This window comes from Jeongeupia sp. USM3 (genome assembly GCF_001808185.1).
GTDB lineage: Bacteria > Pseudomonadota > Gammaproteobacteria > Burkholderiales > Chitinibacteraceae > Jeongeupia.
This window is the reverse complement of sequence record NZ_CP017668.1, coordinates 2528777-2583520: the sequence shown is the minus strand read 5'-3', so window position 1 is coordinate 2583520 and position 54744 is coordinate 2528777. Positions and strand designations below refer to the sequence as shown.

At 67.8% G+C, this 54744-nt stretch carries 58 protein-coding genes (1 of these 58 running past the window's edge); 32 read left to right on the top strand and 26 right to left on the bottom strand.

Going from position 1 to position 54744, the window contains the following annotated elements; all coding sequences use genetic code 11:
• Window positions 1-141 precede the first annotated feature (141 nt).
• From BJP62_RS12205 to BJP62_RS12190, 4 genes are all read left to right on the top strand, one after another.
• The gene (locus tag BJP62_RS12205; protein ID WP_070529955.1) at window positions 142-1449 is read left to right on the top strand and encodes an NAD(P)/FAD-dependent oxidoreductase; all 1308 of its coding nucleotides are present in this window, start codon (window positions 142-144) and stop codon (window positions 1447-1449) included.
• A gap of 80 nt (window positions 1450-1529) precedes the next feature.
• The gene (locus BJP62_RS12200) at window positions 1530-2735 is read left to right on the top strand and encodes a GGDEF domain-containing protein (protein WP_070529953.1); all 1206 of its coding nucleotides are present in this window, start codon (window positions 1530-1532) and stop codon (window positions 2733-2735) included.
• A gap of 55 nt (window positions 2736-2790) precedes the next feature.
• A complete protein-coding gene (locus BJP62_RS12195) occupies window positions 2791-4443 on the top strand; it encodes a hypothetical protein (protein ID WP_070529951.1) in 1653 nt (550 codons plus the stop codon).
• A 56-nt stretch (window positions 4444-4499) separates the two neighbouring features.
• The gene (locus BJP62_RS12190) at window positions 4500-4778 is read left to right on the top strand and encodes a hypothetical protein (RefSeq protein WP_145927195.1); all 279 of its coding nucleotides are present in this window, start codon (window positions 4500-4502) and stop codon (window positions 4776-4778) included.
• 3 nt (window positions 4779-4781) lie between these two features.
• Here BJP62_RS12190 and hemB read toward each other — a convergent pair whose 3' ends face one another.
• On the bottom strand, window positions 4782-5798 hold the full coding sequence (gene hemB / locus BJP62_RS12185) for a porphobilinogen synthase (RefSeq protein ID WP_070529948.1): 1017 nt from the start codon (window positions 5796-5798) through the stop codon (window positions 4782-4784).
• A gap of 103 nt (window positions 5799-5901) precedes the next feature.
• Window positions 5902-7152, bottom strand: coding sequence for a D-amino acid dehydrogenase (locus tag BJP62_RS12180; RefSeq protein WP_070529946.1), 1251 nt, complete (start codon window positions 7150-7152; stop codon window positions 5902-5904).
• A 52-nt stretch (window positions 7153-7204) separates the two neighbouring features.
• On the opposite strand from BJP62_RS12180, the gene BJP62_RS12175 reads away from it, so the two are divergent.
• Complete coding sequence (locus BJP62_RS12175) at window positions 7205-7801, top strand: MgtC/SapB family protein (protein WP_205700893.1); 597 nt, start codon at window positions 7205-7207, stop codon at window positions 7799-7801.
• Between the two features lie 117 nt (window positions 7802-7918).
• Here BJP62_RS12175 and BJP62_RS12170 read toward each other — a convergent pair whose 3' ends face one another.
• From BJP62_RS12170 to BJP62_RS12145, 6 genes are all read right to left on the bottom strand, one after another.
• Window positions 7919-8380 (bottom strand): GNAT family N-acetyltransferase, encoded by a 462-nt coding sequence (locus tag BJP62_RS12170; protein ID WP_070529944.1) that lies wholly within the window; start codon window positions 8378-8380, stop codon window positions 7919-7921.
• A 192-nt stretch (window positions 8381-8572) separates the two neighbouring features.
• Window positions 8573-9958 (bottom strand): argininosuccinate lyase, encoded by a 1386-nt coding sequence (gene argH / locus BJP62_RS12165; RefSeq protein ID WP_070529942.1) that lies wholly within the window; start codon window positions 9956-9958, stop codon window positions 8573-8575.
• Between the two features lie 96 nt (window positions 9959-10054).
• Window positions 10055-11512: a 4Fe-4S binding protein gene (locus tag BJP62_RS12160; protein WP_070529940.1), complete on the bottom strand. Its 1458-nt coding sequence runs from the start codon at window positions 11510-11512 to the stop codon at window positions 10055-10057.
• The gene (locus tag BJP62_RS12155) at window positions 11509-12327 is read right to left on the bottom strand and encodes an FTR1 family protein (RefSeq protein WP_070529938.1); all 819 of its coding nucleotides are present in this window, start codon (window positions 12325-12327) and stop codon (window positions 11509-11511) included. The genes BJP62_RS12160 and BJP62_RS12155 overlap by 4 nt, the downstream gene beginning before the upstream one ends.
• 163 nt (window positions 12328-12490) lie before the next feature.
• The gene (locus BJP62_RS12150) at window positions 12491-12820 is read right to left on the bottom strand and encodes a cupredoxin domain-containing protein (protein WP_145927194.1); all 330 of its coding nucleotides are present in this window, start codon (window positions 12818-12820) and stop codon (window positions 12491-12493) included.
• Between the two features lie 245 nt (window positions 12821-13065).
• Entirely contained in the window at window positions 13066-13596 is a 531-nt protein-coding gene (locus BJP62_RS12145; protein WP_070529934.1) for an iron transporter, read from the bottom strand.
• Between the two features lie 211 nt (window positions 13597-13807).
• Here BJP62_RS12145 and BJP62_RS12140 point away from each other — a divergent pair, with 211 nt between their 5' ends.
• Both BJP62_RS12140 and BJP62_RS12135 read left to right on the top strand, forming a co-directional pair.
• Window positions 13808-14473: an SPOR domain-containing protein gene (locus tag BJP62_RS12140; RefSeq protein WP_070529933.1), complete on the top strand. Its 666-nt coding sequence runs from the start codon at window positions 13808-13810 to the stop codon at window positions 14471-14473.
• 49 nt (window positions 14474-14522) lie between these two features.
• Window positions 14523-15173: a thiol:disulfide interchange protein DsbA/DsbL gene (locus BJP62_RS12135; protein WP_083300892.1), complete on the top strand. Its 651-nt coding sequence runs from the start codon at window positions 14523-14525 to the stop codon at window positions 15171-15173.
• 64 nt (window positions 15174-15237) lie between these two features.
• Here BJP62_RS12135 and BJP62_RS18710 read toward each other — a convergent pair whose 3' ends face one another.
• From BJP62_RS18710 to BJP62_RS12120, 4 genes are all read right to left on the bottom strand, one after another.
• Window positions 15238-15408, bottom strand: a complete 171-nt coding sequence (locus BJP62_RS18710; RefSeq protein ID WP_168163835.1) for a hypothetical protein — start codon at window positions 15406-15408, stop codon at window positions 15238-15240.
• A 159-nt stretch (window positions 15409-15567) separates the two neighbouring features.
• Window positions 15568-15996, bottom strand: coding sequence for an SCP2 domain-containing protein (locus BJP62_RS12130; RefSeq protein ID WP_070529931.1), 429 nt, complete (start codon window positions 15994-15996; stop codon window positions 15568-15570).
• Complete coding sequence (locus BJP62_RS12125) at window positions 15993-16874, bottom strand: U32 family peptidase (protein WP_070529929.1); 882 nt, start codon at window positions 16872-16874, stop codon at window positions 15993-15995. Before BJP62_RS12125 ends, BJP62_RS12130 begins: the two co-directional genes overlap by 4 nt.
• A 14-nt stretch (window positions 16875-16888) precedes the next feature.
• Window positions 16889-17887, bottom strand: coding sequence for a peptidase U32 family protein (locus BJP62_RS12120; RefSeq protein ID WP_070529927.1), 999 nt, complete (start codon window positions 17885-17887; stop codon window positions 16889-16891).
• Window positions 17888-18171: 284 nt separating this feature from the next.
• Between BJP62_RS12120 and gnd the strand changes: the two genes are divergently transcribed.
• Window positions 18172-19083, top strand: a complete 912-nt coding sequence (gnd, locus tag BJP62_RS12115) for a phosphogluconate dehydrogenase (NAD(+)-dependent, decarboxylating) (protein WP_070529925.1) — start codon at window positions 18172-18174, stop codon at window positions 19081-19083.
• Window positions 19084-19228: 145 nt separating this feature from the next.
• Here gnd and BJP62_RS12110 read toward each other — a convergent pair whose 3' ends face one another.
• The gene (locus tag BJP62_RS12110; RefSeq protein WP_070529923.1) at window positions 19229-19657 is read right to left on the bottom strand and encodes a sel1 repeat family protein; all 429 of its coding nucleotides are present in this window, start codon (window positions 19655-19657) and stop codon (window positions 19229-19231) included.
• Between the two features lie 99 nt (window positions 19658-19756).
• On the opposite strand from BJP62_RS12110, the gene BJP62_RS12105 reads away from it, so the two are divergent.
• Window positions 19757-20641 (top strand): Rossmann-like and DUF2520 domain-containing protein, encoded by an 885-nt coding sequence (locus BJP62_RS12105; RefSeq protein WP_070529921.1) that lies wholly within the window; start codon window positions 19757-19759, stop codon window positions 20639-20641.
• 134 nt (window positions 20642-20775) lie between these two features.
• On the opposite strand, the gene BJP62_RS12100 is transcribed toward BJP62_RS12105, so the two are convergent.
• From BJP62_RS12100 to BJP62_RS12090, 3 genes are all read right to left on the bottom strand, one after another.
• Window positions 20776-21726, bottom strand: coding sequence for an IS481 family transposase (locus tag BJP62_RS12100; RefSeq protein ID WP_070525350.1), 951 nt, complete (start codon window positions 21724-21726; stop codon window positions 20776-20778).
• 95 nt (window positions 21727-21821) lie between these two features.
• The gene (locus BJP62_RS12095; RefSeq protein ID WP_070529919.1) at window positions 21822-22874 is read right to left on the bottom strand and encodes a hypothetical protein; all 1053 of its coding nucleotides are present in this window, start codon (window positions 22872-22874) and stop codon (window positions 21822-21824) included.
• Window positions 22871-23584, bottom strand: coding sequence for a pseudouridine synthase (locus BJP62_RS12090; protein WP_070529917.1), 714 nt, complete (start codon window positions 23582-23584; stop codon window positions 22871-22873). Before BJP62_RS12090 ends, BJP62_RS12095 begins: the two co-directional genes overlap by 4 nt.
• Window positions 23585-23853: 269 nt before the next feature.
• Here BJP62_RS12090 and BJP62_RS12085 point away from each other — a divergent pair, with 269 nt between their 5' ends.
• The 8 genes from BJP62_RS12085 to nudC all read left to right on the top strand — a co-directional run bounded on the left by BJP62_RS12085 (window position 23854) and on the right by nudC (window position 32800).
• Window positions 23854-24375, top strand: coding sequence for a MarR family winged helix-turn-helix transcriptional regulator (locus BJP62_RS12085; protein WP_070529915.1), 522 nt, complete (start codon window positions 23854-23856; stop codon window positions 24373-24375).
• Between the two features lie 63 nt (window positions 24376-24438).
• On the top strand, window positions 24439-25875 hold the full coding sequence (locus tag BJP62_RS12080; protein ID WP_070529913.1) for an efflux transporter outer membrane subunit: 1437 nt from the start codon (window positions 24439-24441) through the stop codon (window positions 25873-25875).
• A 13-nt stretch (window positions 25876-25888) separates the two neighbouring features.
• Window positions 25889-27037 carry an HlyD family efflux transporter periplasmic adaptor subunit gene (locus BJP62_RS12075; protein WP_070529911.1) on the top strand — a complete coding sequence of 383 codons (1149 nt, stop codon included), beginning with the start codon at window positions 25889-25891 and terminating at the stop codon, window positions 27035-27037.
• A gap of 12 nt (window positions 27038-27049) precedes the next feature.
• The gene (locus BJP62_RS12070; protein WP_070529909.1) at window positions 27050-28600 is read left to right on the top strand and encodes a DHA2 family efflux MFS transporter permease subunit; all 1551 of its coding nucleotides are present in this window, start codon (window positions 27050-27052) and stop codon (window positions 28598-28600) included.
• A 142-nt stretch (window positions 28601-28742) separates the two neighbouring features.
• A complete protein-coding gene (locus BJP62_RS12065) occupies window positions 28743-29468 on the top strand; it encodes a hypothetical protein (protein WP_070529906.1) in 726 nt (241 codons plus the stop codon).
• Window positions 29469-29641: 173 nt separating this feature from the next.
• On the top strand, window positions 29642-30316 hold the full coding sequence (locus BJP62_RS12060) for a diphthine--ammonia ligase (protein WP_070529904.1): 675 nt from the start codon (window positions 29642-29644) through the stop codon (window positions 30314-30316).
• Between the two features lie 32 nt (window positions 30317-30348).
• Entirely contained in the window at window positions 30349-31734 is a 1386-nt protein-coding gene (locus BJP62_RS12055) for a nicotinate phosphoribosyltransferase (RefSeq protein WP_070529902.1), read from the top strand.
• Between the two features lie 232 nt (window positions 31735-31966).
• A complete protein-coding gene (gene nudC, locus BJP62_RS12050; RefSeq protein ID WP_236943605.1) occupies window positions 31967-32800 on the top strand; it encodes an NAD(+) diphosphatase in 834 nt (277 codons plus the stop codon).
• On the opposite strand, the gene BJP62_RS12045 is transcribed toward nudC, so the two are convergent.
• The 8 genes from BJP62_RS12045 to ulaA all read right to left on the bottom strand — a co-directional run bounded on the left by BJP62_RS12045 (window position 32797) and on the right by ulaA (window position 38493).
• Window positions 32797-33624, bottom strand: a complete 828-nt coding sequence (locus BJP62_RS12045) for a pyridoxal phosphatase (protein WP_070529900.1) — start codon at window positions 33622-33624, stop codon at window positions 32797-32799. The genes nudC and BJP62_RS12045 overlap by 4 nt on opposite strands.
• Window positions 33617-33889, bottom strand: a complete 273-nt coding sequence (locus BJP62_RS12040; RefSeq protein WP_070529898.1) for an HPr family phosphocarrier protein — start codon at window positions 33887-33889, stop codon at window positions 33617-33619. The genes BJP62_RS12045 and BJP62_RS12040 overlap by 8 nt, the downstream gene beginning before the upstream one ends.
• A 36-nt stretch (window positions 33890-33925) precedes the next feature.
• A complete protein-coding gene (locus BJP62_RS12035) occupies window positions 33926-34612 on the bottom strand; it encodes an L-ribulose-5-phosphate 4-epimerase (protein WP_070529896.1) in 687 nt (228 codons plus the stop codon).
• 10 nt (window positions 34613-34622) lie between these two features.
• Window positions 34623-35474, bottom strand: coding sequence for an L-ribulose-5-phosphate 3-epimerase (locus BJP62_RS12030; protein ID WP_070529894.1), 852 nt, complete (start codon window positions 35472-35474; stop codon window positions 34623-34625).
• A gap of 4 nt (window positions 35475-35478) precedes the next feature.
• Window positions 35479-36135 (bottom strand): 3-keto-L-gulonate-6-phosphate decarboxylase UlaD, encoded by a 657-nt coding sequence (locus tag BJP62_RS12025; protein ID WP_070529892.1) that lies wholly within the window; start codon window positions 36133-36135, stop codon window positions 35479-35481.
• A gap of 87 nt (window positions 36136-36222) precedes the next feature.
• Window positions 36223-36681, bottom strand: a complete 459-nt coding sequence (ulaC, locus tag BJP62_RS12020) for a PTS ascorbate transporter subunit IIA (protein ID WP_070529890.1) — start codon at window positions 36679-36681, stop codon at window positions 36223-36225.
• Between the two features lie 14 nt (window positions 36682-36695).
• Entirely contained in the window at window positions 36696-37007 is a 312-nt protein-coding gene (locus tag BJP62_RS12015) for a PTS L-ascorbate transporter subunit IIB (RefSeq protein ID WP_070529888.1), read from the bottom strand.
• Between the two features lie 58 nt (window positions 37008-37065).
• Window positions 37066-38493, bottom strand: a complete 1428-nt coding sequence (gene ulaA, locus BJP62_RS12010; protein WP_070529886.1) for a PTS ascorbate transporter subunit IIC — start codon at window positions 38491-38493, stop codon at window positions 37066-37068.
• A 425-nt stretch (window positions 38494-38918) separates the two neighbouring features.
• Between ulaA and ulaG the strand changes: the two genes are divergently transcribed.
• From ulaG to BJP62_RS11990, 4 genes are all read left to right on the top strand, one after another.
• Complete coding sequence (gene ulaG / locus BJP62_RS12005; RefSeq protein WP_070529884.1) at window positions 38919-39983, top strand: L-ascorbate 6-phosphate lactonase; 1065 nt, start codon at window positions 38919-38921, stop codon at window positions 39981-39983.
• A gap of 112 nt (window positions 39984-40095) precedes the next feature.
• Window positions 40096-40854, top strand: coding sequence for an HTH-type transcriptional regulator UlaR (gene ulaR, locus BJP62_RS12000; RefSeq protein WP_070529881.1), 759 nt, complete (start codon window positions 40096-40098; stop codon window positions 40852-40854).
• Window positions 40855-40913: 59 nt separating this feature from the next.
• On the top strand, window positions 40914-41369 hold the full coding sequence (locus BJP62_RS11995; protein ID WP_070529880.1) for an Rrf2 family transcriptional regulator: 456 nt from the start codon (window positions 40914-40916) through the stop codon (window positions 41367-41369).
• Window positions 41370-41458: 89 nt separating this feature from the next.
• Complete coding sequence (locus BJP62_RS11990) at window positions 41459-42658, top strand: globin domain-containing protein (RefSeq protein ID WP_070529879.1); 1200 nt, start codon at window positions 41459-41461, stop codon at window positions 42656-42658.
• Window positions 42659-43221: 563 nt separating this feature from the next.
• On the opposite strand, the gene BJP62_RS11985 is transcribed toward BJP62_RS11990, so the two are convergent.
• Complete coding sequence (locus BJP62_RS11985) at window positions 43222-44382, bottom strand: benzoate/H(+) symporter BenE family transporter (protein WP_070529878.1); 1161 nt, start codon at window positions 44380-44382, stop codon at window positions 43222-43224.
• Between the two features lie 342 nt (window positions 44383-44724).
• Between BJP62_RS11985 and BJP62_RS11980 the strand changes: the two genes are divergently transcribed.
• Window positions 44725-45654: a DMT family transporter gene (locus BJP62_RS11980; RefSeq protein WP_070532672.1), complete on the top strand. Its 930-nt coding sequence runs from the start codon at window positions 44725-44727 to the stop codon at window positions 45652-45654.
• Between the two features lie 139 nt (window positions 45655-45793).
• Here BJP62_RS11980 and yiaY read toward each other — a convergent pair whose 3' ends face one another.
• On the bottom strand, window positions 45794-46945 hold the full coding sequence (gene yiaY, locus BJP62_RS11975) for an L-threonine dehydrogenase (RefSeq protein WP_070529877.1): 1152 nt from the start codon (window positions 46943-46945) through the stop codon (window positions 45794-45796).
• A 287-nt stretch (window positions 46946-47232) separates the two neighbouring features.
• Here yiaY and BJP62_RS11970 point away from each other — a divergent pair, with 287 nt between their 5' ends.
• From BJP62_RS11970 to BJP62_RS11925, 10 genes are all read left to right on the top strand, one after another.
• Complete coding sequence (locus tag BJP62_RS11970) at window positions 47233-47763, top strand: hypothetical protein (RefSeq protein ID WP_070529876.1); 531 nt, start codon at window positions 47233-47235, stop codon at window positions 47761-47763.
• A 106-nt stretch (window positions 47764-47869) separates the two neighbouring features.
• Window positions 47870-48649 (top strand): transporter substrate-binding domain-containing protein, encoded by a 780-nt coding sequence (locus tag BJP62_RS11965; protein WP_070529875.1) that lies wholly within the window; start codon window positions 47870-47872, stop codon window positions 48647-48649.
• A gap of 70 nt (window positions 48650-48719) precedes the next feature.
• A complete protein-coding gene (locus BJP62_RS11960; protein ID WP_145927193.1) occupies window positions 48720-49394 on the top strand; it encodes an amino acid ABC transporter permease in 675 nt (224 codons plus the stop codon).
• 192 nt (window positions 49395-49586) lie between these two features.
• Window positions 49587-50729, top strand: coding sequence for a MalY/PatB family protein (locus tag BJP62_RS11955; RefSeq protein ID WP_070529872.1), 1143 nt, complete (start codon window positions 49587-49589; stop codon window positions 50727-50729).
• An 86-nt stretch (window positions 50730-50815) separates the two neighbouring features.
• Entirely contained in the window at window positions 50816-51388 is a 573-nt protein-coding gene (locus tag BJP62_RS11950; RefSeq protein WP_070529871.1) for a sugar O-acetyltransferase, read from the top strand.
• Between the two features lie 87 nt (window positions 51389-51475).
• Window positions 51476-51961, top strand: a complete 486-nt coding sequence (gene purE, locus BJP62_RS11945; protein ID WP_070529870.1) for a 5-(carboxyamino)imidazole ribonucleotide mutase — start codon at window positions 51476-51478, stop codon at window positions 51959-51961.
• Window positions 51958-52209, top strand: a complete 252-nt coding sequence (locus BJP62_RS11940) for a hypothetical protein (protein ID WP_070529868.1) — start codon at window positions 51958-51960, stop codon at window positions 52207-52209. Before purE ends, BJP62_RS11940 begins: the two co-directional genes overlap by 4 nt.
• Before the next feature lie 2 nt (window positions 52210-52211).
• Window positions 52212-53354: a 5-(carboxyamino)imidazole ribonucleotide synthase gene (locus tag BJP62_RS11935; protein WP_070529867.1), complete on the top strand. Its 1143-nt coding sequence runs from the start codon at window positions 52212-52214 to the stop codon at window positions 53352-53354.
• 151 nt (window positions 53355-53505) lie between these two features.
• Window positions 53506-54201, top strand: a complete 696-nt coding sequence (locus tag BJP62_RS11930) for a DNA alkylation repair protein (RefSeq protein WP_070529865.1) — start codon at window positions 53506-53508, stop codon at window positions 54199-54201.
• Between the two features lie 55 nt (window positions 54202-54256).
• Window positions 54257-54744: the 5' portion of an FMN-binding negative transcriptional regulator gene (locus tag BJP62_RS11925; protein ID WP_070532669.1), read on the top strand. 97 nt of this gene lie beyond the right edge of the window; only the first 488 of its 585 coding nucleotides appear in the window; its start codon is at window positions 54257-54259; its stop codon lies off the right edge, out of view.

The following is a 54744-nucleotide window of genomic DNA, read 5'->3' as shown; positions in this document are numbered from 1 at the left end:
GATCCCGCGCCCGCTTCCGGCACTATTCACCGGGCATGAAGCGAGCGCCGCATGGCCTACAAACGCCTGCGCCGTTACGATGAAGCCATTCCCATTCGCGGCAGCCAGCGATGGCGGCCCGTCCTTCCGGAGAGCGTGCATATGAGCGACAAGAACCAGCAGCGCATCGTCATCGTCGGCGGGGGTGCCGGCGGACTGGAGCTGGCCACCCGGCTCGGCAAGCGGCTTGGCCGCAGCAGGCGCGCCCGGATCATCCTCGTCGACGGATCGCCGACGCACATCTGGAAACCGCTGCTGCACGAGGTCGCGACCGGCGCGCTGAACACCGGCGAGGACGAGGTCAACTACTTCGCCCACGCCCACCACCACGGCTACGAGTTCGAGTACGGCTGGATGGACGGGCTCGACCGCGAACGCAAGGTGATCCGGATTTCACCGGTCACCGACGAGTACGGCCACCAGATCGCCGCCGCGCGCGAACTCGCCTACGACACCTTGGTGCTCGCGGTCGGCGCGGTGCCGAACGACTTCGGCACGCCCGGCGTCGCCGAGCACTGCCTGTTCCTCAACTCCCAGGACGACGCCGAGCGGCTCAGGAAACGCATCCTGTCCGAAGCGTTCTCGGTCACCAGCGGCGACGATCCGGCCAGCGAGCTGCGCATCGGCATCGTCGGCGGCGGCGCGACCGGGGTCGAGCTGGCGGCCGAAATCCACCATACGGTGACCGAGCTGCACGCCTACGGCGCGCAGTTCCGCCCCGAACAGCTGCAGATCTACATCATCGAAGGCGCACCGCGCATCCTCGCCGGCGCGCCCGAAACCATGAGTTCGTACGCGACCGCGGAACTGGCCAAGCGGCATATCGACGTCGTCACCGGCGTGCGGGTCGCCTCGGCCGACGCCCGCGGCTTCGCGCTTGCCGACGGCCGGCGCATCGACGCGGTGCTGCGCATCTGGGCCGCCGGGGTCAAAGCGCCGGACTGGCTGGCGACGCTGGGGCTGACGACCAACCGTGCCAACCAGATCGCCACCGACAAGGACCTGCGCTGCGTCGACGACGCGGCGATCCGCGTGATCGGCGACTGCGCGGCCGTGCCCGACGGCGACAGCGGACGCACGCTGTCGGCCACCGCGCAGGCGGCCAGGCAGGAGGCCGAGTGGCTTGCCGACGCGCTGGTTGCGCTCGATCGCGGCGAGACGCCCGAGCCCTTCGTGTTCAAGCCGCAAGGCATGCTGGTGTCGCTGGGCAAGTACCGCGCCGTCGGCAGCCTTGCCGCCATCGTCGGCCCGAAGCGCGATTATCACGTCGAAGGCCGCAGCGCCAAGATGATGTATGTCTCGCTGTACCGGATGCACCAGGCGGCGATCCACGGCTGGCCGATGGCGATGCTGCTGTGGGCGGGCGACAAGCTGAAGAAGGCCGCGCGGCCGACGCTGAAACTGCACTGAATCCGTCAGTCGATGTCTTACAGGCAGCAGACGGCGTAAGCTTCGGCTAGGCTGAAGCATCCCGCCGACAAGCCTGCCGCATGGACACGAGCCTGATCAGCGACAGCCGCAGCCTGCTGCTGCTGTCGATCGCCATCTACCTGACGCTCGGCACCTTCATGCTGCTGATGTGGCGGACCCGGCGCGTCCAGGCCGGCTTCGGCATCTGGGCGCTGTCGGACCTCGTCCTCGGTGCGTCGCTGCTGTTGCTGATCGCCCGCCAGTGGCTGCCCATGATGCCGACGGCGATGCTCGGCAACGCCGGCATCCTGGCGGCGCCGGTTCTGGTCGAGTGGGCGCTGCGCCGGGCGCTCGACCGCGACGATGCCGCCGCACGACGGGCAATGCTGCTGAACTGGGCCGCGGTCTACCTGATCTGGCTGACCGCGCTGCTGGCCGACTCGACGCTGCAGGTACGCAGCGCCTGCAACGCGGCCGGCATGGTCTGGCTGAACCTGCGCATCGTCGTTTTCCTGTTCACCGTGCCGCTGCTGCGCCAGTCGCTATCGCTGCAGGTGATCGCACTGCTGCACGGGCTGTTCACGCTGCTGCACGCGGTGCGCGGCGTCCGCAGCATGCAGCTCGAATCGCTCGATTTCTTCACCCGCGACCCGTGGCTCAACGGCACGATGCTGGCCGCGGCGATGGTCATGATCGGCCGCGACATGAGCCTGCTCTGCTTCACCCATGCACGCATCGAGGCCGAACTGCGCGACGCGCAGGCCGAGCTGCTGCGCCGCGCCAACGAGGACGTGCTGACCGGCCTCGGCAGCCGGCGCTACTTCGAGGACACGCTGCCGGTGATGCAGGCGCAGGCACGGCGCCAGCACCTGCCGCAGACACTGCTGCTGATCGACGTCGACCACTTCAAGGCGATCAACGACCGCTTCGGCCACCAGGCCGGCGACCGCGTGCTCGTTGCGCTGGCCGGCGTGCTGCGCCACATCGGCCGCAACGGCGACCTGTACGCGCGGCTCGGCGGCGACGAATTCGTGCTGCTGCTGCACGACTGCTCGGCCGACACCGCCGGCGTCATCAGCCGGCGACTGACCGATGCGGTCGTCGCCCACGTGCGCAAACCCGACGGCACGCCGGTGTCGGTCAGCATCGGCTACACGCCGCTGTTGCCGTACGAAACGCTGCAGATCGCCTACCCGCGCGCCGATCACGCGCTCTACGCGGCCAAGGCCGGCGGGCGCGGCTGCGCCGTTGCCGCGCCGCCGAACGGACCGGTGCACGGAAGCTGAACGCGCTCGCTCTTTCCCTTCTACATTGAAAGCCTCCACCCCAGTCGACGCCGCCATGACCCCGCTCCTGCGCCACTTCGTGCCCGCCGCCCTCGCCGCCGTCCTCCTTGCCGGCTGCGGCGGCGGCGGCAGCACCGAATTCATCGGCGGCGGCGGCACCACACCGGCGCCGACACCGACGCCGCTCCCGCAGGAGCCGTTCTCGGTCGACTGCGCCGGCGCCTTCTGCGGTGCCGACAACGCCAACCGCTACACCGGCAGCGGCGTCGGCGCTTGGCGCTACCGCAACGTCGGCAGCGGTCCGGCCGAAGTCCAGGTCCGCATCGACAATGTCAGCGGCAAGACCGCGACGCTGGTCTACAGCAACGAGTCGACCAGCGACATCGCGCTGCCGGCGGTCACGCTGAACAACGCCACGCTGCAGAACGGCAGCCGCGAAGCCGGGCCGCCGGCGCGCGAGCACCGCACGCCGCCACAGGTCGAAGCCTTCAACGCCGGCGGTTTTGCCCGGCTGCTCGGCCAGGCGAGTTCGGCGCCGGGCGTGCTGGCGAGCCGAACCAACGAGTTCACCGTCGGCGCCACCCGCAGCTGGATCAACCAGGACGACAACGGCGGCACCAGCCAGCGCGCCACGACCCTGCGGCGCCAGCTGTCGGCCACCGGCGGCCGTCAGGTCAACGTCTGGGTCGAGACCAGCGAGTACGGGCCCGACAAGGTCAGCGACGCGATCATCGACACGCTGGCCACCACCTTCGCCAGCGGCAACGGCGCGATCTACCCGCTGGTCACCGGCGTCGCCGGCGAACCGTGGGGCACGGTGCCGGCCGCGTCGGCCGCATCGCTGATCGGCCCCGACCAGGCGATCGACCTCGTCGTCGTCAACCAGAACGCCAACGGCCGGGCCTACGGCGTCGTCGCCTACTTCTACAGCGGCAACAACTTCGTGCGCGCCAGCAACGCCAGCAGCAACGAGGCGCTGGCGATCTTCACCGACTCGGAAACGCTCTACCTCGACGGCAGCCGGGGCCTGACGTTCGCCAAGAGCACGCTGGCACACGAGCTGACGCACATGATCAATTTCTACCAGCGCGCGGTGCAGATCGGCAGCGGCTTTGCCTACGCGACCTGGCTGGAGGAAATGACCGCGATCATGATGGAAGACCTCGTCTCGACCCAGGTCACGCCGGGCTACAACAGCGTCCGCGACGACCGCTTCCCGGCGTGGCTGGCGGGCGCCGAGTACAACTGCCCGCTGACCGTCTGGCAAACGACGACAAGCTGCTTCGGTTACGACATCTCGGGCAGCTTCGGCGCTTTCCTGCTGCGCCAGCACGGCGTCGGCTTCTACAAAACGCTGTTGCGCGACAAGGCATCGACCGACTCGGTCGCCGTGCTCGACGACGCGATCCGCCAGTCCGGCGGCGCCGGGATGAATGTCGCATTCCAGCGCTGGGGCACCGGCATCGCCCTGCTGCCAGCCGCCGCATCGCCGGCCGGCTTCGGCTACCCGGCGCGCAGCGAGGCGGGTTTCTCGCTGGTCGCGATCAGCGGGCCGGACTATGTCGGCAAGCGAAGGCTGCCGACGGCGCTGCCGGCCACGCTCTACGGCTACGGCCACTTCCCCTTCGTGCGCCTCAACCTGCCGGTGAGTTTCAACGAGCGCTTCGTCGTCCCGGCGCACACGACGCTGTCGGTGATCGTCCAGTAGCGCCCCGAATGCCGACGGGGCCTTGAGAACGGGCTCTGGCGGATGGAGGAATGCAGATGCGTGCTGGATCCAATACCACCGACGAACTGAAGTTCGGCTCTGCCCTGGTCTTCGCCTTCGTCGGCCTGCTGATCACCGCGATCCTCGCCGCCTTCCTGGCCCGCACCACCTGGAAGCCGAGCGATGTCGTCGCGCTGGTCGGCGTGTTCACCAGCCTGATCGGCACGATCGTCGGCGCCTTCCTCGGGGTGCAGATCGGCTCGTCGGGCCGGCAAAAGGCCAACCGCGCGCTGGCGGCGCTGCCGCCGGAAAAGGCGAGCGAGCTGCTCGACTAGCGATCAGACGCCCCGCAGCAGCCGCGCGGCGTCGAGCGCATAGTAGGTCAGGATCGCGTCGGCGCCGGCGCGCTTGAACGCCAGCAGCGATTCGAGGATCACCTTGTCGCCGGCCAGCCAGCCGTTCTGGATCGCAGCCTGCAGCATCGCGTACTCGCCCGAGACCTGATAGACGAAGGTCGGCACCTTGAATTCGTCCTTCACGCGCCGGACGATGTCGAGGTAGGGCATGCCCGGCTTGATCATCACCATGTCGGCGCCTTCGGCCAGGTCGAGCGCGATCTCGTGCAGCGCTTCGTCGCTGTTGGCCGGGTCCATCTGGTAGGTCGACTTGTCGGCCTTGCCGAGGTTGCCGCTCGAGCCGACCGCATCGCGGAACGGGCCGTAGAAGGCGCTGGCGTACTTGGCCGAGTAGGCAAGGATGCGCGTGTGGATCTGCCCGTCGGCGTCGAGCGCTTCGCGGATCGCGCCGACGCGGCCGTCCATCATGTCGCTCGGTGCGACCATGTCGGCACCGGCGGCGGCGTGGCACAGCGCCTGCTTCACCAGCGCGGCGACGGTAACGTCGTTGAGCACATCGCCTTCGTCGCGCCCCTCGGTGCCGAGGATGCCGTCCTGGCCGTGGATCGTGTACGGGTCGAGCGCGACGTCGGTGATCACGCCGAGTCCGGGGAACGCCTCCTTCAGCGCGCGCACCGTGCGCGGCACCAGGCCGTGCGGATTCCACGCCTCGGCGGCGTCGAGGCTCTTGAGGCCGGCGTCGATCACCGGGAACAGCGCCAGCGCCGGAATGCCGAGCGCCACCGCTTCGGCTGCGGTCTGCAGCAGCAGGTCGATGCTCTGGCGCTTTACCCTAGGCATCGACGCGACCTGCTCCTCGCGGCCCTCACCGTCGAGCACGAAGACCGGCAGGATCAGGTCGGCGCTCGTCAGCGCCGATTCGCGCATCAGCCGGCGGGAGAAATCGTCGCGGCGCATCCGGCGCATGCGGGTGGCGGGAAAGGCGCGGAAAGCGGTCATGTCAGCCTCGGGAGCTCGATTCGTGATCCGCCGATTTTACCCGAGCGCGCCGCCGGGCTCCGGATACAACGCGCTACGATTTGGCCGCTTGGCTGTAACGGGCCTAGCTGTAACGGGCCGGGCTGTAGTCTGCGGCCGGCAGGGCCGCGGGCCGGCCGAGCATCAGGTCGGCGAGCAGCCGCGCCGAGCCGCAGGCCATCGTCCAGCCCAGCGTGCCGTGACCGGTGTTGAGCCACAGACCGGGCACGCCGGAGGCCCCGACCAGCGGCGTGCCGTCGGGCGTCATCGGCCGCAGGCCGGTCCACGCCTCGACCTCGCTCAGGTCGCCGGCATCCGGGAACAGCTCGGTCGTCACACGCTTGAGCACGGCGATCCGCTCGGGCCGGATGCGCAGATCGAAGCCGGCCACCTCGGCCATGCCGCCGACGCGCAGGCGCGTGTCGAAGCGCGTCAGCGCCACCTTGTTGGTTTCGTCGAGCACCGTCGAGCGTGGTGCGGCATCCGGGTTGCTCAGCGGCAGCGTGATCGAGTAACCCTTGACCGGGTAGACCGGCAGGCGCAGCGACGGCGCCAGCGCGCGGCTGGCGCTGCCGGCGGCGAGCACGACGGCGTCGGCCTCGATCTCCTCGCCGCTCGCCAGCCTGACGCCGACGACGCGGCCACCGCGATACGACAGCGCTGCGACATCGGCGCCGTAGCGCGTCTGCACGCCGGCCGCGGCAGCGCGTTCGGCCAAGCGCTCGGTGAACCGGCGGCAGTCGCCGGTTTCGTCGTTCGGCAGCCGCAAGCCGCCGGCGACGCGCTCGGCGACGCGCGCCAGCGCCGGCTCGTGTTCGAGCACGCCGGCAACGTCGAGCAACTGGTGCGGCACGCCAATGCGCTCGAGGATCGCCGCATCGCGCCGCGCCGCGGCGAGCTGGGCCGGATCGCGCAGCAGCTGCAGGGTGCCGAGGCTGCGCTCGTCGTAATGCAGCTCGAGTTCGGTGCGCAGGCTGCGCAGGCAGTCGCGGCTGTATTCGGCCAGCGGCACCATGCGGGCCTTGTTGCGCTCGTACGCGGCATGGCTGCAGTTGGCCAGCATCCGCGCCAGCCAGACGAGCTGGAACCACGAGCCGTCGGGGCGGATCTTCAGCGGCGCATCGTGGACCAGCAGCCAGCGCAGCGCCTTGAGCGGAACGCCCGGCGCCGCCCACGGCGCGGCGTAGCCGGGCGACACCTGGCCGGCGTTGGCGAAGCTGGTGCCGAGCGCCGGCCCGGGCAGCGTGTCGAGCAGCGTCACCGTGCAGCCGGCTGCATTCAGGTAGTGCGCGCTGCTTACGCCGATCACGCCCGCCCCGACCACGATCACCTTCATTCCGCACCCTCGCCGATTCGCCGTTTCGGCGTAGCATGTATTGAGACCTTCAATGTCGGCGATTCCGCTGCCGCCGCCCATCAGGGGAAGCCGCTACGGTGCCGACCCGAGGACGAACGGCGACGCCGGCCTTCATCAGGGTAGCCGTCACATGGACTGGACGCTGGAATACGAACTGCTCGGCAGGCTGTGCATGGCAGTGCTGGTCGGCGGGCTGATCGGCATCAACCGCTTCCTGCACCGCAAGCCGGCCGGCTTGCGCACGCACGCGCTGGTGTCGCTCGGCTCGGCGCTGGCGGTGCTGCTGGTGTTCCGGCTGCCCGGCGGCGATGCGCAGGCGTATTCGCGCGTCGCCCAGGGGCTGATCACCGGCATCGGCTTTCTTGGCGCCGGGGTGATCCTGCAGCACCAGTCCCGCATCCAGGGACTGACGACCGCCGCGTCGATCTGGGTCACCGCGATCCTCGGCATGGCGTGCGGCGCCGGCATGGGCGGGCTGGCGCTCGGCGTGCTGCTGCTCGCGCTCGTGGTGATCAATTTCGGCGGCGGCCTGGAGCGGCTGGCCGAACGGCGGCTGCAACGCTGGCGCGAGGACGATGCCAGCGCCGAGAACGACCGCCGCCAGCACGACCGGCGCGACGATGCCTAGCGCGGCCAGCCAAACCCGTTGAAACGGTGCCGGCAAGGCGCACGAAACGTCCCGCAGGGGCGCCCGCCGCTCGCGACGGTACGGTACGGTACGGTCAGCAGGGTGCGGTGCCCGCGCTCAGTGGCCTGCCGGCGCGCGCACCATGTCGATGTGCAGGATGTCGTCCTCGAGATAGGGCTCGCCGACCGGCTCGAAGCCGTGCACTGCGTAGAAGCGCTGCAGCCTTTCCTGCGCGCCGATCCGGTTGCCGGCGCCCGGATACAGCGCCGTCGAGTGCGCCAGTGCCTCGGCGACCAGTTGATGACCGGCACCGGTGCCGCGCGCGGCCGGCGTGACGATGACGCGGCCGATCGACGGCTCGGCGTACTTGGCCCCGGGCGGCAGCAGCCGCAGGCAGGCGACGATCGACCCGGCCTCATCGGTGCCGAGCAGGTGCAGCGCCGTCTGGTCGAAGTCGTCGAGCTCCGGGTACGGACAGGTCTGCTCGACGACGAAGACGTCGACGCGCAGCTTCAGGTAGGCGTACAGCGTTGCAACGTCGAACTCGTCGAAACGGTACCAGCGCCAGTTGATCGTCATCCCAAACTCCCAAAAAACGAACGGGCCACAAAGTGGCCCGTGATCAATGCAGCTGAGTGGTTCAGTCGGCGAGCGAGCCAAAGCAGATTGTGCTCGCCCGAAGCGCAGGCGCCGGAATGGACATCAAGTCCATGAGGACGCCGAGCATCGGACGGGCGCAAGCTGCGCAGGCGCAGCCGCCGAATGAGCCGCTCAGGCCAGGAGGGCGCGCCAGCGGGCGATCTGCGCCCTCACCTGCACCGGTGCGGTGCCGCCGACGTGGTTGCGCGCGGCCAGGCTGCCTTCGGCGGTCAGCACTTCGGCAACGTCGTCGCCGATCAGCGGCGAGAAGGTCTTCAGTTCGACGATCGCCAGCTCGGACAGGTCGCGCTTCTTTTCCTCGGCATAACGCACCGCCAGCGCAACGGCTTCGTGCGCATCGCGGAACGGCAGGCCCTTCTTGACCAGATAGTCGGCCAGATCGGTCGCGGTCGCGAAGCCCTGCTTGACCGCATCCTTCATCGCCTCCGGCTTCACGGTGATGCCGCGCATCATGTCGGCGTAGATCCGCAGCGTGTCGCTCAGCGTGTCGACGGTGTCGAACAGCGGTTCCTTGTCTTCCTGATTGTCCTTGTTGTACGCCAGCGGCTGCGACTTCATCAGCGTCAAGAGGCCGATCAGGCTGCCGTTGACGCGGCCGGTCTTGCCGCGGACCAGCTCGGGCACGTCGGGGTTCTTCTTCTGCGGCATGATCGAAGAACCGGTACAGAAGCGGTCGGCGATGTCGATGAAGCCGAAGCGCGGGCTCATCCACAGGATCAACTCTTCCGACAGGCGCGACAGGTGGGTCATCGTCAGCGCGGCGGCGGCGGTGAATTCGATCGCGAAATCGCGGTCGGACACCGAGTCGAGCGAGTTCTGGGTCACGCCGTCGAAGCCGAGCAGCTCGGCGGTGTAGACGCGGTCGATCGGGTAGGTGGTGCCGGCGAGCGCGGCCGAGCCGAGCGGCAGCAGGTTGACGCGCTTTCTGGCATCGGTGAAACGGTCGGCGTCGCGGCCGAGCATCTCGACATAGGCGAGCATGTGGTGGCCGAAGGTCACCGGCTGCGCCACCTGCAGGTGGGTGAAGCCCGGCAGTACCGTCGACGCGTGGGCGTCGGCCAGATCGACGAGCGAGCGCTGCAGTTCGCGCACCAGACCGACGATGGCGTCGATCGCGCCGCGCAGGTAGAGGCGGATGTCGGTGGCAACCTGGTCGTTGCGCGAGCGGCCGGTGTGCAGGCGCTTGCCGGCGTCGCCGATCTTGTCGGTCAGCCGGCGCTCGATGTTCATGTGCACGTCTTCGAGGTCGACCGACCATTCGAAGCTGCCGTTGCGGATCTCGTCGAGGATCTCGGCCATGCCGCGCTGGATCGCCGCGAGATCGTCGTTCGACAGCACGCCGACCTTGTTCAGCATCGTCGCGTGCGCCAGCGAGCCCTGGATGTCGACATCGGCCATGCGGTTATCGAAGGTCACCGAGGCGGTGTAACGCTTCACGAGTTCCGAGACCGGTTCGTTGAATCGGCCGGACCAGGTTTTGTTGACGGCGTCCTGCATGGCTGTATCCCGAGAGTGCTTGAGCTTCAAACCTGCGGATTATACGGATGTACGCAAGGCTCGGGGCAACACCCGTCGGGATGCGGCGGCGCAGCGTCACCAGCCGGCAAAGAACAGCCACCATGCATAAGCGAACGGTACGAGCCCGGCGGCGTAGACCGCCAGCGCCGGCAGCCGCGCCGGCACGGAGGCGCCGCGCCGGCCGGCGACGCGCCATGCCAGCCGCAAGGTCCACGCCAGGCCAAGCGCCAGCAGCGCAAACCGCGCGTCGCTCACCCACCACGTCGCCATGCCCTCGTGCCTGAGCAGGGTCACCGTCGTCGCCGACAGGCCGAGGAAGACGCCGCAACCGGCGGTCGGAATCAGCGCCTGCGCCAGCCGGTGGACGCTGTCCTTGTTGCGCTGCGGCAACAGCCGGTCGGCGATCTGCAAGGCCAGGTACAGCAGCCCGCCGACGACGATTGCCGTCGCGGCGATGAAGCCGAGGATGGCCGCGCCGTCGAGCCAGCTGAAACTGTCGTTCACCTCCGGGTAGTGCGTCAGCAGCCACCACGGCGCGGTATCGTTCAGCGGCCAGTAGATGTCGCGGTCGATCAGCCATTCGGCCGCCCACTGCTTGGCGGCGACCAGCCACGGGCTGGCGCTCCACAGGAAGGCGCCGAGCGCGATGCCCATCATGCCGAACACCAGCAAGGCGGTCTGCCAGGCGTCGCCGTGGGCGACGTCGACGATCTCCGCCTCGGGCGAACGCGGTGTCAGCGCGATCGCGTCGCGGTGGCCCGAGCAGCGGCCGCACATGTGGCAATCGGCCGCGCCCTGCATGTGCCGCAGCGGCACCAGCGGCGCGCAGTTGACCGTCGCTGCGCGCCGCTGCGTTGCCTCCTCGCTCGCATCTCGCTGTGCAATAGGCACTATCTCGATGCTCGCTCCGGGGCGCCTTGCACTCGCGGCTGCTCGCGACGCAGGCTTGCTGTAGTCGCGCCACTTCTGCTCGTCGACCCTGTAATGCCACGGCGCCAGCTTGGACAGCAGCTGGAACACGCCGTTGACCGGGCACAGGTAGCGGCACCAGATGCGCTTGCTGCGACCGTACCAGAAGCCGACGCCGATCGCCGCGACGGTCGAACCGCCGAGCACCAGCAGCACCGCCAGCGGGTACTGGTAGACGCTGACGAGCTGGCCGTAGATGGTGGTACAGGCGAAGGCGACGAAGGGCCAGCCGCCCCAGCGTATCCATTTCGGAATCGGCCGGTTGCGGCCGCGCTCGCTCATCCATTCGGACAGCATGCCCTCGGGGCAGAACCAGCCGCACCACGCGCGGCCCATCAGCGGCATCGACACCAGCACGAAGGGCCACCAGATCCCCCAGAAGGCGAACTGCGCGGCCACGGTCAGGTTGTTGAACACGTGCGCGGTCTCGTCGGGCAGCGGCAGGAACACCGGTACGACGATCAGCAAGGCATAGACGGCGACGACGCCCCACTGCAGCGCCCGCAGCATGCCCTTGTGATCGCGCAGGAAGTCGCCGAAGCGGGCGGGCGAGATCGCGCTCATGCCTTGCGGCCGACGCGGCGCAGGACGCCGACCGCGGCGATCCAGTACGCCAGCCACAGCCCCAGCACCAGCAGCGCCGGGTGCGAGCGGTAGCCGGCAAAATCGGCGAGCAGCTTGCCGATGCCGGCCGAGTCGTCGAGCAGGCCCGAGCTGTCCCAGAGCGGATCGACCAGCCCCGGCAAGGCGCCGATCGACACCAGCCGCTCGAGCCCGCTGACCAGCAAGGCACCGGCGAGCAGCAGCAAGAGGATTTCGGTGAACTGGAAGAAGCGCCGCCAGTTGAAGATTTTGCCGCCGAGCTGCAGCAGCCAGAAGGTCGCGAACGCCAGCAAGAGCCCGGCCAGACCGGCACCGGCGTAGCCGAGCATCCGGCTGTGGTCGGCGCCAGCGACGGTGCCGTAGAGGAAGACCACCGTTTCGCTGCCTTCGCGGCCGACGGCGATCATCACCAGCACCAGCAGCCCCCACCAGTTCTGCTGCTGCACGCGCTCGCTCATCCCGGATTCGAGCTCGCGCTTGAGCGTGCGGCCGTGCTTCTTCATCCAGTAGACCATCTGCACGATCAGCGCCGCGGCGACCAGCGCCATGCCGGCCTGGAAGTACTCCTGGCCGTCGTCGGAGAGGAACTGCGAAATGCCGAGGATGCCGAGCGCCAAGAGGCCCGACAGCGCCAGTCCGGCGGCGACGCCGCCCCAGAGATAGCGCACGCCGCGCCGGCCGGCGGCCGGGCTGGCCTTGAGCCAGGCGTAGAGAATGCCGACGACAAGCAGCGCCTCGACGCTTTCACGCCAGACGATGAACAGGACCTGATCCATATATAGATTCCTTCGGCGCCGCGGCTGCAGCAACAGGCGCAGCCGGCGGCTTCAAAACACCGGGCGGCCCGGGTGCAAATCCGGTGCAGCGGTCCCGGCAGTGCGAAACGTCCCGCGGGCAGCCCGGTCGCGACCGTGCGGGCGACAGCCGCCCCCGGCGCGGCTATTTGACGACGACGGTGCCGCGCGCCTGCGGGTGGAAGTCGTCGAAGTACACGTACTCGCCGGGGCTGGTGGCATTGACGACGACGAACGACGTCACGCCGGGGCCGAGCACCTTTTCCTTGCGCAGCTGGATGCTCTCGAACTCGGCCGGCGACTTGCCGGCATTGGTGATCTCGATCTTGAAACGCTTGCCGGCCGGCGCCTCGAAGCGCGTCGGCGAGATCGCCCCGTCCTTGATCGTCACCCTGAACGTCGGCAGGTCTTCGGCATGCGCGCCGGCCGCCAGCACCGCCGCAGCCAGGACCACCCAGAATTTATGCATCGTCATTTTCATTCCAACCTGTCGGTATCGCGGCCGCGTTCCGGGGCGATCCGCTTGCCATGCCGGAGCCGAATCGCTCCGCGCCCGGAGCCGGCCAACGAGCAGCCCGACCCCGGAACGGGATGCATCAATGGCGCGGCCCAACGGCTCGGCCGCTCACAAAACGGTGCTGACAAGGCGCACGCGCGCAGACAGTACGCAAAGTACGGCAAGCGCGTGCAACGCAGTCAGCAGGGTTTTGTGAGTGGCAATCAATACCCGCCCTTCTTGCCAGTACCGGCGTAGGTAAACTCGTAGTTCAGCTCGAACGGCTTGAACCACGGGCCGACGCCGGTTTCCTTGTCGACGTGGCGGCCGAAGTGCGCCATCGGGTTTTCCGACGGCGGCAGGACCGTGTACTTGAGCTTGTACTTGCCCGGGCCTTCGAGCTTGACGTTGTCGCCGTAATGCGGGCCGTCGCTGGCGACCATGGCCATGAAGTCGCCCTTGATCACGTTCTTGCTGCCGACCTTCTGGATCTCGTACTTGACCAGCAGATAGGGCATCCATTCGCCTTCGGCAAAGCCGTTCGGGTTGTCCTTGACCGCGTGGATGTCGGCTTCGAGGTGGACGTCCGACTTGGCCGCGTCGCGCATCATGCCCGGCGGGTCCATCTTCACCGGCTGCAGATAGACGGCACCGATTTCCATTCCGGCCTTGATCGCCGGCTTGCCGATCGGGTATTCGGCGGCGAAAACGGACAGCGGCAGTGCCATGGCGGCGGCGAGGATCAAGCGCTTCATGGAAAGTTCCCTTATTGATCAAAAAAACAACGACAGTCTACGCCGATGAAAACGATCGAGAACCGTTCTCGTTGACAACTGGCAGAATTCACCATTTGCCCCGCGTCGCCCCGTGCAACAGCGGGGATGGCCCGTATAATCGTCCGGCTCAACTTTGCCCGATAATGCGAGGCAGGGTGGCGCAGTCCACCCGCAAGGAGAAATCGCCAGTATGGCCAGAGACATGAAGAAATCGCGGGCAAGCAGCAATCGCAGTAGTGGCGGCGGATCGCTCGTCACCGGCCTCGTCGTCGGCCTGCTCGGCGGCGTCGCCGTCGCGGTCGGCGTCGCGCTGTTCCTCAACCGCAGCGACAGCCCGTTCACCAAGAAGGCCGACACCCCGCCCGACGCGATCGGCTCGGCGCCGCAGCCGACGATCAAGCAGCCCGAAGTGCTGCACCCGGGCGGCAAGGACTCGAGCGCACCGGCGCTGCCGGACGCGGCCAAGCCGGCCGGCACGCCCGAAGCCAGCGGAGCGGAGCGTTTCGACTTCTACAAGGTACTGCCCGAGCTGAACAAGAACGACGGCACGACGACCGAGGCCAAGCCGGTGGCACCGGCGAAGAAGCCCGAGTCGAGCCCGCCGGCCAAGGTCGAGGCGCCCAGGGGCGCCTACCTGCAGGTCGGCGCGTTCCAGAACGAGCAGGAAGCCGACAACCTCAAGGCCAAGCTCGCGCTGGTCGGCGTCGAGGCGACGATCCAGTCGAGCAGCACGCCGGACAAGGGGCTGTGGCACCGTGTCCGCGTCGGCCCGTTCACCAGCCTGGCCGATCTCGACAAGGCGCGCGCCCAGCTCAAGGGCAGCGGCATCGACAGTACCGTCGTCAAGGGGAACTGAGCGCGGTCAGGCGACTCAGACCCACCACCCTAATCAGGAGAGAGCACCAATGATCAAACGCTGGATGATGGGCCTGGGTTTCGCCCTCGTCGCCGCCACCTTCGCCCACGCCGAAGTGCGCGAAGGCACCGACTACAAGCGCCTTGCGACGCCGCAACCGGTCGCGCAGGCCGGCAAGGCCGAGGTGATCGAATTCTTCTGGTACGGCTGCCCGCACTGCTACAAGGTCGAACCGTATGTCGAGAGCTGGGCGGCCAAACTGCCCAAGGACGTCAACTTCCGCCGTGTCCACGTGATGTGGCCGGGCCGCAGCGACATGGAAGGCCACGCCAAGCTGTTCGCGACGCTGCAGCAGATGGGCCTCGAAGCCAAGCTGCAGCAGGCGGTGTTCGACGCGGTACAGCGCGACGGCATCGAGCTGCGCCGCGAGTCCAGCCTGTATCCGTGGATCCAGAAGCAGGGTATCGACGTCGCCAAGTTCAAGGCGATCTACACCGGCTTCTCGACCAATGCCGCGCTGGGCAAGCTCGCCGATCTGACCAATACCTACAAGATCGACGGCGTGCCGACCTTCGTCGTCAACGGCAAGTACGTGACCAGCCCGGGAATGATCAACCGCGAAGACGGCACGATCACCAAGGTGATCGACGAGCTGATCGCCAAGGACAAGGCCAAGCCGGCAGCCAAGGCGAAGAAATAAGCCGCCGGCCCGATCAAGAAAAGGGGCGACCGTGGTCGCCCCTTTTTCACGCCCGGAATCCGGATCAGAAGTCGGTATAGGTGCCGAACAGCACGCGGTAGGTATCGGCGTCGTTGGTGTACGCCGGGTTGCCCGGGCCGTCGGCGCCGACCGCGCCGTTCTTCCCGTTCATCGTGTAGTGCAGGTCGGCGTAGGCGCTGGTCTTCTGCGACAGCGAGTACGTCCAGCGCGGCAATTGCCGGCACTGTCGCCGATCTTGTTGCCGGCCGCGTCGGCATCCCGGAACCGCCTTGTACCCAGCAAAAGCACGGACAAAAGCCAACATTCAGACGGAATCTCCGGTCAAACCGAGAGAAAAAGCCTCATCCGGCCGCCGGCGCATGCATGACAACCGTCACACCGCAGCCGGCCGCAGCGGGGCCGGCAGCAGCGCGAGCAGCGGCGCCCAGTCGGTCGCATCGAGCAGGTTCTTCAGCTGCAGGCCGAGTTCGGTGTCGCCGGAAATCGTCAGCCGGCGCTGGAAGAACAGCGTGTCCGGATCGGCATCGCGCCGAGCGATCGCCCAGTAGTCGGCAAACGACGCGGCAAAGGTCACGTCGGCCGGCGGCGCCTCGCCGCGGAAGCGGCCGCCCGCAAAGCCGACGGTGACGCCGCGGCCGAGGTCGGCGACCTCGAAGCGGATGCGCCGCGCCTGCAGCCAGCCGAAGTCCTCGTCGGGCCACAGCCGCTGGCGGACCAGGTTCAGCGCCAGTGCCAGCGCCTGCCCCGGTGGCGCTTCGGGCAGGCGGCGCAGCAGCGGAAACAGCATGCCGGTGAATGTCATGGTCGGTGCTCCTGTATCGGATGGATGCCGGCTTCGCCGCGCCAGTAGCCGTCGACCCAGCCCTCCGGGTTCCAGCGCGCCGGCTCGGCGTTCACCGCGTCGCCGGCCAGCCGCGCGGCGTAGGCGGCGACGATCTCGCCGGTATGGTGCTGCTGCGGGCTGATGCGCAGCGCATCGACGCCGGCGAGGTCGCCGAGGTCGTGCCACAGCGAATGGCAGGCCGCCGACATCGTCTGGATGCCGTTGATGCAGAGGAAGTCCTGGCCCTCGCGCGTCGTCATCGTCAGTCCGTCGGGGTGGTCGATGCACTTGAACTCGCACGCGTCCTTGTTCAGGTCGTAGTGCCTTGCGGTAAAGCAGCGCGCCGAGAACGCCAGCGGCAGGCGGCCGTGGGCGAAGAGCTCGGTCTCGATCGGCACGGTCTTTTCGGCGAGCACCGCCGCCACCGTCTCGCGGCTGGCTTCGAGCGGCGGCAGCCAGCGCGTCGCGCCGGCGGCGGCGAACCAGTCGAGCGCCGGGCCGTTGTAGATGTTCAGGTGCGGACCGGCAACGAAGGGCCGGCCGGCGTCACGCGCCAGCTTCACCGCGCCGAGGTCGTTGGCTTCGATCGCGAAGCCCGATCCGATCAGCTTCTTCAGCCCGATCAAGTCGCCCGACGACTCGAGCAGCGCCTGCGAGCTGAGCACGACCTGCTTGCCGGCGGCGGACAGGTCGGCGGCCAGCGCCAGCCAGTCGGCGAGCTTGAGTTCGTGCCGGCGCGCGCAGACGACCTCGCCGAGGTAGACGGTATCGACCGGCCAGCCCGCGGCTTCGGCATAGAAATCGAGCACGGTCTGGCGCGGCCAGTAGTACAGCAGGGGGCCAAGGGTGAGTTGCATGCGTTTTTCCTCCATCAACGCCACGGCCGGTTGTAGGCGCCCAGCGTCTGCTGGTGGCCTTCGGACAAGGGCGCCAGCGCGTCGAGCCACGCCGGCTTGACGCTGTAGCGCGCGTCGCCGGCGGCGTCGATCGCCGCGCGCAAGGTCTTGGTCACCGCGGTCACGTAGGCCGGGCTGCGCTGGCGGCCTTCGACCTTGATCGCCGCGACGCCGATGCGGATCAGCTCGGGCAGTACCGCCAGCGTGTTCAGGCTGGTCGGCTCCTCGAGCGCGTAATAGGTGTCGCCCTCGACGTCGAAGCGGCCCTTGCACAGCGTCGGATAGCCGGCCGGCTCGCCCTCTTCGTAGCGGTCGATCAGGATGCCGGCGAGCCGCGCGTCCATGGCCTTGCCCTGCGGCTCCCAGCGCACGAAGCCGGCCGGCGAGCACACGCCGTGGGTGTTCGGCGACTGGCCGGTCGCGTAGCTGCTGAGGATGCAACGCCCTTCAGCCATCACGCACAGGCTGCCGAAACCGAAGACCTCGATCTCGACCGGCGTCTTGCCGATCACCGCCTCGACCTGTGGCAGGGTCAGCACCCGCGGCAGCACGGCGCGGCGCACGCCGAAGCACTCGTGCGCCAGATTGATCGCGTCGGCATTGGTCGCCGAGCCCTGCACCGACAGGTGCAGGCGCAGCTGCGGATGGGTGCGGTGCGCGTACGCCAGCAGGCCGAGGTCGGCGAGGATCACCGCGTCAACGCCGAACTCGGCGGCCTGGTCGATCGCCCGGTGCCACTCGCTCAGCCGACCGGCCTGCGCGTAGGTATTGATCGCAACCAGCACCTCGCGGCCGCGCGCATGCGCGTAGGCGACGCCGTCGCGGATCTGCGCGTCGCCGAAGTTCAACCCGGCGAAGTTGCGCGCGTTGGTGGCATTCTTGAAGCCGAGATAGACGGTATCGGCACCGTGGTCGATCGCGGCCTTCAGCGCCGGCAGGCTGCCGGCGGGACAGACGAGCTGCGGCTTGGGCATGGACTCTCCTCGCGTTTGGGGCAAGAACATAGCCTTGCGGCCGCCGGCGCGACTTAATCCAGATCAAGCTTTGCCGCGGTGTTGCGCCGCGGCGTAGCGAAGTGTTTGCCACTACGGGCCATCCCCGATGCGATAATTCCCGATACAGTGACTGTGGTACCCGGTGCCAAACTATGCGTTTGAGCGGCACCCCGCTACCGTGATGCGGCACCCAAACGGTGCCCTGCCCCCGCGAGCCCGGCACATCGCTCTGCCTCGCTCCGCATCAGAAAAAGGATACTCGCATGAACATCGGACTCATCGGCCTCGGCAAAATGGGCGGCAACATGGCCCGCCGTCTCGCCCGCAGCGGCGCCACCGTGTACGGCTTCGACGTCAGCGCCGAAACGCGCGCCCAGCTGTCGGCCGAGAACACCAATATCCTCACCTTCGAATCGGTCGAGGCACTGGTCGCCGAGCTGCCGGCGCCGCGCGTCGTCTGGATGATGCTGCCGTCGGGCGAAATCAGCGAATCGATGTTCACCCGGCTCAAGGGCCTGCTCGCCGCCGGCGACCTGATCGTCGACGGCGCCAACGCGATGTACAAGGACAGCCAGCGCCACGCCGCCGAACTGAACGCCGCCGGCTTCAAGTTCGTCGACGCCGGCGTCTCGGGCGGCGTCTGGGGCCTCGCCAACGGCTACACGATCATGCTCGGTGGCGACAAGGAAGCCGTCGCGCAGGTCGAACCGTTCATCAAGCTGCTGGCACCGGGCCCGGACCTGGGCTGGATCCACTGCGGCCCCGCCGGTTCGGGCCACTACACCAAGATGGTCCACAACGGCATCGAGTACGGGATGATGCAGGCGTTCGCCGAAGGCTTTGCGCTGCTCGAGGCCAAGAAGGAATTCGGCCTCGACGTCGCCGAGATCGCCGAAACCTGGCGTCACGGCTCGGTCGTGCGTTCGTGGCTGCTCGACCTGACCGCCGCTTCGCTGAAGGAAGACAGCAAGCTCGACGGCCTGCAGCCCTACGTGACCGACTCGGGCGAAGGCCGCTGGACGGTGCTCGAATCGGTCGAGCTCGGCGTGCCGGCACCGGTCACCGCCAGCGCGCTGTACGCCCGCTTCGCCAGCCGCGGCAACGACGATTACGGCATGAAGCTGCTGCAGCTGATGCGCAATGCCTTTGGCGGTCACGCCATTGCAAAGAAGTAAGCGGTCACGCCATCGCGAAGAAGTAAGCGGTCACGCCCTAGCGAAGAAACGAGCGGTCACGCCACCGCCAAAAGCTGAGCACGACGCCCCGGCGGGGCTGAGCTCCGCCACATGAAAAAGGCCGCGAAAGCGGCCTTTTCTGCATTCAGCGCCACGGGCACAGCAGCAGGCAGCCGGACAGGCACGACAGGTGCCGCAGCATCAGCCTGCGCGCCTCGGCGTCGCCGGCCTGCCAGCCGCGGGCGAACCACTGGCTGGCCAGATAGCGGCGGACGTCGCCGCCCGCACCGCGAGTTGCGGCGAGCCGGCCGCGCAAGGCCATCATGGCCAGCGGCCGCAGGCTGCCGGTGTAACGCAGGGCCGCGGCCCGGCGCAGATAGTGCTCGGCCGCGACATCGTCGGCGGCAAGCTCGCGGCCGGCGAGCAGCAGCACGCCGGTGTTGTAGCAGGCGGCCGGATGGCCGGCGTCGGCAAGCCAGCGGAACCGCACGATCGCCGCTTCGCGGCTCGCCGGATCGGCGAACTGCTGGCAGGCGCCGCGAAAATCCGCGGTCGCCGCTTCGGGCGCTCCCATATCGACCTCCTGCACATCGGACCAGACAATTCTACCGGGTGCTTTTATCAGAATCGGCGCGGCGTACACTATCGGATCAATCTGAAACCGCCGTCATCCATGTCGCCTTCTACTCTAGTCCAGCCGCCCGCACACGCCGCACCGCGACTCAACCTGATCGGCGGCGGCCGGCTCGGCCGCACGCTCGCGCGCGCCTGGCGCGACGCCGGGGCCGTCGCGGTCGGCGCCATCGTCTGCCGCAGCATCGCCAGCGCCGATGCCGCGGCCGGCTTCATCGGCGCCGGCGAACCCCGCGACGCGCTGGCCGGACTGCCGCCCGCAGCGCTGTGGCTGATCGCGACCGGCGACGGCGACATTGCACCGGTCGCGGCCGCGCTTGCCGCGCAGGATGTGGTCCGCGACGGCGATCTGGTCTTCCACGCCAGCGGCGCACTCGACGCCGCCGTGCTGGCACCGCTGGCCGCGCGCGGCGCGCTGACCGGCAGCCTGCACCCGGCGCTGAGCTTCGCCGACCCGGCGCGTGCGCTCGGCCGGCTCGCCGGCACGCCGTGCGCGATCGACGGCGATGCGCCGGCGACGCTGGGCGCGCTGGCGCAAGCCTTCGGCGGCCGGCCTTTCACGCTCGCCGATGGCGGCAAGGCCGCGTATCACGCGGCGATGGTGACGGGGTCGAACTATCTGGTGGCGCTGGTCGCGCTGGCGCAGCGGCTCGCCGCACAGGCCGGCATCGCGCCGGACGACGCACTGGCGGTGCTCGGCCCGCTGATGCGGCAGACGCTGGACAATGCGCTCGAGCTCGGCCCCGTTGCGGCGCTGACCGGGCCGATCGCGCGCGGCGATGCCGGCACCGTCGCACGGCATCTGGCCGTCATCGACGAGCAGCCGGCCCGCGACGCCTACCTCGCGCTCGGCCGCGCAACCTTGCCGCTGGCACAGCTCGACGACGCACAGCGGCGGGCGCTGGCGGCGCTGCTGGCCGGCTGACATCCAAAGCGCCATTCACGAAACGCGGCTGGCAAGGCGGACGAAGCGTCCCACAGGGATTCCCTCCGGTCGCGACAGTACGAGCAAGTACGGCAAGCGAGTCCAACGCGGCCAGCCGCGTTTGGCGAACGGCGCTAGCTGTGAAGAGTCAAGACGTTGTTTTTCGTTGCTGAGAGACGGGACATGGGCACGTGGCAGCCGATGCCGTGATGCGGACGGTGCCAGTTGTAATAATGATTCCAATACCTCAGGACTGCGCCGCGCTCATCCGAGTGTTGATAGGTTTGGCCGTAGGCCCATTCGCGCAGCGCGGACTGGATGAAGCGCTCGGCCTTGCCGTTGGTTTGCGGTCGGTAGGCGCGGGTGAACCTCTGCTTAATGCCCAGTTCAACGCAAACGCGGCCGAAGTCATGGGAGCGGAAGGCGGGCCCGTTATCGGTGATCAGGCGCTGGAGCGGTACGCCCAGCGTTTTGAAGTAGTCGTTGGCCGCACGCAGGAAGTCGATGGCGCTGGCGCGGCGCTCGTCGGGGTAGAGTCGGGTGAAGGCGATGCGACTATGGTCGTCGATCGCCACGAACAGATATTCCCAGCCGCTGTTTCGGCTGTTCTGGCGACGATCGCCGGTGATGCGATGGCCGACCTGCTCGAAGCGGGCGAGCTTCTTGATGTCGACGTGCAGCAGTTCGCCGGGCGTTTCGCGCTCGTAGCGCTGCACAGGCTCTGCGGGCTGCAGGTCGCTTAACCGCGATAGCCCTGCGTGTCGCAGCACGCGACTGACGGTTGCTTTGGACACGCCGATATAGCTTGCGATGCGAGCCTGCAGGAACAGCTTGCGACGCAATTCGATGATCGTCAGGGCAACGCTGGGCGCAATGGCACGTGGCGAGCGCTCGGGACGCGAGGATTTGTCGAGCAAGGCAGCCGCGCCGCCGACCAGATAGCGGCCCAGCCACTTGCGGGTGGTGACCGCGCTTACGCCATGGCGTGCCGCCGCCGCCGCGGTCGACAAACCATGCTCGGTGATGTCCTGAACCATTTCCAGGCGACGCAGATACGTCAGTCGGGCATTCTTATGTGTGTTCATCCGGTGTCTTGTTCTGTGACTGGGGGGTTGGCGATTTCCAGTCTCGCAGAACTTCTCCGGGTGAACACCCGAAACAACCTATTGAACCTTCACAGCTAGCGTGGCAGCGGCTGGATCGCGTCGATGATCCGGCCGCTCTCGACCAGCCCGCGGAATTCGTCCGCCAGCCAGTCGCCGGCCGCCACCGCGGTCTGCCACGCCCTGATCCGTTCGGCATCGCGGCCGTGGAAGTGCCTGAAATCGCGCCGGCTCGGAATCCGCCCGCCGGGCAGCCGGGCAATCCAGTCGGCCGACGGCACGACCAGCAAGGTGCGGGCCAGATGCTGCGGCTTGCGCCACGGCAGGAACTGGTCGAGCCAGCCGGTGACGACGCGCTCGGAAAAATGCGGCAGCAGCATCAGCCCTTGCGGCTCGGCCAGCGGCAGGTCCATGTGGTAGTCGATCAGCCCGCCGTCGTAATACGCACCGGCCGGCAGGCCCGGCAGGTCGTGGACCGGCGAGATCACGCCGGGGATCGCCGCCGTTGCCATCAGCGTGGCGGCAACGTCGTTTGCGGCCAGCGGCGCATGGCCGGTCGGAATGCCGTCGTCGCGGTAATGCACCGGCTCGCCGGCATGCAGCACGTAGCGCTGCAGGTGGCGCCCCAGTGCGGGCCGGCTCAGTGCATTGGCGAGCACCATCCGCGCCAGCGCGGCCTTTTCGCCCCAGCCGGCGTCGCGGCCGTGGACGCGGCGGGCGACGACGATGTTGAGCGCGAACAGCGGGTTCGCGGCGATCTCGGCGGCGCCGCTCGGGCCGAGCAGCACGTCGAGCAAGCGGCGCGCCTCGGCGGTGACCTCGGCGATGTCGGGACGTTCGCTGTAGCGCTGGCCGAGGTAGGCGGTCTCGAAACGGGTCAGCGCCGCCAGCGGGTCGCGCTGCGCCAGGCAGGCAAGCCGCCACGCGCCGATCGACGCGCCGACCGCGGTCAGCCTCGTGGTGCGCCGCGCCTGCCACTCGCCGAACACCGCGCGGTCCAGCCTTGAGAGCACCAGCCATTTCGGCCCGCCGGCGGCGGCGCCGACGTGGCTGAACAGCTCCGGGTCGAAACCGTCGCGGCGGATCCGCGCCAGCGCTTCGGCGCCGGCGTACAGCGTCAGCGCGTTCATCCGTTCAGCTTGGCGAGCATCCCGTCGTCGAGGTAGCACCACTCGCCCTCGGCCAGACCGAGGCTGTCGAGCGTCAGTCCGCCGATCTGCGAGCGCACCAGCGCCTCGCAACGGTTGCCGGCGGCGGCGAGCATACGCTTCACCTGATGGTACTTGCCCTGATCGAGCGTCATCTCGACGTGCAGCGGGTCGATCAGCCTTGCCGCCAGCGCGGCGATCGGCGCCGGCTCGTCGACGAGCTTGACACCCGCGAGCAGCTGCTCGACCAGCGATTCGTCGACCTCGTGCTTGAGCGTCGCGACATAGACCTTGTTCTGGTGGTGCTTCGGATGGCCCTGGGTATGGATGAAAGCGCCGTCGTCGGACAGCAGCAGCATGCCGGTGGTGTCGTGGTCGAGCCGGCCCACCGGCTGCACGTCGCGCCAGAGGAACTGCTCGGGCAGCAGCGTGTGCACGCCCGGGTGGTGGCTGGGCTTGCGCGAGCATTCGATGTTGCCGGGCTTGTTCAGCACGATGTAGACGTGCTCGCGCACCGGCCATTCCTCGCCGAACACCGTCAGCACCATGCCGGCCGGGTCGAGCGGCAGCTTGTAGCCGCTGGCGGGCTCACCGTCGACGAGTACCTCGCCGTCGTTGATCAGTTGCTGGCAGCCCTTGCGGGTGCCGAATCCCTGGCTCTGCAGGATGCGGTCTAGCGTCGTTTTCTTCATGCGGCCAGAGGCTAGCGCATGCGCGCCGGCACGTACAGCACCGGTCGTTGCGGCCCGAACTGTTGCACGATCAACACAACTTGCCGCCACGGCTGGCGGTAAGTTGCGTCATACCGGCATGCTCGACCCCGGCGGACGGCAGGGCTTGCTCGAGGTCAAGCCATTGGCATCCGCATTTCGCTACGCTCTGTGGCATCGTCGCGACACTGCGGTCCCGGTCGCGGCGATTGCGGTTGCAATAAACTATTCAAGTTAGATATAATCAAAAAATGAACAGTCGACTTGCCACCCCACTGTGCTTCGTCCCGGTCGAAGACAAAATCGATCGCGTCTGCGCCCGCGCCACCGCGCCCGACGCCCGGCAGACGCGGCAGAACGTGATCCTGACCCACCTGATCCGCCATATCCAGATGGCGCAGGCAGCGCAATCGAATGCCTTCCTGCGCGAGTACGAACTCAATGCGGTGAGCTTCACCGCGCTGATGATGCTGTTCAGCTCGCCCGAATGCGCGCTGAACCCGTCCGAGCTGGCCGATGCGACCGGTGAATCGCGCGCCAACGTCACGCGGATCTGCGACGAGCTTGTTGCCAAGAAGCTGCTGACCCGTTCGCCGAATGGCGAAGACCGTCGCCGCGTCGACCTGCGGCTGGCACCGGAAGGCGACGAACTCGTGCAGCGTTTCTTGCCGCAGATGCGCGATCGGGTTCATAACGTCTTCAACGTCCTGAGCGACGATGAGCGCGACACGCTGGAAAACCTGCTCAAGCGCATTCTGACCGAACTGGGATGACCCCGGCCGCAAGGCCGGCGCACACCCGCATGGTGTGCGTTTTTTTATCCGGATAATCAAAAAATGAAATATCTACCACTGAAAAGGATTGCGCCACTGCTGCTGGTGCTGCTGGCCGGCTGCGCGCTGATGCCCGAGGACGAAGCGCCGCTGCCGCAGCGCGACATTGCCAGCGCCGAGTTGCCCAAGCACATCGGGCTCGCCCGCGAGGGCTGGCCCGAGGCGCAGTGGTGGCAGCGGTATCAGGACCCGCAGCTCGATGCGCTGATGACCGCCGCGATCAAGGATGCGCCGAGCCTGGCCACCGCCGAGGCACGGCTCAGGACCGCGCGCGCCGCGCTGATGCAGCAGCGCGCCGCCGACGGCATCACCATCGACTTCAATGCCCAGGTCGACCGCCAGTACATCTCGGCGACCGGGCTGTTCCCGCCGCCGATCGGTGGCGAGTGGTACACCGAGGGCAAGGTCGGCTTCAACGGCAACTGGGACTTCGACTTCTGGGGCAAGAACCGCTCGCTGATCGCCGCCTCGCTCGGCGAGGCCAATGCGCGGCTGGCCGAGAGCGCCAGTGCCGAGCAGGCACTCGCCGCCGCGGTCACGCAGAGCTACTTCAACCTGCAGGCCGACTGGGCGCGACAGGCCAACTTCGGGCAGCAACGCCAGATCCAGGCCGAACTGGCCGCGACGCGCAAGAAGCTCGTCGACCGCGGGCTGGCGACGATCGACACGCAGAAGCGCGCCGAAGCCGACGTCGCCGGCACCGAGCAGAAGATCGCCGCGCTCGACAGCGCCGCGGTGCGCGAACGCGAAGCGCTGCGCGCGCTGGTCGGCGGCGATGCGCTCGTCGACGGCCTCAAGCCGCGGCCGCTGCCGCAGGGCGTCGGTGCACTGCCGAAGACGCTGGGCATCGAGCTGCTCGCCCGCCGGCCGGACCTGCAGGCGGCGCGCTGGCGCGTCGAAGCGTCGATGAACCAGATCGACGCCGCCAAGGCCGCGTACTACCCGACGGTGAACCTCAACCTGTTCGCCGGTTTCGACACGATCGACATGTCGTCGCTGTTCGACCGCGGCAGCCGGCAGATCAACCTGATCCCGAACTTCACGCTGCCGATCTTCGAGAACGGCCGGCTCGACGCGCGGCTGCACGGTGCCAACGCCCAGCGCAGCGCTGCGATCGCCGACTACAACCAGGCGGTGCTGAACGCGGTGCGCGATGTCGCCCAAGGCGCGGCGGCGGTCAACGGCATCGAGCGCGAGGGCGATGCGCTCAAGCGCAACCGCGCCGCGACCGACGCCGTCTATGCCAGCACGCAGAAGCGCTTCAGGCAGGGGCTGGCCGACCGCGGCAGCCTGCTCTCGGCCGAGCTGCCGCTGCGCGGTCTCGACGACCAGAAGCTGCAGTTGCAAAGCCAGCGGCTGACCGCCGACGTCGCGCTGATCAAGGCCCTCGGCGGCGGCTACCGCGCCGACCCGGGCAGCGCCCACGCCGAACAACAATAATCCGGAGATATCCATGAGCACCCAAACCCCCAACAAGCGCCGCGGCCTGATGCTGGCCATCGCCGGCGCCTTCATCGTCGCCGGCGTCGCTTACGCCGCCTACTACGGCCTGGTGCTGAGCCAGCGCGAGGAAACCGACAACGCCTATGTCGGCGGCAACCTCGTCACGCTGACGAGCCAGGTCGCCGGCACCGTGGTCGGCATCAACGCCGACGAAACCCAGCTGGTCGAGGCCGGCCGCGAGGTCGTCAGGCTCGACCCGGCCGACGCTGCCGTCGCGCTGCGGCAGGCCGAGGCCAGGCTCGGCGAGACCGTGCGCCAGCTGCGATCGCAGTACGCGAATGCCGACCAGGTCGATTCGACGCTGGCGCAGCGCAGGATCGAGCTGCAAAAAGCCGAAGCCGACCTGGCCCGCCGCGCGCCGCTGGCCGGCGACGCCACCGTGTCGGCCGAGGAGATCGCCCACGCCAAGGACGCGGTCGAGAACGCCCGCGCGGCACTGACCGTCGCGCAGAAGCAGTCCGAGGCCGCGCACGCCGGCATTGACGGCGTGAAGATCGCCGACAACCCGAGCGTGCTCGCCGCCCGCGCCAACTACACGCAGGCGTGGCTGGCGTCGCAACGCAACGCGCTGGTCGCGCCGGTCTCCGGCTACGTCGCCAAGCGCAGCGTCCAGGTCGGCTCGCGCGTCGCGCCGGGCGCGTCGCTGCTGTCGATCGTGCCGCTCGATGCGCTGTGGGTCGATGCCAACTTCAAGGAATCGGAGCTGAAGAACATCCGCATCGGCCAGCCGGTCAAGGTCAGGGCCGACCTGTACGGCGGTGATGTCGAGTATCACGGCAAGGTCGTCGGCCTCGCCGCCGGTACCGGCAGCGCGTTCTCGCTGCTGCCGGCGCAGAACGCCACCGGCAACTGGATCAAGGTCGTCCAGCGCGTGCCGGTGCGGATCGCGCTCGACGCCAAGGAACTCGCCGCGCATCCGCTGCGCGTCGGCCTGTCGACGACGGTCGAGGTCGATACGCGCGACCGCAACGGCCCGGTGCTGGCGACGCAGCCGGCGCAGCAGCCGGTGTACACGACCAAGGCGTTCGAGGAGCCGCTCTTGAACGCCGAGAAGCTCGCCGACGCGATCATCGCCAAGAACCTGGCCGGCGCACGCTGATCGGAGCCATCCATGTCTGAACCGCAACAGGCAGCGCCGCCACCGCCGCTGCACGGCGCCGCGCTGGCGCTGATGACCACGGCGGTTGCACTCGGCACCTTCATGGAGGTGCTCGACACGACCATCGTCAATGTCTCGGTGCCGCACATCGCCGGCAACCTCGCCGCCAGCACCACCCAGGGCACGTGGACGATCAGCGCCTACGGGCTGGCCGCGGCGATTGCCGTGCCGCTGACCGGCTGGGCCGCCAAGCGCGTCGGCGAGGTCAAGCTGTTCGTGATCTCGGTGCTGCTGTTCACGCTGGCGTCGGTGCTGTGCGGTTTCGCCCACAGCCTGCCCGAACTGGTCGCCTTCCGCTTCGTGCAGGGCCTCGTGTCCGGGCCGATGGTGCCGCTGTCGCAGACGCTGCTGCTCGCCGCGTATCCGCCCGCCAAGAAGGGACTCGCGCTGGCGCTGTGGTCGATGACCGTCGTCGTCGCACCGATCTGCGGCCCGCTGCTCGGCGGCTGGATCACCGACAACTACAGCTGGCCGTGGATCTTCTACATCAACGTGCCGGTCGGCCTGTTCACCGCCGCGGTATCGTGGCGTCTGCTCAAGAGCCGCGAGACCAAGACGGTGAAGCTGCCGATCGACGTCGTCGGCATGGTGCTGCTGGTGCTCGGCGTCGGCAGCCTGCAGATCATGCTCGACAACGGCAACGACCTCGACTGGTTCAACTCGGGCTTCATCGTCGCCATGGCCGTCACCGCCGTCGTCGCGCTGACCTTCCTGATCGCGTGGGAGCTGACCGACGAGCACCCGATCGTCGACCTGTCGTTGTTCAAGAGCCGCAATTTCCGCTGGGGCGTGGTGTCGCTGTCGCTGGGGATGTTCTGCTTCTTCGGCAGCACGGTGATCTTCCCGCTGTGGCTGCAGACGGTGAAGGGCTATACGGCGACGTGGGCCGGCGTCGCCACCGCGCCGGTGGGGGTGCTGGCGTTCTTCCTCTCGCCGCTGATCGGCAAGAACATCCACCGGATCAACCTGCGGATGCTGACGTCGTTCGCCTTCATGATGTTCGGCATCACGATGTTCTGGTACGCGAGCTTCACGCTCGACACCGACCTGCAGCACCTGGTGATCGCGCGGCTGGTCCAGGGCATCGGCATCGCCTGCTTCTTCATCCCGCTGAACCAGATCATCCTGTCGGGCATCGGCCCGGAGCGGATGGCCGCGGCGGCCGGGCTGTCGAACTTCTTCCGCACGCTGTCGGGCAGTTTCGCCACCGCCATCGTCACCTACATCTGGACCCGCCGGGAAATCTTCCACCACGCGCGGATGACCGAAAACGTGACCGGCGCCAGCCCGGCAACGACGGGCTACCTCGGCCAGCTCGACCAGCTCGGCATCCACGGCGCCGCCGCATACGCGCAGATCGACCAGACGATCACCCAGCAGGCGTTCCAGACCGCGACCAGCGAAGTGTTCTGGATGATGGGGGTGATCTTCATCTCAATGATCGCCGTCGTCTGGCTGACGCGGCCACCGTTCGGCGCCGCCGGGGCCGGCGGCGGGCATTGAGCGAGGGGCCGGCGCCAGCGCCGGCTTTTTTCATCGGCGCAATGATGCGGCTCACTTTGCGGCGGTAAATCGTTCGCTCAGCACAATCGCGGCGGCTCGCTAGAATGTAAGAAATTCACCCGCCGCTTTCAGGAGAACGCCGATGCAACGCTGGCTGACCGCGCTGATGCTGCTGCTCGCCACCATCGGCGCGCAGGCCGCCGTCGAGCAGATCGAGTGGGAGACGACGCGCTTCGGCACCCTGCGCATCGTCCGCGACCATCCGGCCCGGCCGTTCGGCACGCTGCGCCATCAGGGCAGGACGCTGTTCACGGCCCCCGACCAGTACCTGAGTTTCGACAGCGTTGCCGAGCTGCCGGGGCGCGATGCGGCGCTGGTCTATGTCAGCGACGGCGGGTCGGGCAGCGTCGGCCGCTATGTGCTGGTCCTGCTCGACGGCAGGAAGCCGAAGGTGCTGCAGGATCCGCGCTTCGTCAGCCAGAGCGCGCCGCCGCGACTGACCGTCGACGGCGGCACGCTGCATATCGACCTCGGCCTCAGCCAGGGGTTGCAGCGCACCGCGACGCTGAAGGGCGACACGCTGTCGTTCGACTACGCCACGGCCAGGCAGGCGCGCGTCGACGTTGCCGACTGCGACTGGCTGCACCAGGAGGCCGGCACGGTCTGCGCGCCGCAAACCGGCCGCGACTGCAGCAAGGCCGCCGGCAACCGGCCGATGTACATCGAGCGCGCCCTGAACCGGATGGGCAACTATCCGGGCTTCGACCGGCGCGCGCTCGACGCCCATTGCGTCAGCCGCTGCAACGGCGCCGAATGGCCGTCGCTGAGCGAGTTCCATCGCCAGGTCTGCGGCCTGCCGGCGCTGTAAGCGCGACTACCGCTGCCGGCGGCCGTGCTGCCGTACTACTCGTACTGTCTGCGTTTCGCGCGCCTTGCCAGCGCCGTTGCAGCGGGTTTTGCTGGCCACTGCAAACACGGCCGGCGATGCCTGCGGCCCGCAAACCGGTATAAGTCGTCCGGCACCGGGCGTATCATCGCCGGATGACTCCGTCCCACTCCCCCACCCTTCCCCCCATTGTCGGTTCGTGGAGCGGCGGCAAGGACAGCTGCCTTGCCTTCCACCGTGCCGTCGCCGCCGGCCACCGGCCGGCCGCACTGATCACCATGCTCGACGAGAGCGGCGAACGTTCGCGCTCGCACGGCATTCCGCCGGTGCTGCTGCGGCAGCAGGCTGCCGCGCTCGGCGTGCCGCTGATCACCGGCGACGCCAGCTGGTCCGACTACGAGGCCGAATTCATCCTGCGGCTGGCGCGCGCCCGCGACGAGTTCGGCGCCGAGGCCGCCGTGTTCGGCGACATCGACCTGCAGGCGCACCGCGACTGGGAGGAAATGGTCTGCGAGCGCACCGGCCTGACCGCGCTGCTGCCGCTGTGGCAGCAGGACCGCCGGGCGCTGGTCGGCGAGATGATCGCGTCGGGCATCCGCACGATGATCGTCTCGTGCAACGAGGCGCTGGGGCCGGACTTCCTCGGCCGCATCATTGACGCGCAGACGGTCGCCGACCTCGACCGGGCCGGCGTCGACGTCTGCGGCGAGAACGGCGAATACCATACGCTGGTGCTCGACGCGCCGCGCTTTGCCGCGCCGTTGCAGGTGAAAACCGGCGAGAAGCAGCGGCACGGCCACTACTGGTTCATCGCGCTCTCGCCGGCCTGAGCCCCGCGCCGTCAACCTCAACCGGAGCCGCCATGTCCGACCGCCTGACCGCCAACCTGCTGCTCAACACCGATTCGTACAAGGCCAGCCACTTCCTGCAGTACCCGCCCGGCGCCAACGGCCTGTTCGGTTACATCGAATCGCGCGGCGGCGCGTATCCCGAGACGGTCTGGTTCGGCCTGCAGGCGATCCTGCGCGAATACCTCGCCGCGCCGGTCACCCACGGCATGGTCGACGAGGCCACCGCGCTGTTTGCCGCGCACGGCGAGCCGTTCGCCGAGGCGGCGTTCCGGCGCATCGTCGACGTCCACGGCGGCTGCCTGCCGCTCGAGATCAAGGCCGCGCCCGAAGGGCTGGTGATCCCGACACACAATGTGCTGGCAACGGTCGAATCGACCGACCCCGCGCTGTTCTGGCTCGGCTCCTACCTCGAGTCGCTATGGCTGCGCGTCTGGTATCCGGCAACGGTGGCGACGCGCAGCCGGGCGATCAAGGCAACGATCCGCGCGGCGCTGATCCGCAGCGCCGACGACGTCGACGGCCAATTGCCGTTCAAGCTGCACGACTTCGGCGCGCGCGGCGCATCGAGCAGCGAGACCGCCGCGCTCGGCGGCATGGCGCACCTGGTCAACTTCCAGGGCACCGACACCGTGCTGGCGCTGCTCGCCGCGCGGCGCTACTACGACGAGGCCATGGCCGGATTCTCGATCCCGGCGGCCGAGCACAGCACCATCACCGCCTGGGGCCGCAACGGCGAGCTGGCCGCCTACCGCAACATGCTCGCGCGTTTCGGCACGCCCGGCGCGGTATTCGCCTGCGTGTCGGACAGCTACGACATCTTCCACGCCGTCGACGCGATGTGGGGCGAGACGCTGCGCGACGCGGTGATCCGCAGCGGCGCAACGCTGGTGATCCGCCCCGATTCGGGCGATCCGGCGTCGGTGGTGCTCAAGTGCGCCGAACTGCTCGCGGCGCGCTTCGGCACGACGACCAACCGCAAGGGCTACAAGGTGCTCAGGCACGTGCGGCTGATCCAGGGCGACGGCGTCAACGAGGCGTCGATCCGCCACGTGCTCGATACCTTGCTGACCGCGGGCTTCTCGGCCGACAACCTCGCCTTCGGCATGGGCGGCGCACTGTTGCAGGACATGAACCGCGACACCCTGCGCTGGGCGCTGAAAACCTCGGCGATCCGCATCGACGGCGAATGGCGCGACGTCTACAAGGCGCCGGTGACCGACCCGGGCAAGACGTCCAAGCCCGGCCGGCTGATGCTCTACCGCGACGCGCACGGCCACTACGTGACCGGCCCGGCCGACGCGGCACTCGGCGAACCGGTGCTGCGCACCGTCTACCGCAACGGCGAGATGAACAACGAGGACGACTTCGCCACCGTGCGTGCACGCGCCGCGCTCTGAGTGCCGTTCACACACGCGGCGAACGCCCCGAGGGCACTTTCCGCCGGGCACAAAGCCGGTGCAACGGTGCCGGCAGGCGCGCGGATGCGCCCCGCTGGGGCCGGTCGCAACGGGCGCGACGGCCGGCGCGCCCAGCCGGCGGGGGTTTGCCGGCCGCGCCGGGTACGCCCCGGCAGCGGTCGCCCGACGCCGGGCGTATGATTTCCCTCTTTGCCCCCGCCCCGACAACACGATGAACATGCTGCCGCCCGACTTCACCCCGTGCTTCTCGACCGCACTGCCGGCGGCCGAGCCGCTGTGTCTGGCCATCGTCGGCGACCGGCATCTGGTGACGGCGGACGCGACGCTGCCGGCACTGGCCGCGCTGGCATCGCTCGGCACACCCGAAGTCGACGTGCTGATCGGCCATCTCGGCGCCACGCCGTGCCGGCTGATCGCCTGGCCCGATGGCGGGGCCGCCGCGGACGGGCCGGTGGCCGGGGGCCTGGTACTCGAAGGGCTGAGGGCGCTGTACGGCCGGCTCGGCGACGACGCGTTCTGGATCTCGGCGCGCGCGCGGCAGTTGCTGTCGTGGCTGCGCGACCACCGCCATTGCGGCCGCTGCGGCACCGCGACCAAGGTCGCCGAACACGAGGCCGCGGCGATCTGCCCGGCCTGCGCGCACCGGATGTACCCGCGCGTGTCACCGGCGATGATGGTGCTGATCCGCCGCGGCCGCGAGCTGTTGCTGGCGCGCTCGCCGCACTTCAAGCCCGGCGTCTACAGCGCGCTCGCCGGCTTCGTCGAACCGGGCGAAACGCTCGAAGCGTGCGTGCACCGCGAGACGATGGAAGAGGTCGGCGTCACCATCAACGGGCTGCGCTGGTTCGCCAGCCAGAGCTGGCCCTTCCCGCACTCGCTGATGCTGGCCTTCCACGCCGACTACGTCGGCGGCGACATCGTCCCGCAGGAAGGCGAGATCGAGGATGCGCGCTGGTTCGACATCGACGCGCTGCCCGAACTGCCGGCGCAGGCCAGCATCGCCCGCCGGCTGATCGACGACGCGATCGCCGAAGTGCGCGGCTAGCCGGGCAGCAGCCGGCCGAGCATCGACGCGATGCCGCTGTCGTCGTTGCTGCCGGTGACGAGGTCGGCCGCTGCCTTGACCTCGTCCTCGGCATTGCCCATCGCCACGCCGGTGCCGGCCCAGCGCAGCATGCTGATGTCGTTCATGTGGTCGCCGAAGGCCAGCACGTTCTCCGGTGCCCAGCCGCGCATCGCCGCGTATTCGGCCAGCCGCGCGCCCTTGCTGTTGCCGGCGGCGGCAATGTCGACGCGGTTGCGCCACGACCACTCGCACGACAGCGCCAGCCCTGCAGGCAGCCGCGCGATGCTGTCGGCGATCCACGCCGGTTCCGGGTGCGAGACGACGAGCTTCCAGATCCGCTTTGCGCCGGCGATCTCGTTCCCGAAATCGCCACGGGCAAGGCGGATCGTCGGCCGGACCGCATCGGGCAGATCGTTCGCCCACTCGCGCAGCCGGTCGAGGTGGGCGTCGTAGCTTTTGGCGACCATCGCGTCGTCGACATAAACGAGCGCGTGCAGCCCCTCGTCGCGCGCCCAGCGTACCAGCGCGCCGGCGGTCTCTGCCGACAGCGGCCGGCTGACGATCGCGTCGCGTCCGGCATAGTCGTACAGGTAGGTGCCGTTGCAGCAGATCGCCGGCGTGTCGAGCCCGAGCGCGTGGTGGTACGGATAGGCCATCACGTGATGGCGCCCGGTCACCAGCATCACGTCGATCCCGCGCGCGCGTACGCCGGCAATCGCCGCACGCGCGTCGTCGGGAATCGTCTGCCGGCTCGTCAGCAGCGTGCCGTCGAGGTCAAAGGCGACGAGTCTGATGTCAGCCATGGAAGCTCGCGTTGATCTCGTCGAGCAGCACCTTCACCGCGGCCAGCGCGGCGGCCTCGTCGGCGCCGTCGGCCTCGACGGTGATCATGTCGCCCTGGTTGACGCCAAGCCCCATCAGCTTGACGAGGTTCTTGCCGTCGGCGCGCTTGTCGCCCTTGCTGACGACGACGGTCGAGCCGAACTGCTTGGTGACCTGGACGAGGCGCGCCGCCGGACGGGTGTGCATGCCGGCTTCGTCGAGGAAAGCGATATCGAAGGATTGCATGGTTTTCTCCTTTGTAGATGCGGCCGGTGGCCGTGATCAGCTCTGGCCGTAGTAGGCCTTGGGGCCGTGCTTGCGGCTGAAGTGCTTTTCCAGCAAGGCCGCGTCCATATGGTGCTGGTGGGCGTTGATCGTCAGCGACAGGTGCGCCATCCGTGCGACCTCCTCGAGCACCACGGCGTTGTGCACCGCGTCCATCGCATCCTTGCCCCAGGCAAACGGCCCGTGCTGGAACACGATGATGCCGGGCCGGTGCAGCGGCGGCTCGGCGCCGAGCGTCTCGACGATGACCTTGCCGGTATTCAGCTCGTAGTCGCCGGCGATCTCTGCGTCGTTCAGCGCCCGCGTGCACTGGATGTCGCCGTGGAAGTAATCGGCGTGCGTCGTCCCGAGTGCCGGGATGGCGCAACCCGATTGCGCCCACGAGGTGGCGAAGGTCGAGTGCGTATGCACGACGCCGCCGACGTCCGGGTACGCGCGGTACAGCGCCAGGTGCGTCGCGGTGTCCGACGACGGCTTGTAATGGCCGTCGACGACCTTGCCGTCGAAATCGACGACGACCATGTCCTCGACCTTCATGGTTTCATACGGCACGCCGCTGGGCTTGATCACGATCAAGCCGCGTTCACGGTCGATGCCGCTGACATTGCCCCAGGTGAAGGTGACGAGGCCGTGGCGCGGCAGCGCCATGTTCGCCTCGAATACCTGCCGTTTCAGTGCGTCCATGTCCATCTCCTCAGGCATCGACCGGCAGGCCGGCCTCGCGCATCTTGCCGAGCACCCAGTCGCGTGCGGCACGGCATTCGGCGAGCGGGTCGGCGGCGTGCTCGCCGCTCCACATCTCGATCAGGTAGGCGCCGCGGTAGCCGGTGCGCCACAGCGTCCCGAAGCAGGCGACGAAGTCGGTCACGCCGTCGCCGAACGGCACGTTCTTGAACCTGCCCGGCAGCGTGTCCTTGACGTGGACCGCGGCGATGCGGCCGTGGCCGGCGCGCAGCTCGAGCTCGACGTCGTTGTCCCACGCCGACAGGTTGCCGAGGTCCGGATAGAGCTGGAACCACGGGCTGTCGAGTGCCTCGGCGTAGCCGAGCGCCTTGCTGATCGAGTTCATCAGCGGCGTGTCCATGATCTCCATCGCCAGCATCACCTGCGCCTCGGCGGCCCAGGCGACGGCCTGCTCGAGCCCCTCGCGAAAGCGCGCGCGGGTGCGGGCGTTGCCTTCGTGGTAGTACTCGTCGTAGCCGGCGAGCTGGATCGTCCGGATGCCGGTATCGGCGGCGAAGTCGACCGCCTTCTTCATCAGCCCGAGCGCCGTGGCGCGGACCGCGTCGTCCTCGCTGCCGAGCGGGAAGCGGCGATGGCCGGAAAAGCACATCGACGGCACCCTGATCCCGGATTCGAGCACCGCGTTGGCGAAGTCGCGGCGCTCGGCCACGTTCCAGTCCAGCCGCGCCAGGCGTTCGTCCTTCTCGTCGATCGAGATCTCGACGAAGTCAAAGCCGAGCGCCCTCGCCTGCGCCAGCCGCTCGGGCCAGCCGCAGCCGAGCGGCAGCGCCTTTTCATAGATACCGAGTCGGATGCCGGCCATGATCTCAGCCCCAGAGTTCGGCGATGGTGTGCTTGAACTGGCGCGCCGCGGCGGCCGGATCGGCGGCGTCGCGGATGCTGCGGCCGGCGATGAACACATTGATCGGGATGCCCTTGAACAGCGGCAGGTCCTCGAGCGCCAGACCGCCGGTCACGGTGACCTTGAAGCCCATTTCGGCCAGCCGGCGCACCGCGCCGATGTCGGCTTCGCCCCAGGTGTGGCCGGCGGCCTGCGCGTCACGGGCGCGGTGGTAGACGACCTGCTCGATGCCGACGGACTTCCACGCCTCGGCCTGCTCCCAGGTCCAGTAGCCGGTCAGCTCGACCTGGACATCGCCGCCGTACTCCCTGGCGGTCTTGACCGCGCCCTTGACGGTATTGATGTCGGCACAGCAGATCACGGTGATCCAGTCGGCCTTGGCTTCGAAGCACATCTTCGAGAGGATCAGCCCGGCGTCGGCGATCTTGGCGTCGGCGAGGACGATCTTGTCCGGGTACAGCGCCTTCAGCTCCTCGACCGCACGCACGCCTTCGGCGACGCAGAGGATGGTACCGACCTCGATCACGTCGATGTGCTCGGCGACGAGACGGGTGCTCTTGAACGCATCGGCCATCGACTGGTTGTCGAGGGCAATTTGCAGCATGGGCAGTTTTTTGGACATGAGGGTCTCCTGGCGCACGGGCGCAAGGCCCGGCGCGATTGAAATCAAAGGGGTAAAGGATTCAGCCGGCGGGTTCAGCCGGCGGATTCAGGCCGCGATCGCGTCAAGCAGCACCAGCACCTGATCCGGCGTGGTACAGGCGCGCAACTGGTCGAAACTGGTTTCATCGTCGAACAGCGCCACGACCTGCATGATCCCGCCCTCGTTGTGCGACTTCGCGTCGACGGCGGCGAGCGTGATCAGGATGTCGACCGGGTCGTTCTCGGGCGAGCCGAACACCACCGGGGTCTTCAGCGTCACCAGCGCAAAGCCGTTCTGCAGCACGCCGTTTTCCGGCCGTGCATGCGGCATCGCCAGCCCGGGCGCGAGCAGGAAATACGGCCCGAGTTCCTCGACATTGGCGAGGATGCCCGGGTAGTAGCGGTCGTCGACAACGCCGGCGGCTTCGAGCCGTTTCACGCCGATGGCGACGGCTTCCTGCCAGCTGGCCGCTTCGGCCTGCAGCACGATCGAATCGTGCCGGACGAGGGAATCACGCAGTTTCATGGCGCGCTCCCGGCTCAGGCCTGCTTCGCCGAGGCGAAGTGGGCGTCGATCACCGCGATCAGCTTCGGACCGAAATCGGCGGCCGACAGCATGTTGCGCACGCCGATCACGTGCTTGCCCTGCGGCGCGACGATATTGGCGGCGAGCTGTTCGGCGGCGACGACGATGTCGTAGTTGGCGAACTCGGCCTTGGCCTCGCTGACCGCACAGCTGTGCATCTTGTGATCGATCTTCTGCGCGGTCAGGAACTGGCCGATCTTCATCTTCATGATCATCGAGCTGCCTTGCCCGCAACCGCAAACCGAAAGGACGCGTACCGTACTCATGATGTAACTCCTTCTGTCAGAGGCGGGAACCGGGATCGCCGGCCCCGTCGGGATAAGCTCAGGCGTTCTGCCCGGCCAGTTGGATGTCTGCTTCCTGCTTTTCGAGGCGGGCCGCTTCGTCTTCCTCGCGGCGCAGCGTGCGGCCGGCGAAGAACATGTAGACCGCGGCAAGCACCAGGGTCAGGCCGAAGAACCACCAGCCCGTGTGCATGCCCTGCATGAACATCGGCCAGATCGTCGACCAGTCGCCCATGCCGAGCTGGCCCATCGTCAGCCCGGACAGCTGCACTGCCCAGACGCTGCCGACGATCTCGATCACCCCGGCGATGAAGCACAGCTTGGCCGCGGCCTTCCAGCCGCCGAAGTGGTTGGCGTAGACGCCGATCGTTGCGTTCGAGAAGAACAGCGGGATGAAGCCCGGGATGATCATGATCGGCGAGCCGACGAGCAGCAGCGCGCCGACGGCGGCGAGCTGGCCGAACGCCCCCCAGAGGAAGCCCCAGACCACGGCGTTCGGCGAGAACGAGAACAGCGCGGCACAGTCGATCGCCAGCACGGCGCCCGGCACCAGCTTCATCGAGATGCCGGCGAACGATTCGGTCAGTTCGGCGACGAACATCCGCACGCCCTGGACGATGGCGACGATGGCGACGGCAAAGGTCATCCCGGTCTGGACGATGAACAGCGTCCAGTGCGTCTTGCCGGCCATCGCCTCGACATTGGGGATGCCGAGCGAGAGCAGGATGCCGCCGAAGAACACGGTCATGATGATCGCCGTGGCGACGATATTGTCCTGGAACACCGACAGCCAGCCCGGCAGCTTCAGGTTCTCGACGCTGTCCTCGCGGTTGCCGAGATAGCGCGCGCACTTGGCAGCGACCCACGATGCGTACTGCTGCTGGTGGCCGATCGAGAAGCCGCCGCCCTCGGTGATCTCGTCGGTCATCTTGTAGATCATGTTCGAGCCGATCGCCCAGTACAGCGCGGTGATGACCGAGGCACAAGCCACGGTCATCAGCATGCCGGTATGCATCTGCAGCACGAAGAACACCACGATGATCCCGGCTTCCTGAAACATGATGTGCCCGGTCAGGAACACCGTGCGGATGCCGGTGACCCGGCGCGCCAGCACCAAGAGCACGTTGAGCAGCAGCGCGAACAGCACCGTGTAGCCGACCCAGGCGTAGTTGTTGCCGAGCGCATCCATCGTCGCGACCATCGCCGCGTACGGATCGGACACCGTCCCGGTCAGGCTGTAGACCTCGGACAACTTGGCGACGATGGGCTTGAAGGTGCTGACCAGCACGCCCGAACCGACCTGCAGCAGCATGAAGCCGACGATGGTCTTGATCGTGCCCTTGATCACCACGTCGGCCGGTTTGCGCAGCAGCAGGTAGCCGAGCATGGTGACAAGACCGAGCAGGAACTCGGGCCGCGACAGCACCTGGCTGTAGAAGATGTAGAAGATGTTGTAGGCGGCGTTCATGGCAGCCGGACTCCTGGTTATCGACGATTGGGCCGCATCACCTGCGGCGGAATCGGCCTCCGCCACGGCAACGTCATTGCTGTGATCACAAGCTACGCCTCAATACGATCACAAACAATCAGTAAAAATCATCTTCGATCAGATTGTTTGATCCCGATCAACTTCGCCATGCCGGTTGTCATTTGTTACCCGATGGCCCGGAAGGAACGCCCGCTTATCGCCGGTATTCCTTATTAAACAACGGCGAGAACCGCATGCCTGCAGGTATGCGCCCCCCTGGCTCCCTGCCGCTTCCGCGGCAAAACTAACGTGATCGCGTCGATTGACACGATCAAATATAATCAAATACGATCACAATCAGTCAAACGTGATCTGCGCATCCCAAGCCACGATCACCCTTCCAAACCCGACTGAGGACATACGCCATGAGCAAGATCGACAGCATCACCCGCGAATCGTGGATCCTGAATACCTTCCCCGAATGGGGCACCTGGCTGAATGAAGAGATCGAGCAGGAAGTCGTCGCACCGGGCACGTTCGCGATGTGGTGGCTCGGCTGCACCGGCATCTGGCTCAAGTCCGAAGGCGGTGCGAACATCTGCGTCGACTTCTGGTGCGGCACCGGCAAGCACACCCACGCCAAGCCGCTGATGAACAAGCAGCACCAGATGCAGCGGATGGCCGGCGTGCTGAAACTGCAGCCGAACCTGCGCACCACGCCCTTCGTGCTCGATCCCTTCGGCATCAGGAACATCGACGCGGTGCTGTCGACCCACGACCACAACGACCATATCGACGTGAACGTCGCCGCCGCCGTGCTGCAGAACTGTCCGGATACCGTGCCCTTCATCGGCCCGAAAGCCTGCGTCGATCTGTGGATCAGTTGGGGCGTGCCGGCCGGGCGCTGCATCACCGTCAAGCCCGGTGATGTCGTCAGGGTCAAGGACGTCGAAATCGTCGCCCTCGATTCCTTCGACCGGACCGCGCTGATCACGCTGCCGGCCGGCGAAACCGCAGCCGGCAAGCTGCCCGACGGCATGGACCTGCGCGCGGTCAACTACCTGTTCAAGACGCCGGGCGGCAACCTCTATCACAGCGGCGATTCGCACTATTCGAACGGCTACGCCAGGCACGGCAACGAGCACAAGATCGATGTCGCGCTCGGCTCGTACGGCGAGAACCCGCGCGGCATCACCGACAAGATGACCAGCGCCGACATCCTGCGCATGGCCGAATCGCTGAAGACCCAGGTGGTGATTCCGTTCCACCACGACATCTGGTCGAACTTCCAGGCCGACCCGCAGGAAATCCGCGTGCTGTGGGACATGAAGAAGGACCGGCTGCAATACGGCTTCAAGCCCTTCATCTGGCAGGTCGGCGGCAAGTTCACCTTCCCGGCCGACAAGGACCGGATGGAGTACCACTACCCGCGCGGCTTCGATGACTGCTTCAGCATCGAGCCGGACCTGCCTTACACATCGTTCCTGTAAGTCCCGAAGCCCCGCCCTGTGCGGGGCTTTTGCCACTGCGCAAGCGGATTCGGCTACAGGCCGATCACATTGATTCAGGTATGATCATAATCTGATCAGAACGGGTCACATCATGACCGAAATACAAAGACACAACGCCATTCTGGCGCTGCTCGAGCGCAGCCCGCTCGTCAGCGTCCACCAGCTGATCGACGAGATCGGCATGTCGCCGGCAACCGCCCGCCGCGACCTGAACAAGCTCGACGCCGCGGGCAAGCTGCGCAAGGTGCGCAACGGCGCCGAGCGGGTCTCGCCGGCCGAACGCGGCCGCTGGCTGCCGCTCGAACTCGCCGACCGGCCGAATTACGACGAGAAACACCGGATTGCCGTGGCCGCGGCGACCTTGCTGCGCGCCAGTGACAGCGTCGTCATCAACTGCGGCTCGACCGCCTTCCTGCTCGGCCAGGAGCTGTGCGGCAAGCCGGTGCAGATCATCACCAACTACTATCCGCTGGCAAGCTATCTGATCGAGCACGGCCACCAGAACCTGGTGCTGATGGGCGGCCAGTACGACCCGAGCCAGGGCATCATGATCAGCCTCAGCGACGATCAGGCCAGCCAGTTCGGCAGCAACTGGATGTTCACCTCGGGCTCCGGGCTGACCGCCGACGGGCTGTTCAAGAACAACCTGATCAGTGCGCTCTCGGAGCAGAAGGTCGTGCGCCACGCCGGCAAGCTCGTCGTGCTCGTCGACAGCAGCAAGGTCGGTCAGGGCAGCGGCATGCTGTTCGCGCGTACCGACGAGATCGCCATGGTGATCACCGGCAAGCAGGCCGATCCGGCGACCGTTGCCGCACTGCGCGCCAAGGGCGTCGAAGTCCGCCAGGTCTGACCCGCCTTGCGCCGGCCCGGCATAAGTTGCATTATGTTTGCAACTTATTGGGCCGCGCCATGCAACTGACCCGCTACACCGACCTCAGCCTCCGGGTGCTGATGTACCTGAGCTACCCCGACCGCAGCGACCTCGTCACCATCGCCGAGATCGCCGCGCAGTTCGACGTACCGCGCAACCACCTCGTCAAGGTCGTCAACCGGCTGGTCCACCTCGGCTGGGTGTCGGCCACGCGCGGCCGCAGCGGCGGCATCCGCCTCGGCGTGCCGGCCGGATCGCTGACGCTCGGGCAGATCCTGCGCGAGATGGAAGGCACGACGGCGCTGATCGACTGCGAAGGCGAAGTCTGCGTGCTCAGGAGCGGCTGCCGGCTGCGGGGTGCGCTGGCCGATGCCTTGCAGCAGTTCTACCGGACGCTCGACGGCTACACGCTGGCCGAAATCTGCGCCGCACCGACCGCCGGGCTGATCGCGCAGATGCACCGGATGGTGGCCATGCCGGCGGCGACACACTGATCACCGACCGATCGACCGGGCGGGGCCTGCTCCCGCCTTTCTTTGGCCCAATTTGTTGTATTTTATATACCACTAAAAGGAAGAACCCCGTGCTTGCACCGGACCACCGCGCCACCATCACCGCCACGCTGCCCGTCGTCGCCGCCAACGCCACCGCGATCAGCGGCCGCTTCTACGAGCGGATGCTCGGCGCCCACCCCGAGCTGCGCAACGTCTTCAACCAGGGCAACCAGGCGTCGGGCGAACAGAAGCAGGCGCTCGCCGGCGCGGTCTATGCCTATGCGCAGCATTGCGACCACCCGGCCGCGATCGAACCGCTGCTGAACCGCATCGCCCACAAGCACGCCAGCCTCGGCATCTCGCCCGACATGTACACCATCGTCGGCCGGCACCTGATGGCGGCGATCGGCGAAGTGCTCGGCGACGCCGTCACCGCCGGGATCGCCGAGGCCTGGGACACCGTGTACTGGCGCTTCGCCGGCGAGCTGATCGCGCGCGAGGCGGTGCTGTACAACGATGCCGGGATCACCCCGGCGAGCTTCCTGCGTGAATACGAGGTCGTCGAACGGGTGAACGAGGGCGACGTCGCCGTCTCGCTGCGACTGCTGCCGACCGACGACGCGCCACCGCCGGCGTTCCGGCCCGGCCAGTACGTCAGCGTGCAGGTCGAGCTGCCGCACCTGCGCCAGCTGCGCCAGTACAGCCTCTCGGATGCCGCCGACGGCAGGACGCTGCGGATCACCGTCAAGCAGGAGGCCGGCGACGACGTCCGTCCGGACGGGCTGGTGTCGATGCATCTGGCACGCCACGCCGACGTCGGCAGCCGCTGGCTGGTCAGCAACCCGTTCGGCGATCTGGCGCTGGCCACCGGTGCGGCGACGCCGGTGGTGATGATCTCGGCCGGCGTCGGCGTCACGCCGATGGTTGCGATGCGCCGGCATCTGGCCACCCGCCAGCCGCAGCGGGCCGGCGTCTTCGTCCATGTTGCCGCGCACGGCGGCCGGCACATCCTCAAGCGCGAGCTGGCGCCGGCGGCGAATATCGCCGACCTGATCTTCTACGACGATGCGCGCGATGCAGACCGGCTGGGCACCGATTACCACCATGCCGGACGGTTTGACCTGGCCGAACACGCGGCGGCGATCGTCCGGCCCGATGCCGATTACTACCTGTGCGGGCCGCTGGCGTTCATGACCGCGCAGCGCGGCGCGCTACTGGGCTTGGGCGTGGCGGCAGCGCGGGTGCATTTCGAGGTGTTCGGGCCGGATTTGCTGACGGCGACGCTGTAATCGTGCGATAGGCTTAGCGCCTTCGGCGTGGTGCTTGGGGTGCCGGGTAAGCGCCTGCGGCGCGGGTAAAAGCATTTACATGCGCGTTCCGCCGCGCAGACGGGATACTTTCTTTGCTTCGCCAAAGAAAGTATCCAAAGAAAGGCGACCCGCGCCCTACGGCCCTCCGGGCTGCCCTCGATCGGTCGCGAGCCAAGCCATAAACCCGGCTCGTCTCGCTCCACTCCTCGGCGCTGGCGAACGGGATGAAAGGCGGCGCACTTTTCGCCGCAACGGATTTGCCGTGTATTGGTTCACTGCCGGAGGCATACCGCCCCGATCCCCTCAGAAGCGCCGAGCAGCACAGCCGAGCGCGGGGTTGTCGGGGATCGCTGTTTGAGCGAAGCGAGTTTGCGATTCCCGCCGCGTTCGGCGAGCAGCGCAGGGAACCCCGAAGGGGCGCGGATGTGGGGTCGCCTTTTCTTTGGATACTTTCTTTTGGCGAAGCAAAAGAAAGTATCACGTCCGCCGGGCGGAACCGGCAGTCAACGCCGTTGATACCGCGCCGAAGGCGCTAAACAAATTCAAGCCCGTGGCCGCGCCATCAACGCCACCGCCCCCGCAATCAACCCCCAGAACGCCGAGCCGACGCCGGCCAGCGTCACGCCCGAGGCGGTGACCAGAAAGGTGATCATCGCCGCTTCGCGCGTACCGTCGTCCTTCAGCGCCGCAGTCAGGCCGTTGCCGATGGTGTTGAGCAGCGCCAGCCCGGCGAGCGCGACGACGAGCTCCTGCGGAAACGCCGCGAACAAGGTCGCGACCGCGGCGCCGAAGATGCCGATGATCAGGTAGAACACGCCGGCGGCCACCGCCGCGGTGTAGCGGCGCTTTTCGTCCTCGTGCGCCTCGCGCCCCATGCAGATTGCCGCGGTGATCGCCGCCAGGTTGACCGCGAACGCGCCGAACGGTGCCAGCAGTAGGGTCGTCACGCCGGTGGCGGTAATCAGCGGCGAAATCGGCGGATGGTAGTTCGACGCGCGCAGCACTGCGACGCCGGGGACGTTCTGCGACGCCATGGTCACGACGAACAGCGGCAGCGCGACGCTGGCAAGCGCATGCCAGGAGAACGCCGGCATGACGAATTCGGGCCGCGCCAGCTCGAGGCGGATCTCGCCCCAGCGCAGGCTGCCCTGCAGTGCCGCGATCGCCACGCCGACCGCCAGCACCGCGACGATCGCGTAACGCGGCGACAGCCGCCGCATCGCCAGGTACACCGCCAGCATCGCCCCCACCATCACCAGTTGCGTCTGCAGCGCGGTGAATGCGGCAAGGCCGAAGCGCAGCAGCACGCCGGCGAGCATCGCCGACGCGATCGCCACCGGAATCCGCTGCATCGCCCGCTCGAACCAGCCGGTCGCACCGGCGACGATGATCAGGAGCGCACTGATGCAGAACGCGCCGACCGCCTCGGCCATCGTCACGCCGGCGACGCTGGTCACCAGCATCGCCGCGCCCGGCGTCGACCACGCCGTCACTACCGGCACCCTGTAGCGCAGCGACAGCACGATGCACGTCAGCCCCATCGCCAGCCCGAGCGACCACATCCACGACGCGGTCTGCGCTTCGGTCGCGCCAAGCGCCTGCGCGGCCTGGAACACGATCACCGCCGAGCTGGTGAAACCGACGAGCACGGTGACGAAACCGGCAACGATGGTCGAGAGCGAAACATCCTTGAGCAGCGACATGGGTAATCCGGGGCGGAATCAGTGCAAGCAGTCTCGCGGACGAGCCCCGGGTACGGCAATGGACAGTTGCATGCCGCCGACAGCGTCACAGCGGCAAGCGACACCGCGGCCGTCAATGCGCACCGAATCGGCGGCCCGTTGACGTCGTCATCGAACGGCTGATAGCTTGAACGCATGTCAGCCGTCCCGACCGCCCTTCTGCTGCACGCCGCCTGGTGGCTGGTTCGCCCCCGGCGGTAGCGCCACGGTCTTCGACAGCCCGGCCACCGCGAGCCCCCTGCCGCGGTGCAATGCCCTTCTGAAAACCATCGCGGCGCCCTTTCCTTCCGGAGGATGACCGCCATGCCCCCAAGTCCTGCCAGCCCGCCCGCCCTGTTCGGTCTGTCGCCCCAACGCCTCGGCCTGCTGCTCGCCTTCCTGTCGGCGACCGGTTTCGCAACCAAGGCGGTGTTCGTCAAGCTCGCCTACCGCCACGGCGTCGACGCGGTCACCTTGCTGACGCTGCGGCTCGGGTTTGCGCTGGCGCTGATCGGCGCGTGGCGACTCGTCCGGCAGCTGCGTGGCGCAGTGGCGCCGGTCGCGCCGGTTTCGCGCGGCGATCTGGGCCTGCTGCTGGTACTCGGCCTGCTCGGCTACTACCTCGCCAGCCTGTTCGATTTCATCGGCCTCGTTACCGTCAGCGCCAGCATCGAGCGGCTGGTGCTCTATCTCTATCCGACGCTGACCGTGCTGCTGTCGGCGCTGTTCTTCCGCACGCCGGTCACCAGGCGAATGATCGGCGCGCTGCTGCTCACCTACGCCGGCATCGCCGTCGTGATCGGGCCGGGGCTGGCCGGTGCACACGCCGACGTCGTCGGGCTGCTGTGGATCGTCGCCAGCACCGTCGCCTATGCGCTCTACCTGACCTTCAGCTCGGGGGTGATCAAACGCATCGGCGCAATGCGCTTCACCGAAGCAGCGCTGACCGTGTCGGGCGCGGCAATGCTGATCCAGTACCTGCTGACGCGACCGCTGGCGCCGCTGTTCTCGCAACCGTGGCCGGTCTACGGCTACGCGCTGATCACCGCGCTGGTCGCCACCGTGCTGCCGATCTGGATGATGGCGGCGGCAATGGCGCGCATCGGTGCCGGCCGTGCCGCGATCGCCGGCAGCATCGGCCCGGTGATCACCATCGTCCTGAGCCTCGGCATCCTCGACGAAAGCCTCGGCCCGCTGCAGTGGCTCGGCGTTGCGGTGGTGATGGGCGGTGTCAGCCTGGTCGGCAAGCGCTGACCGCGTTGATGCCAGGCAAGAAAAAGGCCGGGTAGAACCCGGCCCGTGAATCGTTTGGTCTGCGGCTGTGCCGCAGATCTTTCCGCCTGTTCGGCCTGCGCGTCGTCCGCGCGGCGCCGGCGGTTTGCCCTTCTCCCCCCTACATCGCAGCGCGGAAGATCGCGCAGATTTCGTCGTGCGTGGCCTGCTTCGGATTGGTGAAGCCGCAGGCGTCCTTCAGCGCATTGGTCGCCAGCGTCGGAATGTCGGCTTCCTTGACGCCGAGTTCGGTCAGCCCGGCCGGAATGCCGACGTCGGCGGCCAGCTGGCGGATCGCGGCAAGGCAGGCCTGCGCGGCCTGGTCGTCGTTCATGCCTTCGACGTCGATGCCCATCGCGTCGGCCACGTCGCCAAGCCGCGCCGCGGCGACCTGGGCGTTGTAGGCCTGCACGTGCGGCAGCAGCACCGCGTTGCAGACACCGTGCGGCAGGTCATAGAAACCGCCGAGCTGGTGCGCCATCGCGTGCACGTAGCCGAGCGAGGCGTTGTTGAATGCCATGCCGGCGAGGAACTGCGCATACGCCATCTGTTCACGCGCGACCATGTCCTTGCCGTCGGCAACGGCGGCGCGCAGATGCTGGCTGATCAGCTCGACCGCCTTGAGCGCGCACGCGTCGGTGATCGGCGTGGCGATCGTCGAGACATAGGCTTCGACGGCGTGGGTCAGCGCGTCCATGCCGGTTGCCGCGGTCAGGCCCTTGGGCATGCCGGCCATCATCGCCGGGTCGTTGACCGACAGGATCGGCGTAGTGTGCTTGTCGACGATGGCCATTTTGATGTGGCGCGCCTCGTCGGTGATGATGCAGAAGCGGGTCATTTCGCTGGCGGTGCCGGCGGTGGTGTTGATCGCCACCAGCGGCAGCTGCGGCTTGGCCGAGCGGTCGACGCCTTCGTAGTCGGCGATCTTGCCGCCGTTGGCCGCGACCAGCGCGATGCCCTTGGCGCAGTCGTGCGGCGAGCCGCCGCCGAGCGAGATCACGAAATCACAGCCGTTGTCCTTCAGGAGCTTGAGCCCGGCCTCGACATTGCCCGTGGTCGGGTTCGGATGCGTGCCGTCGAACACCACGCTGGCGACGCCGGCCTGGCCCAGCGTTTCGGCGACCTGGCCGACAAGGCCGGTCGACACCAGCCCCTTGTCGGTGACGATCAGCGCCTTCTTGTAGCCGTACGAGGCGACGGCCTTCGCGGCGTCGCTCATGCAGCCGGCGCCCATCAGGTTGACGTTGGGAATGAAGAATGCGGTGGTGGCCATGCTGACTCCTTGCGGTTCGGGTCCGGCGATCCGGCGGCGGGCTGCAGCTCGTGGCCGAGGCCGTCGCCGGAACGCCGATGACGATTGGGTACGGTCACTACTTTGCGCCCGTACGCCGTGCCCCGCTTTGCGCACCATCAAACCGGCCGTGGTAATAGTGCGACGCCTTTGGCGCCCGAAGCACCGCAAACCGACCGCTCGTCGCCGCGCCGCTTACATGGCGCCCCGGCTGGCTATGAAAGAATCTCACCCGTGAAACCGTTCTGCAGCAACGCCGAGGGGGAACCATGGCCCGTCACGCCCGCCAACTGTCGGCCGCGCTGCTGCTCGCTGCGGCCACCGCGGCGTTTGCCAACGAGGCGCCGCCGTATTTCGACTTCAACGTCACGACACCGCTGGCCGAGTCCGAAGCGCCGACGACCTGGGTCTGGCTTGCCGGCAAGGCCGCCAATGCGCTGCTGCCGAGCTACGACCCCGCGCGGCTGACCTTCTTCGGCGATCCAACGCTCATCGTCGGCTTCTCGGCCAACCGCCGGATGCGCTATGTCGGCAACGAGCTGCGCGACGACAACCCGCAGTCGCTGCTGTTTCCGTTCGCCAACTACACCTTCGAGAGCGGCGTGACGCTGGGCCTGCAGGCCGAAACCACCTACCGGAGCGTCGACGGCGACTGGGATACGCCGGTCAGCCTGACGCTGAGCCGGCGCTTTGCCATGGGCGAACATGCGCTGACCCTCGGCGGCGGCGTGCAGCAGTTCAGCAGCGAGACGCCACGCTGGGGGCTCGGCGTGATCTGGCAGCTACCGTGGGCGCAGTAGCCCCGCAGTCGCCGCCGACTGGGAATAACCCTGATGGCCTGACGATTGACGACATGTTATTTTGGTTATGTTGAATCAAATCAAAATAACCAAAGGTTATCTTTATATGAAAAAACTTGCCCTGCTGGTGATCGCCGCCGCGATCTCGGTACCCGCCTTTGCCGCCGACCTGCTCGATACCGTCAAAAGCCGCGGTGCGCTCAAGGTCGCGCTCGAGGGCAGCTACCCCCCGTTCAACTTCAAGGACAAGCAGGGCCAGCTGACCGGCTTCGAGGTCGAGCTCGCGCGCGAACTCGCGCGCCGCCTCGGCGTGAAGGCCGATTTCACCACCGGCGAATGGAGCGGCCTGCTCGCCGGGCTGCAGGCCGGCAAGTTCGATGTCGTCATCAACCAGGTCGGCATCACCGATGCACGGCAGAAGGTGTTCGACTTCTCCGAGCCGTACACGATCTCGTCGGCGCAGCTGATCGTGCGCAAGAACGAGACCCGTCAGTTCAAGTCGCTTGACGACCTCAAGGGCAGGAAGCTCGGCCTCGGCCTCGGCACCAACTACGCCGACATGGCCAAGGCCGTCGCCGGCGTCGACGTGAAGACCTACCCGGGTGCGCCGGAATACCTGCAGGATCTGGCGCAGGGCCGGCTCGACGCGGCGCTGAACGACAGCCTGATGATCCCGTTCGCGATCAGGGAATCGAAACTGCCGGTGAAGCCGGGCGCCCCGGTCGGCGAGCTGTCGAAATCGGGCATCCCGTTCGCCAAGGGCAACCCGCAGTTCAAGACCGCGATCGACAAGGCGCTGGCCGGGATGCACAAGGACGGCAGCTTCGCGAAGATCTCGACAAAGTGGTTCGGCATCGACGTATCCAAGGCGCCCAAGGCAAAATAAGCGCCTTTGCCGCCCCCGTGCCCCCGGCCGTGTCTGAACCGTCGGGGGCATGTCGTTTTCCGGAGCCCGGATGGAATCCACCCTCGATAGCTGGATCGAACTGCTGCACACCGCCACGCCCTTCCTGATCCAGGGCGCCGGCTACACGGTCTTTTTCGCCCTGATCTCCATGGTGCTCGGCCTCGCGCTCGGCTTTGCCGTCGCACTCGTGCGCATCGCCCGCGTGCCGGTGCTCGCGCAGATCGCCGCCGTCTATGTCAGCGCGATGCGCGGCACGCCGCTCCTGGTGCAGATCTTCGTCATCTACTACGGCCTGCCCAGCGTCGGCATCGAATTCGAGCCGGTGACCGCCGGCATCCTCGCGCTGACGCTCAACGTCGCCGCCTACCTGTCCGAGAGCATGCGCGGCGCGATCGCCGGCGTCTCGCGCAACCAGTGGCTGGCCGGCTACTCGCTCGGGCTGAACTGGTGGCAGACGATGCGCCACATCATCGCGCCGCAGGCGCTGCGCCTCGCCGTGCCCAGCCTGTCGAACAGCCTGATCAGCCTGATCAAGGACACCTCGCTGGTGTCGGTGATCACCGTGACCGAGCTGATGCTCGCGACCAAGGAAGTCATCGCCCAGACCTTCCAGCCGCTGCCGCTCTACCTGGCCGCCGCGGCGATCTACTGGATGCTCAGCGCGCTGTTCGAACGCGTGCAGCGCGCGGTGGAAAGAAAGCTCGAATTCGCCCACCGCCACTGAAGCCCACCCCATTCGGCGGCTGCGCCTGCGCATCTTGCCCCCGTCCGGTGCTCGAAACCCTCGTGTACCAACACGTACACTCCGGTTTCTGCGCACCGGGCGGGGCCAATCTGCTTTGGCTCGCCCGCCGACTGGGATAGGCTTTAAACAGCGAAAAATGCTTACGCTGGATTGATTCCGAGGAATACCGCCATGTACGACTTCACCACCCCCGCCGCCCAGCACGTGGCCGACAGCCTGAAATGGCGCAAGTACGCCGGTCGCGACGTGCTGCCGCTGTGGGTCGCCGACATGGACTTCCTCAGCCCGCCGGCAATCACCGAGGCGCTGGCCGCGCGCGTCGCGCAGGGCATCTTCGCCTACGGCGAGCCGACCGAAACCGCCGTTGGCGCACTGCTCGCCGCCAGCCTGCGCGACTACGGCTGGGCGATCGAACCGGCGTGGCTGGTGCCGCTGCCCGGGCTGGTCACCGGGCTCAATGTCGCCTGCCGTGCCAGCGGCGACGGCGACGTGATCACCGCGACGCCGATCTATCCGCCGTTCATGTCGGCACCGCAGTTCGCCGGCCGCAAGCTGGTGAAGCTGCCGCTGCGCGAAACCCGGCGCGACACCGGCAGCCACTGGGAATGGGACTTCGACGCGCTCGAGGCCGCGGCCACGCGCGGCGCAACGCTGATGCTCTGCCACCCGCACAACCCGGTCGGCCGGCAGTGGACGCCGGCCGAACTCGCCCGGCTCGGCGAGATCGCCGAACGGCACGACCTGACCGTGATCAGCGACGAAATCCATTGCGACCTGCTGCTCGAGCCCGGCGCGCGGCATACCCCGTTCGCGGCGATCTCGCCCGAGCTCGCCGCAAGGACGATCACGCTGATGGCGCCGTCCAAGACCTACAACGTCCCCGGGCTCGGCTGCGCATTCGCGGTGATCCCGAACGCCGAACGCCGCCACGCCTTCCAGAAGTCCATGCGCGGCATCGTCCCGCACGTGAACCTGCTCGGCTATGTCGCGCTCGAGGCCGCCTGCCGCGACGGCGCCGCGTGGCGCAACGCGCTGTTGTCGGTGCTGCGCAGCAACCGCGACGAGGTCGTCCGCGCGCTCGACGGCGTCCAGGGGCTGCGCGTCACCGTGCCGCAGGCGACCTTCCTCGCCTGGATCGACTGCCGCGACACCGGCCTGCAGCACCCGCAGCATTTCTTCGAACAGGCTGGCGTCGGCCTGTCCGACGGTGCCGATTTCGGCGCGCCGGGCTTTGTCCGGCTCAACTTCGGCTGCCCGCGCGCGACGCTCGATTCGGCGCTCGCGCGGATGCGCGCAGCACTGTCCAGGCTCTGATGCCGAGCTTGCCCAGTTCGCCGGCCGGTCGGGCGACACCCGGCCGCAAGCGGTAAATTGGCGGTCTGCCCAACCGGAAATCCGCCATGTCCGACACCACGATACGCTACGCCTTCAGCGACCTCGGCAGGGAACCCGGCGACTGGCGCAACGAAGTCGAGCTGTTGCGCCGCTTCAACGACTGGCACACCGACGACGACGCACGCGCGGCGATCATCGCCGAACTGTTCGGCAACGCCGGCGACGTACGGATCCTGCCGCCGCTGACCGTCGCCCGCGGCCGCGACTTCAGCTTCGGCCACAAGGTCTTCATCAACTGCGGCGCAATGCTCTCGGGCGGCGCGCCGGTGCGCATCGGCGCGCACACGCTGATCGGCCCGAACGTGCACATCCACGCGACCACGCACCCGGTCGACCCGACCGAGCGCCAGCGCTGGGCGTTCTGGGCCAAGCCGATCACCATCGGCGAGAATGTCTGGATCGGCGCCGGCGCGGTGATCTGTGCCGGCGTGACGATCGGCGACCACAGCGTCATCGGCGCCGGCGCCATCGTCACCCGCGACGTGCCGGCCTGCGTGCTCGCCGCCGGCAATCCGGCCCAGGTCGTGCGCCAGCTGGAGCCGCCGGACATGGCCACGCTGTACGCCGACTGGACCTGATCCGCCCCTGCCGCGCCGACGCCCGTCGGTATTGCTGCCCCGCGCGGGCGAATTCGGTAGAATTTCCGCTTTTACGCGGGGTAGGACATGGTCAAGGTCGGCGTCGTCATGGGCAGCAACAGTGACTGGGAGGTCATGCGTCACGCAGCCGAGCAGTTGAAAACCTACGGCGTCGCGTTCGAATGCCGCGTCGTGTCGGCGCACCGCACGCCCGACCTGCTGTTCGAATACGCCGAGACCGCCGGTCCGCGCGGCCTGGCATGCATCATCGCCGGTGCCGGCGGTGCCGCCCACCTGCCGGGCATGCTCGCCGCCAAGACCACCGTGCCGGTGCTCGGCGTACCGGTGCCGTCCAAATACCTGCGCGGCGAGGATTCGCTGCTGTCGATCGTCCAGATGCCCAAGGGCGTGCCCGTCGCGACGTTCGCGATCGGCGAAGCCGGTGCCGCCAACGCCGGCCTGTTCGCGGTGGCGATGCTCGCCGCGACCGACCCGCAACTCGCCGCTCAACTTGCCGCCTTCCGCGAAACGCAGAAGCAGACCGTGCTGGCGATGACGCTGCCCGAGGTATGAACCACGACAGGCAGCGCTGGGAACGGATTCGCGCAGGCGGATTCTGGCGCTGCCTGCTGCTGCGCGGGATGCTGGGCTGGGGACTGCCGTTCTGCGCGCTCTGGGCGCTGATCGCCCAAATGCTCGGCCTTGGCAGCCTGCGCGCCGCGCTGATTGAAGCTCTGCCGCTGGGTCTGGCCGCCGGCCTGATCTGGGGCTTCGCCTGCTGGGGCTTTGCGCTCCTGCAACTGATGAAATCGAAGGAATGACCATGGCTGTGAAGCCGATTCTGCCGCCGGCCATGCTCGGCATCCTCGGGGGCGGCCAGCTCGGCCGCATGTTCGCCGTCGCCGCCAGGACCATGGGCTACCGCGTCACCGTGCTCGATCCGGATGCGAAAGCCCCGGCCGCCGACTTCGCCGACGTGCACATCGCCCGCCCGTACAACGACCCGGACGCGCTGGCCGAACTGGTGCGTACCTGCAAGGCGATCACCACCGAGTTCGAGAACGTCAACGCCGAATCGATGCGCTGGCTTGCTGGCCAGGGCGTGCCGGTCTCGCCGAGCGGCGACTGCGTCGCGATCGCGCAGGACCGTGTCGCCGAAAAAACCTTCATCCGCAACGCCGGCCTTGCCACCGCACCCTTCCTGCCGGTGCAGACCGCCGCCGACCTCGAGGGCGATCTCGCCCCCTACCTGCCGGGCATCCTCAAGACCGCCCGCCTCGGTTACGACGGCAAGGGCCAGGTCCGGGTGAAAACGGTCGACGAGGCGCGCGCCGCCCTGTCCGACCTGAAGCACCAGCCCTGTGTGCTGGAAAAGATGATGCCGCTGGTCGCCGAGATCTCGGTCATCGTCACCCGCACCCGCGCCGGCGAAGTCACCAGCTTCCCGCCGGCCGAGAACGAACACGCGAACGGCATCCTCGACGTGTCTATCGTCCCGGCGCGCCTCAAGGCCGACATCGCCGAACGCGCCCGCTCGATGGCGATGCAGCTGGCCGAAGCGCTCGACTATGTCGGCGTCCTCGCGGTCGAGTTCTTCATCCTCGACGGCGACGAGCTGGTCATCAACGAAATGGCGCCGAGGCCGCACAACAGCGGCCACTACACGCTCGATGCCACGCTGACCAGCCAGTTCGAACAACAAGTCCGCGCGATGTGCGGGCTGTATCCGGGCAAGACCGACCTGCTGCGGCCGGTGGTGATGGTCAACCTGCTCGGCGACGTCTGGGGTGCCAATGGCGCCGAGCCGAACTGGGACGTGCTGATGAGCGCGCCGAATGCCAAGCTGCACCTGTACGGCAAGACCGACGCACGTTCGGGCCGCAAGATGGGCCATTTCAACGTGATGGCCGACAGTGCCGACGCCGCGCTCGAGCAGGCGAGAGCAATCAAGGACATGCTCGGCTGAAAACCCGTCTCATTCGGCGGCTACGCCTGCGCATTTCGTTTCCATACGATGCTCGGAGTCCTCATGGACCTCACGTCCATTCCGGCTCCTGCGCTTCGGATGGAAACGAACTGCTTTGGCTCGCTCACCGACTGAGACAGGTTTCGCTCACATGAACAACAGCCAGCTCGCAACGGCGTTCACCACCGCCGTCGTTGCCGGACTCGCACCGCTTGCCGACCCGGCGGCCGCTGCACCGATGGCCGCGTACATGCGCGGCCGTTTTGCTTTCCTCGGCGTCAAGACACCGGCCCGCCGCGGCGTGTCGACGCCGCTGATCCGCGCCGCGCGAACCACCCTCGCGCCCGGCGAACGGCTCGCCGCCGCGCAACAGCTGTGGGCCCTGCCCGAACGCGAATACCAGATCGTCGCCGTCGACCTGCTGGCCGACCGGCCGGCGTCGCTCGGTGCCGCCGCGCTGCCGGTGCTCGACGAGCTGATCGGCCGCAAGTCGTGGTGGGACAGCGTCGACGGCCTGGCCGCCCACGTCATCGGCCCGCTGCTGCAGGCCGAGCCCGCGCTGCGCCCGGTGATGGATGACTGGGCGCACGGCGACCGGCTCTGGCATGCGCGCACCGCGCTGCTGTTCCAGCTCGGCTACCGGGCGGACACCGACACCGTGCGGCTGTTCGCTTACTGCCATAGCCTCGCCGGCCACCCGGACTTCTTCATCCGCAAGGCGATCGGCTGGGCACTGCGCCAGCACGCCCGGACCGATGCCGACGCCGTCCGCGCCTTCGTCGACGCCGAGCGCGAACGACTCTCGCCGCTGTCGGTACGCGAGGCGCTGAAGCACCTCGCCGACTGAGACAAGGCCGCGTCAGCACCGGTATGCTCGAGTGTTCCGCCACGCCGAGCCCGCCATGTACGTTCCCGAGCATTTCCGCTGCGACGACCTGCCGACGATCCACGCCTTCGTCCACGCCCACGGCTTCGCCACGCTGATCAGCAATGTCGACGGCGTGCCGTTCGCCACCCACCTGCCGCTGGTGCTCGTCCCGGGGCCGGACGGCGACCGGCTGATCGGCCACGTCGCCCGCGCCAATCCGCACTGGCAGGCTTGGGAAAACGGCGCACCGGCGCTGGCGATCTTCCACGGCCCGCACGACTACGTGTCGCCGAGCTGGTATGAGAGCCGCCCGGCGGTGCCTACCTGGAACTACGCCGCGGTGCATGCAACCGGCAGCGTGCGCGTCGGCGCCTCGCTGGCGCTGGCCGAGCTGATCCGCCGGTACGAGCCGACGCTGATCGGCGATCGCGAGACCTTCGATCCGGCGTTCAACACCACGCTCAAGCAGCACATCGTCGGCATCGCGTTCGACGTCGAGCACTGGGAAGCCAAGTTCAAGCT

Coding starts and splice junctions, on each gene's coding strand:
- BJP62_RS12055 (WP_070529902.1), top strand. CDS start 30,349: ATGTCCGACCGCCTGACCGCCAACCTGCTGCTCAACACCGATTCGTAC.
- BJP62_RS12205 (WP_070529955.1), top strand. CDS start 142: ATGAGCGACAAGAACCAGCAGCGCATCGTCATCGTCGGCGGGGGTGCC.
- ulaR (WP_070529881.1), top strand. CDS start 40,096: ATGACCGAAATACAAAGACACAACGCCATTCTGGCGCTGCTCGAGCGC.
- BJP62_RS12065 (WP_070529906.1), top strand. CDS start 28,743: ATGCAACGCTGGCTGACCGCGCTGATGCTGCTGCTCGCCACCATCGGC.
- BJP62_RS11950 (WP_070529871.1), top strand. CDS start 50,816: ATGTCCGACACCACGATACGCTACGCCTTCAGCGACCTCGGCAGGGAA.
- BJP62_RS12150 (WP_145927194.1), bottom strand. CDS start 12,820: ATGACGATGCATAAATTCTGGGTGGTCCTGGCTGCGGCGGTGCTGGCG.
- BJP62_RS12035 (WP_070529896.1), bottom strand. CDS start 34,612: ATGGACGCACTGAAACGGCAGGTATTCGAGGCGAACATGGCGCTGCCG.
- BJP62_RS12160 (WP_070529940.1), bottom strand. CDS start 11,512: ATGAGCGCGATCTCGCCCGCCCGCTTCGGCGACTTCCTGCGCGATCAC.
- BJP62_RS12170 (WP_070529944.1), bottom strand. CDS start 8,380: ATGACGATCAACTGGCGCTGGTACCGTTTCGACGAGTTCGACGTTGCA.
- BJP62_RS11980 (WP_070532672.1), top strand. CDS start 44,725: ATGCCCCCAAGTCCTGCCAGCCCGCCCGCCCTGTTCGGTCTGTCGCCC.
- nudC (WP_236943605.1), top strand. CDS start 31,967: ATGAACATGCTGCCGCCCGACTTCACCCCGTGCTTCTCGACCGCACTG.
- BJP62_RS12025 (WP_070529892.1), bottom strand. CDS start 36,135: ATGTCCAAAAAACTGCCCATGCTGCAAATTGCCCTCGACAACCAGTCG.
- BJP62_RS12180 (WP_070529946.1), bottom strand. CDS start 7,152: ATGAAGGTGATCGTGGTCGGGGCGGGCGTGATCGGCGTAAGCAGCGCG.
- BJP62_RS12190 (WP_145927195.1), top strand. CDS start 4,500: ATGCGTGCTGGATCCAATACCACCGACGAACTGAAGTTCGGCTCTGCC.
- BJP62_RS11930 (WP_070529865.1), top strand. CDS start 53,506: ATGAACAACAGCCAGCTCGCAACGGCGTTCACCACCGCCGTCGTTGCC.
- BJP62_RS12030 (WP_070529894.1), bottom strand. CDS start 35,474: ATGGCCGGCATCCGACTCGGTATCTATGAAAAGGCGCTGCCGCTCGGC.
- BJP62_RS12095 (WP_070529919.1), bottom strand. CDS start 22,874: ATGAACGCGCTGACGCTGTACGCCGGCGCCGAAGCGCTGGCGCGGATC.
- ulaC (WP_070529890.1), bottom strand. CDS start 36,681: ATGAAACTGCGTGATTCCCTCGTCCGGCACGATTCGATCGTGCTGCAG.
- BJP62_RS12060 (WP_070529904.1), top strand. CDS start 29,642: ATGACTCCGTCCCACTCCCCCACCCTTCCCCCCATTGTCGGTTCGTGG.
- BJP62_RS12045 (WP_070529900.1), bottom strand. CDS start 33,624: ATGGCTGACATCAGACTCGTCGCCTTTGACCTCGACGGCACGCTGCTG.
- purE (WP_070529870.1), top strand. CDS start 51,476: ATGGTCAAGGTCGGCGTCGTCATGGGCAGCAACAGTGACTGGGAGGTC.
- BJP62_RS12135 (WP_083300892.1), top strand. CDS start 14,523: ATGATCAAACGCTGGATGATGGGCCTGGGTTTCGCCCTCGTCGCCGCC.
- BJP62_RS12090 (WP_070529917.1), bottom strand. CDS start 23,584: ATGAAGAAAACGACGCTAGACCGCATCCTGCAGAGCCAGGGATTCGGC.
- BJP62_RS12140 (WP_070529933.1), top strand. CDS start 13,808: ATGGCCAGAGACATGAAGAAATCGCGGGCAAGCAGCAATCGCAGTAGT.
- gnd (WP_070529925.1), top strand. CDS start 18,172: ATGAACATCGGACTCATCGGCCTCGGCAAAATGGGCGGCAACATGGCC.
- BJP62_RS12195 (WP_070529951.1), top strand. CDS start 2,791: ATGACCCCGCTCCTGCGCCACTTCGTGCCCGCCGCCCTCGCCGCCGTC.
- BJP62_RS12070 (WP_070529909.1), top strand. CDS start 27,050: ATGTCTGAACCGCAACAGGCAGCGCCGCCACCGCCGCTGCACGGCGCC.
- BJP62_RS11985 (WP_070529878.1), bottom strand. CDS start 44,382: ATGTCGCTGCTCAAGGATGTTTCGCTCTCGACCATCGTTGCCGGTTTC.
- BJP62_RS12100 (WP_070525350.1), bottom strand. CDS start 21,726: ATGAACACACATAAGAATGCCCGACTGACGTATCTGCGTCGCCTGGAA.
- BJP62_RS12125 (WP_070529929.1), bottom strand. CDS start 16,874: ATGCAACTCACCCTTGGCCCCCTGCTGTACTACTGGCCGCGCCAGACC.
- BJP62_RS11960 (WP_145927193.1), top strand. CDS start 48,720: ATGGAATCCACCCTCGATAGCTGGATCGAACTGCTGCACACCGCCACG.
- BJP62_RS11935 (WP_070529867.1), top strand. CDS start 52,212: ATGGCTGTGAAGCCGATTCTGCCGCCGGCCATGCTCGGCATCCTCGGG.
- BJP62_RS11995 (WP_070529880.1), top strand. CDS start 40,914: ATGCAACTGACCCGCTACACCGACCTCAGCCTCCGGGTGCTGATGTAC.
- BJP62_RS12130 (WP_070529931.1), bottom strand. CDS start 15,996: ATGACATTCACCGGCATGCTGTTTCCGCTGCTGCGCCGCCTGCCCGAA.
- BJP62_RS12120 (WP_070529927.1), bottom strand. CDS start 17,887: ATGCCCAAGCCGCAGCTCGTCTGTCCCGCCGGCAGCCTGCCGGCGCTG.
- BJP62_RS12085 (WP_070529915.1), top strand. CDS start 23,854: ATGAACAGTCGACTTGCCACCCCACTGTGCTTCGTCCCGGTCGAAGAC.
- hemB (WP_070529948.1), bottom strand. CDS start 5,798: ATGACCGCTTTCCGCGCCTTTCCCGCCACCCGCATGCGCCGGATGCGC.
- ulaG (WP_070529884.1), top strand. CDS start 38,919: ATGAGCAAGATCGACAGCATCACCCGCGAATCGTGGATCCTGAATACC.
- BJP62_RS12040 (WP_070529898.1), bottom strand. CDS start 33,889: ATGCAATCCTTCGATATCGCTTTCCTCGACGAAGCCGGCATGCACACC.
- BJP62_RS12155 (WP_070529938.1), bottom strand. CDS start 12,327: ATGGATCAGGTCCTGTTCATCGTCTGGCGTGAAAGCGTCGAGGCGCTG.
- BJP62_RS12145 (WP_070529934.1), bottom strand. CDS start 13,596: ATGAAGCGCTTGATCCTCGCCGCCGCCATGGCACTGCCGCTGTCCGTT.
- BJP62_RS12080 (WP_070529913.1), top strand. CDS start 24,439: ATGAAATATCTACCACTGAAAAGGATTGCGCCACTGCTGCTGGTGCTG.
- ulaA (WP_070529886.1), bottom strand. CDS start 38,493: ATGAACGCCGCCTACAACATCTTCTACATCTTCTACAGCCAGGTGCTG.
- BJP62_RS12015 (WP_070529888.1), bottom strand. CDS start 37,007: ATGAGTACGGTACGCGTCCTTTCGGTTTGCGGTTGCGGGCAAGGCAGC.
- BJP62_RS12075 (WP_070529911.1), top strand. CDS start 25,889: ATGAGCACCCAAACCCCCAACAAGCGCCGCGGCCTGATGCTGGCCATC.
- BJP62_RS11955 (WP_070529872.1), top strand. CDS start 49,587: ATGTACGACTTCACCACCCCCGCCGCCCAGCACGTGGCCGACAGCCTG.
- BJP62_RS12200 (WP_070529953.1), top strand. CDS start 1,530: ATGGACACGAGCCTGATCAGCGACAGCCGCAGCCTGCTGCTGCTGTCG.
- yiaY (WP_070529877.1), bottom strand. CDS start 46,945: ATGGCCACCACCGCATTCTTCATTCCCAACGTCAACCTGATGGGCGCC.
- BJP62_RS12105 (WP_070529921.1), top strand. CDS start 19,757: ATGTCGCCTTCTACTCTAGTCCAGCCGCCCGCACACGCCGCACCGCGA.
- BJP62_RS12175 (WP_205700893.1), top strand. CDS start 7,205: ATGTCGGCGATTCCGCTGCCGCCGCCCATCAGGGGAAGCCGCTACGGT.
- BJP62_RS11970 (WP_070529876.1), top strand. CDS start 47,233: ATGGCCCGTCACGCCCGCCAACTGTCGGCCGCGCTGCTGCTCGCTGCG.
- argH (WP_070529942.1), bottom strand. CDS start 9,958: ATGCAGGACGCCGTCAACAAAACCTGGTCCGGCCGATTCAACGAACCG.
- BJP62_RS12110 (WP_070529923.1), bottom strand. CDS start 19,657: ATGGGAGCGCCCGAAGCGGCGACCGCGGATTTTCGCGGCGCCTGCCAG.
- BJP62_RS11940 (WP_070529868.1), top strand. CDS start 51,958: ATGAACCACGACAGGCAGCGCTGGGAACGGATTCGCGCAGGCGGATTC.
- BJP62_RS11965 (WP_070529875.1), top strand. CDS start 47,870: ATGAAAAAACTTGCCCTGCTGGTGATCGCCGCCGCGATCTCGGTACCC.